Origin of the sequence: Gardnerella vaginalis (genome assembly GCF_040427915.1) — a bacterium.
GTDB classification, from domain to species: Bacteria; Actinomycetota; Actinomycetes; order Actinomycetales; family Bifidobacteriaceae; genus Bifidobacterium; species Bifidobacterium vaginale_C.
On sequence record NZ_JBETXJ010000002.1, the window covers coordinates 288,357 to 346,027 of the forward strand.

At 44.0% G+C, this 57,671-nt stretch carries 34 protein-coding genes, 3 rRNA genes and 1 other RNA gene (2 of these 38 cut by a window edge); 6 read left to right on the plus strand and 32 right to left on the minus strand.

Features of this window, described 5'->3' with window-relative positions:
• The 11 genes from ABVC65_RS01225 to ABVC65_RS01275 form a co-directional block, all read right to left on the minus strand.
• A protein-coding gene (locus tag ABVC65_RS01225; RefSeq protein ID WP_353582400.1) for an anchored repeat ABC transporter, substrate-binding protein crosses the window boundary here: on the minus strand, positions 1-1,364 show its 5' portion. The gene continues 481 nt to the left of window position 1, outside the view; 1,364 of the gene's 1,845 nt are visible here — the first part of the coding sequence; it begins with the start codon at positions 1,362-1,364; its stop codon lies off the left edge, out of view.
• Between the two features lie 25 nt (positions 1,365-1,389).
• Positions 1,390-3,816: a choice-of-anchor M domain-containing protein gene (locus tag ABVC65_RS01230; RefSeq protein ID WP_353582401.1), complete on the minus strand. Its 2,427-nt coding sequence runs from the start codon at positions 3,814-3,816 to the stop codon at positions 1,390-1,392.
• Complete coding sequence (locus ABVC65_RS01235; protein WP_353582402.1) at positions 3,809-5,197, minus strand: choice-of-anchor M domain-containing protein; 1,389 nt, start codon at positions 5,195-5,197, stop codon at positions 3,809-3,811. The genes ABVC65_RS01230 and ABVC65_RS01235 overlap by 8 nt, the downstream gene beginning before the upstream one ends.
• A 13-nt stretch (positions 5,198-5,210) precedes the next feature.
• Positions 5,211-7,637 (minus strand): choice-of-anchor M domain-containing protein, encoded by a 2,427-nt coding sequence (locus ABVC65_RS01240; protein WP_353582403.1) that lies wholly within the window; start codon positions 7,635-7,637, stop codon positions 5,211-5,213.
• 233 nt (positions 7,638-7,870) lie between these two features.
• Entirely contained in the window at positions 7,871-8,425 is a 555-nt protein-coding gene (locus ABVC65_RS01245) for a cysteine hydrolase family protein (protein ID WP_004125197.1), read from the minus strand.
• A gap of 463 nt (positions 8,426-8,888) precedes the next feature.
• Positions 8,889-9,005, minus strand: a 5S ribosomal RNA gene (gene rrf / locus ABVC65_RS01250).
• Positions 9,006-9,170: 165 nt separating this feature from the next.
• Positions 9,171-12,231: ribosomal RNA gene (locus ABVC65_RS01255) — 23S ribosomal RNA — on the minus strand.
• Between the two features lie 375 nt (positions 12,232-12,606).
• Positions 12,607-14,134 (minus strand): 16S ribosomal RNA (locus ABVC65_RS01260).
• The 16S, 23S and 5S rRNA genes sit together here, the layout of an rRNA operon.
• A 570-nt stretch (positions 14,135-14,704) precedes the next feature.
• A complete protein-coding gene (gene gnd, locus ABVC65_RS01265; protein ID WP_004138455.1) occupies positions 14,705-15,580 on the minus strand; it encodes a phosphogluconate dehydrogenase (NAD(+)-dependent, decarboxylating) in 876 nt (291 codons plus the stop codon).
• An 86-nt stretch (positions 15,581-15,666) separates the two neighbouring features.
• Complete coding sequence (locus tag ABVC65_RS01270; RefSeq protein ID WP_353582404.1) at positions 15,667-17,007, minus strand: GntP family permease; 1,341 nt, start codon at positions 17,005-17,007, stop codon at positions 15,667-15,669.
• A 165-nt stretch (positions 17,008-17,172) separates the two neighbouring features.
• Complete coding sequence (locus ABVC65_RS01275; protein ID WP_353582405.1) at positions 17,173-17,715, minus strand: gluconokinase; 543 nt, start codon at positions 17,713-17,715, stop codon at positions 17,173-17,175.
• Positions 17,716-17,876: 161 nt separating this feature from the next.
• Between ABVC65_RS01275 and ABVC65_RS01280 the strand changes: the two genes are divergently transcribed.
• Entirely contained in the window at positions 17,877-18,617 is a 741-nt protein-coding gene (locus tag ABVC65_RS01280) for a FadR/GntR family transcriptional regulator (protein WP_353582406.1), read from the plus strand.
• 46 nt (positions 18,618-18,663) lie between these two features.
• Here the strand turns inward: ABVC65_RS01280 and ABVC65_RS01285 are convergent, their stop codons facing one another.
• The 9 genes from ABVC65_RS01285 to ABVC65_RS01325 all read right to left on the minus strand — a co-directional run bounded on the left by ABVC65_RS01285 (position 18,664) and on the right by ABVC65_RS01325 (position 33,242).
• A complete protein-coding gene (locus ABVC65_RS01285) occupies positions 18,664-19,497 on the minus strand; it encodes an HD domain-containing protein (protein ID WP_353582407.1) in 834 nt (277 codons plus the stop codon).
• Positions 19,498-19,580: 83 nt separating this feature from the next.
• Positions 19,581-22,091: a KUP/HAK/KT family potassium transporter gene (locus ABVC65_RS01290; RefSeq protein WP_353582408.1), complete on the minus strand. Its 2,511-nt coding sequence runs from the start codon at positions 22,089-22,091 to the stop codon at positions 19,581-19,583.
• Positions 22,092-22,291: 200 nt separating this feature from the next.
• Complete coding sequence (locus ABVC65_RS01295; RefSeq protein ID WP_353582409.1) at positions 22,292-23,272, minus strand: TatD family hydrolase; 981 nt, start codon at positions 23,270-23,272, stop codon at positions 22,292-22,294.
• A 65-nt stretch (positions 23,273-23,337) separates the two neighbouring features.
• A complete protein-coding gene (locus tag ABVC65_RS01300) occupies positions 23,338-25,134 on the minus strand; it encodes an ABC transporter ATP-binding protein (RefSeq protein WP_353582410.1) in 1,797 nt (598 codons plus the stop codon).
• A gap of 1 nt (position 25,135) precedes the next feature.
• Complete coding sequence (locus ABVC65_RS01305; RefSeq protein WP_353582411.1) at positions 25,136-26,962, minus strand: ABC transporter ATP-binding protein; 1,827 nt, start codon at positions 26,960-26,962, stop codon at positions 25,136-25,138.
• A gap of 331 nt (positions 26,963-27,293) precedes the next feature.
• Positions 27,294-29,042, minus strand: coding sequence for an ABC transporter family substrate-binding protein (locus ABVC65_RS01310; RefSeq protein WP_004123171.1), 1,749 nt, complete (start codon positions 29,040-29,042; stop codon positions 27,294-27,296).
• A gap of 325 nt (positions 29,043-29,367) precedes the next feature.
• Positions 29,368-31,263, minus strand: coding sequence for an ABC transporter ATP-binding protein (locus tag ABVC65_RS01315; protein ID WP_353582412.1), 1,896 nt, complete (start codon positions 31,261-31,263; stop codon positions 29,368-29,370).
• A gap of 20 nt (positions 31,264-31,283) precedes the next feature.
• Positions 31,284-32,231, minus strand: a complete 948-nt coding sequence (locus tag ABVC65_RS01320) for an ABC transporter permease (protein ID WP_004113854.1) — start codon at positions 32,229-32,231, stop codon at positions 31,284-31,286.
• Between the two features lie 27 nt (positions 32,232-32,258).
• Positions 32,259-33,242, minus strand: coding sequence for an ABC transporter permease (locus ABVC65_RS01325; protein WP_248911675.1), 984 nt, complete (start codon positions 33,240-33,242; stop codon positions 32,259-32,261).
• A gap of 485 nt (positions 33,243-33,727) precedes the next feature.
• On the opposite strand from ABVC65_RS01325, the gene ABVC65_RS01330 reads away from it, so the two are divergent.
• On the plus strand, positions 33,728-35,179 hold the full coding sequence (locus ABVC65_RS01330; RefSeq protein WP_353582413.1) for an aminopeptidase C: 1,452 nt from the start codon (positions 33,728-33,730) through the stop codon (positions 35,177-35,179).
• Positions 35,180-35,801: 622 nt separating this feature from the next.
• Here ABVC65_RS01330 and metG read toward each other — a convergent pair.
• Positions 35,802-37,667, minus strand: a complete 1,866-nt coding sequence (gene metG / locus ABVC65_RS01335) for a methionine--tRNA ligase (RefSeq protein WP_004123163.1) — start codon at positions 37,665-37,667, stop codon at positions 35,802-35,804.
• A 212-nt stretch (positions 37,668-37,879) separates the two neighbouring features.
• Here metG and ABVC65_RS01340 point away from each other — a divergent pair, with 212 nt between their 5' ends.
• Positions 37,880-38,758 (plus strand): hypothetical protein, encoded by an 879-nt coding sequence (locus ABVC65_RS01340; protein ID WP_353582414.1) that lies wholly within the window; start codon positions 37,880-37,882, stop codon positions 38,756-38,758.
• Complete coding sequence (locus ABVC65_RS01345; RefSeq protein ID WP_075038713.1) at positions 38,748-39,059, plus strand: hypothetical protein; 312 nt, start codon at positions 38,748-38,750, stop codon at positions 39,057-39,059. Before ABVC65_RS01340 ends, ABVC65_RS01345 begins: the two co-directional genes overlap by 11 nt.
• Here the strand turns inward: ABVC65_RS01345 and rsmI are convergent.
• Positions 39,054-39,947 (minus strand): 16S rRNA (cytidine(1402)-2'-O)-methyltransferase, encoded by an 894-nt coding sequence (gene rsmI / locus ABVC65_RS01350; RefSeq protein ID WP_353582415.1) that lies wholly within the window; start codon positions 39,945-39,947, stop codon positions 39,054-39,056. The genes ABVC65_RS01345 and rsmI overlap by 6 nt on opposite strands.
• Positions 39,948-40,088: 141 nt before the next feature.
• On the opposite strand from rsmI, the gene ABVC65_RS01355 reads away from it, so the two are divergent.
• On the plus strand, positions 40,089-40,931 hold the full coding sequence (locus ABVC65_RS01355) for an alpha/beta hydrolase (RefSeq protein WP_353582416.1): 843 nt from the start codon (positions 40,089-40,091) through the stop codon (positions 40,929-40,931).
• A 134-nt stretch (positions 40,932-41,065) separates the two neighbouring features.
• Here ABVC65_RS01355 and ABVC65_RS01360 read toward each other — a convergent pair whose 3' ends face one another.
• The 10 genes from ABVC65_RS01360 to ABVC65_RS01405 all read right to left on the minus strand — a co-directional run bounded on the left by ABVC65_RS01360 (position 41,066) and on the right by ABVC65_RS01405 (position 56,712).
• Entirely contained in the window at positions 41,066-44,047 is a 2,982-nt protein-coding gene (locus ABVC65_RS01360) for an SdrD B-like domain-containing protein (RefSeq protein ID WP_353582417.1), read from the minus strand.
• Between the two features lie 499 nt (positions 44,048-44,546).
• The gene (locus ABVC65_RS01365) at positions 44,547-46,064 is read right to left on the minus strand and encodes a formate--tetrahydrofolate ligase (RefSeq protein WP_353582418.1); all 1,518 of its coding nucleotides are present in this window, start codon (positions 46,062-46,064) and stop codon (positions 44,547-44,549) included.
• Between the two features lie 212 nt (positions 46,065-46,276).
• Positions 46,277-47,884, minus strand: coding sequence for a C69 family dipeptidase (locus tag ABVC65_RS01370; protein WP_019261351.1), 1,608 nt, complete (start codon positions 47,882-47,884; stop codon positions 46,277-46,279).
• A 183-nt stretch (positions 47,885-48,067) separates the two neighbouring features.
• Positions 48,068-48,619: a YbhB/YbcL family Raf kinase inhibitor-like protein gene (locus tag ABVC65_RS01375; RefSeq protein ID WP_353582419.1), complete on the minus strand. Its 552-nt coding sequence runs from the start codon at positions 48,617-48,619 to the stop codon at positions 48,068-48,070.
• A 501-nt stretch (positions 48,620-49,120) separates the two neighbouring features.
• Positions 49,121-50,296 carry a DNA polymerase III subunit delta' gene (locus ABVC65_RS01380; protein WP_353582420.1) on the minus strand — a complete coding sequence of 392 codons (1,176 nt, stop codon included), beginning with the start codon at positions 50,294-50,296 and terminating at the stop codon, positions 49,121-49,123.
• 11 nt (positions 50,297-50,307) lie between these two features.
• Entirely contained in the window at positions 50,308-51,018 is a 711-nt protein-coding gene (gene tmk / locus ABVC65_RS01385; RefSeq protein ID WP_353582421.1) for a dTMP kinase, read from the minus strand.
• Between the two features lie 21 nt (positions 51,019-51,039).
• On the minus strand, positions 51,040-53,892 hold the full coding sequence (gene topA, locus ABVC65_RS01390) for a type I DNA topoisomerase (protein ID WP_353582422.1): 2,853 nt from the start codon (positions 53,890-53,892) through the stop codon (positions 51,040-51,042).
• A gap of 170 nt (positions 53,893-54,062) precedes the next feature.
• Positions 54,063-55,184: a PAP2 family protein gene (locus tag ABVC65_RS01395; RefSeq protein WP_435528269.1), complete on the minus strand. Its 1,122-nt coding sequence runs from the start codon at positions 55,182-55,184 to the stop codon at positions 54,063-54,065.
• Positions 55,185-55,405: 221 nt separating this feature from the next.
• Positions 55,406-55,502: signal recognition particle sRNA small type (gene ffs, locus ABVC65_RS01400), an RNA gene on the minus strand.
• A 67-nt stretch (positions 55,503-55,569) separates the two neighbouring features.
• The gene (locus ABVC65_RS01405; RefSeq protein ID WP_353582424.1) at positions 55,570-56,712 is read right to left on the minus strand and encodes an inositol-3-phosphate synthase; all 1,143 of its coding nucleotides are present in this window, start codon (positions 56,710-56,712) and stop codon (positions 55,570-55,572) included.
• Between the two features lie 134 nt (positions 56,713-56,846).
• On the opposite strand from ABVC65_RS01405, the gene ABVC65_RS01410 reads away from it, so the two are divergent.
• On the plus strand, positions 56,847-57,671 hold the 5' end (the start) of the coding sequence (locus ABVC65_RS01410) for a transglycosylase domain-containing protein (RefSeq protein WP_353582425.1). Its footprint extends 1,527 nt past the window's final position; only the first 825 of its 2,352 coding nucleotides appear in the window; it begins with the start codon at positions 56,847-56,849; its stop codon lies off the right edge, out of view.

Genomic DNA, 57,671 nt, shown 5'->3' on the forward strand with positions numbered 1-57,671 from the left:
CCATTTTTTACGGATTGCCACAAATGCGGGTCAATATCTCCGTGAACGTGCTTTCCTAAAACTGCTTGCGGCAGCTGATAAATCTTTTGCCTTGCAGCTCCCAAAAACCTGTATCCTTGTTCGGCTGGTATCTCTTTTAGCGCGTTAGTTGGAACCTCTACAACCACATCGCGAGGCGCATAATACACGCGTTTTGGCGTAGTGGATCGTTTTTCTTGCAAAGTATCTACGCGGTACACAAATCCGCGTTTTGCTAAGTCGTAAGCTAAATCTGCATGACCCTTGTTCAGCACTACGCTAGCTCCACGCTTTTTGGCTATTTTTTGCGCATTTACGCCTACAGCAAATCGCATTTTAGCGTTTCCAAGACTAGAAACTACCTCGTTTTGCGCGTTTAGCATGTCGGCGTGCAATTCAAGCGTGTATTCGCCTGGCTTACTAAACGCCCAACTTAAATGCGTGTGCGCGTCTGCTGGCAAGTCTACGTGGTCTTCTGCGCTTATGCCGTTTGCACTGTTAAAGTATGTTTCTACGCTTCCAAAAGTGCCAGTCAAGTAAGCAAAAAGCGCGCCTGGCCCTTTTACTTTTGTAGCTGTTAAGCGTATTCTATCGGACCTTTTCATGTTGTATGCGTTCGGCTTTATTACAGTTGCGCGACCTTCTTTTGTTGCAGTTGAAGGCGCATTTGATTGCAAAGATTGACCTGACTTTTCTAGTTGGCTAGCTTGCTGTGAATTTGTTTTTGTTTTATTGAGATTGTTTAGCGAAGTTAACTCACCAGCCGCCGCCGAGGGCGATTCTTCCGCACGCTTTTGCGGATTTGCATTTGCACTGCCTTGCACGCTATGCGCTTCCTCGCTCGGTTGCGCAGCCATGCGTTCTGTAGCAAGACCTAGCCAAATCGTGTCTAAAGACACGTCTTCTACCATCGGAATAATATCTGCAGCGTGCTTCACACTTTCTTCCGCAAGCTGAACATTTGGCACGCCTTTTCGCAAATTCGCATCTAAAGCAGTAATTACGCCGTGCTCTTCCAGCATCATGTAGTTGCTAAAAGCTACATCCGCGTACACAACGTCTCTAATTGAACGTAAACGCGGCTCGTACGAATGTGGATCCGCGTTGTCTGGCACAATCGCGCTAACGTTTGCTGCGTCTCCTGCAACATTTGCCACCATGTCTCGCAAAACGCCCGTTGTTGTTACAACGTTAATTTTCCCAGATTTTGCGTTATTCGCGCTATTTGCACGAAGCGCGTTGTTAGGCGCACCGCATGCGCCCATCGGCAGCGCGGTTAAAACTGCTAGAGCAGCAGAAACCGCGCGCTTCACACTTTTTTTACCTAGTAAATCAACGATTTTCATTAATTTTACCAATGTTTTCTACGCTTTATTTCAAATTCATAAGTGCTCTAAATAAGCCTCCTGCAGGTATTAGTCCACGTTTGCGTAGAACGAACAATCCAGCTGCACAAGTTCCAGAAATTGCTGTAATACCAAGGCTTAAAGCCGTGTATGCAACTACTGGCTTGCGTTTGAACAATCCTACTATTCCTCTAGGCTCTTCGCTTTTAACGCCGCTTTGCAAACTTTTTCTTAGACCTTTAACTCGTTTGGAATTGTATTTTGATTGGATGCCTTTGTTTGCATGATTTCCAATTCCGCCAGAAAGACTTACAGATCTGCCAGTTTTGCCTCGATTAGCGCTTTTCGATGCTCCAATTCCACCACCAAAGAATGACGCTCCCGAACCAGAGTTTCCTCTAGCTGCAGCTGCTAATGGCGTCGTGCCACTATTATTGCCAGAATTTCCATTATTTCCAGAATTGTCGTTGTTATTGTCGCTGTTATTATTGTTATCTTTGTTATTTTTATTGTTGTTTTGTTTGTCTTCGTCGTCGGAGTTATTCTCAGAGTCATCACCATTTTCATCAGTTTCATTTGACTTATCATCTGAATCTCCGTCTTCGCCATCGACCTTTGTCGTAGAGCAGCTCATTGGCTTTTCCATTGGATCCACACCAATTGCAAAGTGGAAGTCTTTTGTAACTGTTTTTCCATTTGCGCTTACAGCAAAAGTAATCGTATAATATCCAGACTTTGAGAAGTCCCAGTTTAAATGCATATGCGTGTTTGCTGGGATTGTATACGTACTGTTTCCACTGCTAGACATGAGTGTTTTAGCTTTTACACCAAGTCCGCCTTGCAACCAAATTCGCACACTTCCTGGTCCTTTTACGGATTTAAGGCTGATTTTGCTTGGCTTGTGTGGGCTTAAATTCTGGTTACTCCAGCCAACCCACGGTACGCTATTTTTTTGCGTTTGTGGAAGTCTCCACACGTTACCGTCTTTAGCTGATTTTCCAGCATAAAACACAACTTTGCTCGGGTCGCGTTTTACGTGACTTCCAGTCACGTCTTCTTGTACAGCAAATCCTATTCCGTTACCAGTTGAATATGTTGCTAAATCAACGTGACCATGTTTAATAACTAGCTTATCGCCTTGTAAATCCTTAAATTTTGAGCATTTTTTGACGGTTTTTTGCTTTTTGTTTTTGCCTTTAGATTCGGCTTCAGATCCAGATTCGGTTTCAGATCCGTTACCGCCTTCACTTTTCCCATTGCCATCTTCCTCGTCGGAACTTTGGTTAGCTAGTCCGCCATTTGGCTTGGCTCCAGGCCATGGTGTTACGTAAACTCTATTATTGTTTCCGTTTATGACTATTGAAGTGGAAGAATCTTCATCATTTTCATCTTCATCTTCGTTGTCTTCAGATTCTTCATCTTCATTATCGCTATCGTCGCCGTCTTCGTCACTTTCGTTTGTATTCTGATTTTCGTGTTTATTTAATTCGCCATCATCATCAGGATCTTTATCTTCTATACGAAAATATTCACCAGTAGCACCACCTTGCATATCCACATTAAACGTGTATCCTTGCGAATCTTTAAGTATTTTCCCGTCTTTTGTTTTAACTGTTACTTCTATACCCAGACCATATTCACCTGGTTTTGTAAACACCCAATTAACATGCAAATGCGTGTTATCGTTTTTATAAAACTTGTGAGGAAAATCAGTATTAGGAGACCCTAAAACAGGTATTACCTTACCGTGAGAATCATTCTCATAAACATACACTGCTCCGCCTTCTGGAATAGTCGCAGACTTTAAGCGAAACTTTACAGTAGAAACAGTTTTACGCGGCAATGTTTGTGTTGTAAATCCTAGCCACAACTTGTTATCTTCCTGTCCTTGAGGCAAAGCCCAAACATACTCGCCACTGTTATCTTTAGGAAGGAAGCTTAATTCTTGTTCAAAATCAGATTTTTTTAATTTTGTGTTGCTTCCAAGCACAAATTCTATGCGATCAGAATTGTACCTAACACCGTTTTGGGGTACGCCTGGGAAATAATCGCCTTGCGTTCCCAACACAAGATGCCTGCTTTTATCCATATACACAGCAATGCCATCAGTATGACCCTTGTACACCTTACACTTTTCGTATCGAGTATCTGAATCCTTTGGCTTACTGGAATCTCTATCCACAACAGCAGCTTTGCAAGCTTCTTCATTTTTAGCTTGACTAGAATCTTCATTCTTATTGTCAGAATACTGATTGGAAACTGTAGAAGAATCCTCTTGCTTAGCAGGAGCATCTTGCCCATTTTGCTCAGCAGACTCCTCTTGCGCAGCTTCACTCGCATACGCGCTACCGCAATTGCAGCAGCATATTGACGCCAAGAATCCAAAAGATATTATTGCGCTTAAAATCGCGCTTAGTAATCTAAAGCAGATTAAGGTTGATTTATTACGCATTGTTCTGTCCTAAATTATTAAAATCTGTGTTCGGTAAAATCGTTGTTTCCTCTGTAGGATTCACTAAGTCACTGAGTGAACTTTGATTTTCAACATACTGAGGATTTGGATTCGCATAAGTCTGATTCACTTGAGGCTGAACATACTGCTGCGAATATGGCTGAGCATAAGTCTGTGCTGGTGCAACTGTCTGCACTGGCATATTAGACTGAGCATACATTGGTTGCTGCGGAACGCCATACTGCTGTTGTTGTACAGGCTGTTGTACGTACTGCGGTTGCATTTGCTGCACTGGAGCTACCATTTGCGGTTGTGCTTGCTGCTGCATAGGAGCCATCGGCGGAACTTGCTGATTCACACCATGCTGACTAATCGCCTGCTGCTTTGCCTTCTTGCTTTTGATTACAGCGAATACAATAAACGCAATAATTACGATTGTTAGAATTACAAACACAATCATCACAATCTGTGCTATCGCTACTGTATCGTCAGCGCTACTAGCTTTCTTATGCTTTCTGGCGGAAGCATTGCTCGATTCGCTTCCTTCCGCATTCTCATCATTGTTGTCTGCGTCAGACTCTTCGTTATTTTCTCCGTCGTTTCCTTCGTTTGCATTTGATGAGTCAGACTGAGAGTGCGCGCCTGAAGATGCTGCTCCTGCTGCGCCAGATAACGCAGCTTGTGGATCTGTTTTTTCTCCCACTGCAAAATTAAGCACACGAGTGTCACTTACAGCGCGTCCGTTCTTTAGCTTTCCAGAGAACGTGAGTTTAACGTGGTATATGCCAGGCTTTGAGAATACCCAGTTTACGTGAGTGTGTGCGTTCGCTTCAATCCAACTGTTTTGTGGGTACCCTTTAGTGCTATCCCATAATTGCTGTGGAGCATTATTGCCATTTTCAAGGTAGACGTGCAGTTTTCCAGGTCCGCTAACGCCGTTTAAAGAAAGGTTTGCTCCACGGTCTAGTTCGTTAAGAACTCCGCCTTCCTGTGTGTTCCATCCGAGCCATACCACATTAGAGTTTTGTGTTTGTGGAATCACATAAAGCTTTGTTCCTGGTTTTTCGCCGATAAAGTTGTATGTTGCATCGTTTGGCATAGGAACTATTGAGCTGTTGCCAAGTTTGAATACTACGTTTTCTGGGTCTCTCCACACTGGCTCGTCGCCAGTATCATCGCGAATTTGTATTTTCCAATTTCCGCCAGAAAGTGTTGGTCCAAAATCGGCGTGACCTGCCTGAATCATAACTGGCTGGTTGCTTGTTGCAGCTTTGGCGGACCCCATAAATGGAGATGGGAGTAGAGCCGTAGCTAGTAGCATAATTGCTGTGCATATTGATGCTATTATTGCCGTTGCTATATAGTGCTTGTTTTTAGTCATTTTTCTTCTCCTTCTACAACAACTTCATACGTGGTCTCATCAAGAAAGCCCCAGCTCCTGTTACAGCGCACAAGCTCACGCTTGCAGTTCCTACAGCAGCAGCTACCCACTTTGTTTTGTGACTTTTCGCTTCTTGTTCTTCTTCTGAATCTTCTAGTACTTCTGAATCCTCAATGTTTTCATCATCAGAATTGTATGAAGCAGCTTTAGTCTTATTTGACTTTTTGCCTTTTTTACTAAGCAGTTTCACTTTTTTCATCTTCTTAGAATGTTTTGAAGAAGAAATACCATTTGACAATCCGCCTAATCCTTTAGAAGAAGATTTTGTGAAGCTTCCACTAGCATTTGTAAATACATTATTAGTATTAGCTCTTGCAACTAACGGAGTGGTTGCGGATTGCTTAAAACTGTTATTGTCAGAGTCTGACGATTCGGAAGAGTTATGCGAATTGGAAGAATCAGACGAATTGGAATCATCTTCGTTTTCATCTGACTTATTCTTATTCTTCTTTTTATCTTTATCCTTATCGTTTTTCTTTTTGTTCTTTTTAGAATCTTTATTATCTGACTCTGATTCCTTGTTGTTATTCTTTTCCTTTGATCCACCTGTGTTATTGGATTCTTCGTTCTGATTGCCGTCTTCTATCTCATTCTGGCCATCAGATTCATCGTTTCCATTAGACTTATTGTTCTTATTCTTTTTACGATTTTTCTTATTTTTCTTGTTCTTCTTGTTTTTTGTTTTATTGTTCTTGTTGTTCTTGTTGTTCTTGTTATTCTTGTTATTCTTGTTATTCTTGTTATTCTTAGAATCTTTTGAGTTTTCAGGTTGCGCATGATCTTTTTTGCCTAAATTCTTTATATTGACATTCCAATCGCAAAAATCGTCGAAACCTGCATTCCTATATAGCGTTCCGTTGTCTAGCACAAGATAAGCGCGAACCACGGCATCCTGCATGCTTTCATCAATTGTTAATTCGCATGTGCTTCCGTCAGCAGAACCTTCAATATTTTTAAACTCTTTTTCGCCATCTTTTTTAATCATCCACTTGTATTTTTTTACTATGGATGTAGTTGGCTCTTCTGGATCAGAAGCTTCACCGTTTACAGTAGGCACTCGTGGGGAGAACAGTTTAGCTTTTAGATGAACTTTTTCTCCTAAATTAACCTTGGACTTTCCATATGCTTGCACTACTGGGCGTCCGTCAGCGCCATGATCTTCTACGACTATTGTTCCAAAAGCTCTGTCTCTATCGAAAGGATAGATTCCTTCCCCTGTTAGAATCACGCGAACTTTCATTCCGTTCATCGCAGGTTCAGCTGGCAGCTTGAGCCTTTCGCCTAAGAAGCATGATGCAAACGTATCTTCTTGTTCGTCAGCCCTGTTTATACACCATTCGTATGATGGTTTTTTTATTGTTCCGTTTTCAATATCTTTTTTGAATCCTTCACGATACGTGTAAAGATTCAATCCACCGCCTGGCTCATAGGAATGATAATGTGGGTGGCTACCTGTATTGCGAATCCCTAGTATGCACAGATTGCCATCAGCACAGTCAGAGTTTTCAGAAGGATCATCGTCTTTAGTGTTTGTATCCAAAACTGGAATTTCCGCTTTTCCGCGTTCTTTAATAACAGACTCAGATGGCACGGTATGATTATGACTTGCTTCAACAATAAAAGTATATTTGGCAGTATTAGTGGTTTTAGTTTCTTTCGTTGTCTTGTTCTTAATAACAGCGTACGCTTCTAATGTATAGGTTCCAGGCTGAGTAAATACCCAAGCTGCATGTTGATGTGTAACTTGAGATTGATGAATCACTCCTGGAAGCTCGAATCGGCTGCCTTCTTCTTTTTCATCATCTTTATCTTGATATTCAAATGATTTTGCTATGGATTTTTTATCCTTATTTTTTGCAGACTGCCATATTAATAGTTTTGCACCTTTAGGAGCTGTTACTTTTTGTATAACAATATCCGCTGATGCGCCATCTGGATTTTCCGCTCCAACAGCATATTTTGCTATAGACGTATCCCACCCTGGGAACAGCTCTTTATCTTGTTTATTACCAGATTCGTCTAAAAGCCAATAACCTTGTGAAGCATCGAATGGTAACTTGTTTTTGTAATTATCAAAATCTTGCGTACTGTATGATGACTCGCCAACCTTCATTGTCACATTTTCAGGCTTGTATAGCATAGAGTTGGCTTCAAAACCCATTATGAGCTTGCCATTATGCATAAATGGATAGAAGATGTCCATATGGCCGTTTGACAGCACATCTTTTGCGCTTGCATCATACTTATAGGTAGTTTGTTCTTCATCCGCATACGCAGGATTCGCAGCACCGAACCCCGATACCAGCACCGCAAACGCAAGTATCGCAACGCCGCACATCGCGAACGCGCGTTTTACCATATTCTTAATGACCTTAGTCATGTTACTGTTTCGCTCTCTACACTTCATCTTCTCAAATTCGCCTATTCGCGCTCTTCTTTCACGAATGACTATTGAAGACATCTTTGCAACGTCTATCAATAATAATAATGATTCTCATTAATAGTCAAGTCGACACTCCGAATAAACAAAAACGCTGGCAGCTCAAAGCAACCAGCGTCGATTATTTTTAATAACTATTTAATAATTATTTAAATAGTTTGTAGCTAAAATTCTCAGCCTTCTACAATATCCGCATTAAGACAAGTCTTAAAATGTCGAAGCGCCCACTCGTGACCTTGCGGATCAAAGCTTGCGACTGCATCTTTGTGAACCACAATCTTGAATCCAAGATTATACGCGTCAACAGCAGTGTGGAGCACGCAAATATCTGTGCAAACTCCAACCAAGTGCAACTCCTCAATATGACGTTCGCGAAGCTTAATCAGCAAATCCGTGCCATTAAAGGAAGAGTAGCGAGTTTTATGAATGTAATACACGTTGCTTTTATCTTTATTTGCCTCATAAAAATCACCAAGAGTTCCATAGAGCTCCTGACCATGAGTTCCAGCAATATTGTGAGGTGGGAAAAGCTTAGTTTCTGGATGATACGGATCATTTAGATGATGCGTATCAATTGCAAAAACCACGAATTCACCAGCATCGAGAAATTCTTGCGATATTTCAGTAATGCGCTTCTCAAGCTTTTGCGCAGGCTCTCCTACCGTAAGCGAGCCATCACTTGCCACGAAATCATTCGTGTAATCAATGTTAATAAGAGCCTTTTTCATACATACTTCCGTTTAATCAGTTTAATTGTGTTAAAGCTACACTTACAACAGTACTCTTTACGCTAACAAGGTTCTTTACACTAACATGTTTTGGTACAATCGCGCTATGGCGGCACGTGAATCACGCGCGCGACGACCTACCTTTTCGCTTAAAGTGTAGTGCGACATTTCCTATTTGGTGTTGTGCGAGGTTTGAGTATTTCTCTCCTCGCAAGTCCCGTCGCTACGCTCCTCTTTTATTGCTCGTAGAGAAATACATCAAACCTTCTGAATATCTAAAACTTTTGCGTATCTTTCATCACCGAGATTCTCGATTTTTCTTCTTCATTCGATGAATCACCATCAAAGATGCTGAGGTTCATCTCATTCAGTGCGAAAAATCTCGAATCTCCACCTCACTTGCGCGACGACCTGTTTTAAATAATAAAAAAGCGGGGAGTTGAAACTCCCCGCTAGAAGAATAATGCGGCAGCGTGCTAGTCTCCCACACCCTATCGAGTGCAGTACCCTCACCGTGTCAGGCCTTAGCTTCCGGGTTCGGAATGGGACCGGGCGTCTCACCTGAGCCATGACCACCGCAAAACTAAATTATACACTCACTATAAGCGAGCGGCAAACTGGCGGTTTGGGAACCGGACATGAACGCGAGCAACAGAAAAACAATCATCAAAATCAACAACTCAACCATAATCATGATCATTTAACACTCCATACTATTAAGAGAATTAAACGATAAACAATACAAGTAGTATCACAATCGCCCATTAGTACTGGTCAGCTCCACCCCTTACAGGGCTTCCACATCCAGCCTATCAACCACGTGTTCTACATGGGGGCTCACACACAAAGTGCAAGGAATGCTAATCTTGGAGCAGGCTTCCCGCTTAGATGCTTTCAGCGGTTATCCCTTCCAAACGTAGCTAACCGGCAGCGCCACTGGCGTGACGACCGGCATACCAGAGGTTCGTCCACCCAGGTCCTCTCGTACTATGGGCAGGTCTCCTCAACATTCCAACGAGCGCAGAGGATAGAGACCAAACTGTCTCACGACGTTCTGAACCCAGCTCGCGTGCCGCTTTAATCGGCGAACAGCCGAACCCTTGGGACCTGCTCCAGCCCCAGGATGCGACGAGCCGACATCGAGGTGCCAAACCATCCCGTCGATATGGACTCTTGGGAATGATCAGCCTGTTATCCCCGGGGTACCTTTTATCCGTTGAGCGATGCCACGTCCGTACGCCGGCACCGGATCACTATCTCCGACTTTCGTCCCTGCTCGACCCGTCAGTCTCACAGTCAAGCCCGCTTGTGCGATTACACTCAACACCCGATTGCCAACCGGGCTGAGCGGACCATTGAGCGCCTCCGTTACTCTTTAGGAGGCAACCGCCCCAGTTAAACTACCCGCCAGGCACTGTCCCTAACACGGATAACGTGTCGAGGTTAGACGCCAGATATGGAAAGAGCGGTATTTCACTGATCGACTCCACGCAAGCTAGCGCCCACGCTTCACAGCCTCCCGCCTATGCTACACGATCCACACCTAACGACAATACCAAGGTATAGTAAAGGTCCCGGGGTCTTTTCGTCCTTCTGCGCTTAACGAGCATCTTTACTCGTACTGCAATTTCGCCGGGCTCCTGGCCGAGACAGTGGGGAAGTCGTTACGCCATTCGTGCAGGTCGGAACTTACCCGACAAGGAATTTCGCTACCTTAGGATGGTTATAGTTACCACCGCCGTTTACCGGGGCTTAAATTCACCGCTTCACCGAAGCTAACGGATCCTCTTAACCTTCCGGCACCGGGCAGGCGTCAGAGCGTATACAGCGGCTTACGCCTTCGCACGCTCCTGTGTTTTTGGTAAACAGTCGCTACCCCCTAGCTTGTGCCACCCCCAACAGCTCCGCCTGTAAAAAACATCACCATCAGGGGTCTCCCTTATGCCGAAGGCACGGGAGTAATTTGCCGAGTTCCTTGGCCAGGATTCGCCCGATCGCTTCGGTATACTCTACCAGACCACCAGTGTCGGTTTAGGGTACGAGCGGAATCACACCTCACGTTGAAGCTTTTCTCGGCAAGCAGGATCACCGGAATCAGCCTTACAGCCTACCCATCACGCCTCAGCTTAAACATCCCCCGGATTTACCTAGAGGACAGCCCACACGCTTAGCCACGGAAAACCACCTCCGCAGCCGGCTACCTACCCGCGTCACTCCCACGCTAACCTACTACCGATACAGTCCCAAAACCAAACCAGTCAAAAACCCCGAAAGGCAATCAACCAGAATAATCAAGGTTAGTACTCTCAGATTCAGTTCGAACGGTGTAACACCGGTACGGGAATATCAACCCGTTCATCCATTCGACTACGCCTGTCGGCCTCGCCTTAGGACTCGACTCACCCGGGGACGACGAACGTGGCCCCGGAACCCTTAGTCATTCAGCGGACAGGATTCACACCTGTCTCTCGCTACTCATGTCTGCATTCTCACTCCCGTAAAGTCCACGACAAGTTCACACTGCCGCTTCACCCCATACAGGACGCTCTCCTACCCCACATGAAACAAATCATGCAGCCGCGTCTTCGGTGGCGTGCTTAAGCCCCGCTACATTGTCGGCGCGGAACCACTAGACCAGTGAGCTGTTACGCACTCTTTCAAGGATGGCTGCTTCTGAGCCAACCTCCTGGCTGTCTATGCGACTCCACATCCTTTCCCACTTAGCACGCGCTTCGGGACCTTAGACGACGATCAGGGCTGTTTCCCTTTTGACGACGGAGCTTATCCCCCGCCGACTCACTGCCATGATAAACCTAACAGGTATTCGGAGTTTGGCTGCTATTAGTACCCGGTATGGGCCCGCAAGCATCCAGTAGCTCTACCCCCTGCAAGCAATAACATGACGCTGCACCTAAATGCATTTCGGAGAGAACCAGCTATCACGGAATTTGATTGGCCTTTCACCCCTAACCCCAAGTCATCCCCCCAGTTTTCAACCTAGGTGGGTTCGGTCCTCCACACGGTCTTACCCGCGCTTCAACCTGCTCAGGGCTAGATCATCCCGCTTCGGGTCCAGGACATGCGACTAAAACGCCTTTTAAAACTCGCTTTCGCTACGGCTCCCCCACCCGGGTTAGCCTCGCCACATACCACTGACTCGCAGACTCATTTTTCGATAGGCACGCCGTCACCCCACAAAGAAGGCTCCGACGGATTGTAAGCGCACGGTTTCAGGAACTATTTCACTCCCCTCCCGGGGTGCTTTTCACCTTTCCCTCACGGTACTAGTACACTATCGGTCAGACAGGAATACTTAGGCTTACCCAACGGTCTGGGCAGATTCACGCGGGATTCCACGAGGCCCGCGCTACTTGGGAATAAACATAAAGAGACATCGCGCAACCTGCTACGGGGCCATCACCCTCTACGGCTGGGAATTCAATCCCATTCACATAACACGACATTTTATCACTCTCCTCAACCCCGTCAGAGGCTGAACAGTCAATCCCACGACCCCGAATACGCAACACCTGACGATTATCACACGTACTCGGTTTAGCCTGATCCGCTTTCGCTCGCCACTACTCACGGAGTATCCTTTCCTGCAGGTACTGAGATGTTTCACTTCCCTGCGTACCCCCCACAAAAACTGTGGTGACCACCCATAACAGTGGCCGGGTCTCCCCATTCGGAAATCCTCGGATCAAAGCCCACTCGGCAGCTCCCCGAGGCATATCGCAGCCCGTCACGTCCTTCATCGGTCCTGTCTACCAAGGCATCCACCATACGCCCTTACCAGTGATACACCAGTAAAAAGCCTATCGCTTAACTCTCTAGACAATAAATCATCACACTAAACGATCACAAAACGATCAAGCGACTCCACCAAAATGGAGCCGGTTGAAATTGATAAAAGTAAAAACAAGCAAAACCAAAAAAAGTCTCACTATTCTTACTCGCGTCCACTATCCAGTTCTCAAACCACCAAACACCAAGAACACAAGCCAAAAACCAAAAAGCCTCAACCTGCAATCCAAGGGCTAGGACCGCAACCCCAAAAAAAGGGGGGTGGCAATCCGGGAACCCAAAAGCATGCCCAACAAACTCATCTAAAAAACGTCAACTATTGTTTTCCACACCAGTAACCACACTCAATCCGAGCGTGCACAAAAACTCCGTAGAAAGGAGGTGATCCAGCCGCACCTTCCGGTACGGCTACCTTGTTACGACTTAGTCCCAATCACGAGCCTCACCTTAGACGGCTCCATCCCAAAAGGGTTAGGCCACCGGCTTCGGGTGCTGCCCACTTTCATGACTTGACGGGCGGTGTGTACAAGGCCCGGGAACGCATTCACCGCGACGTTGCTGATTCGCGATTACTAGCGACTCCGCCTTCACGTAGTCGAGTTGCAGACTACGATCCGAACTGAGACCAGTTTTAAGGGATTAGCACCATGTCACCATGAAGCAACCCGTTGTACTGGCCATTGTAGCATGCGTGAAGCCCTGGACGTAAGGGGCATGATGATCTGACGTCATCCCCACCTTCCTCCGAGTTAACCCCGGCGGTCCCCCGTGAGTTCCCGGCATAACCCGCTGGCAACACAGGGCGAGGGTTGCGCTCGTTGCGGGACTTAACCCAACATCTCACGACACGAGCTGACGACGACCATGCACCACCTGTGAACCTGCCCCGAAAGGAAACCACATCTCTGCAGTCGTCAGGCACATGTCAAGCCCAGGTAAGGTTCTTCGCGTTGCATCGAATTAATCCGCATGCTCCGCCGCTTGTGCGGGCCCCCGTCAATTTCTTTGAGTTTTAGCCTTGCGGCCGTACTCCCCAGGCGGGACGCTTAACGCGTTAGCTCCGACACAGAACCCGTGGAATGGGCCCCACATCCAGCGTCCACCGTTTACGGCGTGGACTACCAGGGTATCTAATCCTGTTCGCTCCCCACGCTTTCGCTTCTCAGCGTCAGTAACAGCCCAGAGACCTGCCTTCGCCATTGGTGTTCTTCCCGATATCTACACATTCCACCGTTACACCGGGAATTCCAGTCTCCCCTACTGCACTCTAGCCCGCCCGTACCCGGCGCAAACCCACCGTTAAGCGATGGGCTTTCACACCAGACGCGACGAACCGCCTACAAGCTCTTTACGCCCAATAATTCCGGATAACGCTTGCGCCCTACGTATTACCGCGGCTGCTGGCACGTAGTTAGCCGGCGCTTATTCGAAAGGTACACTCACCCAAAAGGCTTGCTCCCAATCAAAAGCGGTTTACAACCCGAAGGCCTTCATCCCGCACGCGGCGTCGCTGCGTCAGGGTTCCCCCCATTGCGCAATATTCCCCACTGCTGCCTCCCGTAGGAGTCTGGGCCGTATCTCAGTCCCAATGTGGCCGTCCGCCCTCTCAGGCCGGCTACCCGTCGAAGCCTAGGTGGGCCATTACCCCGCCTACAAGCTGATAGGACGCGACCCCATCCCATGCCACTAAACACTTTCCCAACAAGACATGCGTCAAGTTGGAGCATCCAGCATTACCACCCGTTTCCAAGAGCTATTCTGGAGCATGGGGCAGGTTGGTCACGCATTACTCACCCGTTCGCCACTCTCACCAACCAGCAAGCTGGTCAGATCCCGTTCGACTTGCATGTGTTAAGCACGCCGCCAGCGTTCATCCTGAGCCAGAATCGAACCCTCCACGAAAAACTTCAATGAAGAGCCAACAAAAGGCTCCAATATAAAAGAAAAAGACGAGACATTCTTTAAGGAAAGAACATCCCAACAAAAAACCTCACCATCATTTAACCATCTCTCAGGCACCCCACAATCCGTGAGGCTGACAATGAACTGGCAATAATTAACTAATAAGTAGTACAGACACGCTCTTGAGTTCTCAAACCACCACCACACCAGCCGGCCCATCAACCTCAACCGAGGAGAACCAGCCGCGCTGAGCAGCAAGAGATAAACTTACACCAAACCCCACCAAAACGCAAACCAACACCAAACAAACACCACAAAACCATTGAAAACAAGCCAAAACATCGGCGTGTCGAAAACACGCAAAAAACCACAACAAACCACAACAACCACCAACACAAAACCAAAAACAACCCAAAAAACAAACAAAAAACCATAAAAAACACAAAACCCGGGAGTGTCGCAAACAAAAATAGATGGGCAATTAACACATAACTGCCCATCTATACAATCTTTATCTATTTTTTACCTATTTTACCTATTTTTACCTTAGATATTTTCTACTTACTTTGACTATTTTTTAGTGACATGACCACCAAACTGCGCACGCAACGATGAAACTACTCGCAAAGTGTCATCTCCACCTCCGCGAGATACTTGGCGAGCCCACAATGAGCATGCGGTAACTGGGGTTGGAACACCAAGTTCAAGTGCAGCTTCAACCATCCACTTTGCTTCACCAGATTCATTAGCAACAGGAGGCATAGATTCTAATGTAGGATCGTCTTTTGCAGCGCGCGCGAATAAGTCAAGAAGCCAAGACTGAACAACAGAACCTTGGCGCCATGAAGACATAACCTTAGCTGGATCATCTATTAATTCTGAACGCATCATTGTTGCAAAGCCTTCACCAAAAGCCTGCATCATGCCGTATTCAATTCCATTGTGAACCATCTTGGCAAAATGACCACCGCCAACAGCACCAGCGTGAACGAGTCCGTCAGGGCCTTCAGGCTTCAAGGTCTCGAAAATTGGTAGCATTCTCTGATAATCTTCATCGGAGCCGCCAGCCATCAATGCGTAACCACGAGTAGATCCCCAAACTCCGCCTGAAACTCCAACATCCATAAAATGGATTCCCTTTGCTTTTAATTCAGCAGAATGACGCTGATCATCAACATACCTAGTATTGCCTCCATCAATTACTAGGTCATTATCTTCGAGAAGATTGCTTAATTTTTCGATAGTTGTGTCTGTAGGAGAACCAGCTGGAACCATAACCCATACAATACGCGGACTAGAAAGTCTTTGTACCAATTTTTCTAAAGAGTCAACATCTCGATTTGATTCGGCACTAACATCGTATCCAACAACTTCATGACCTCCTTCGCGCAAGCGCTTAACCATGTTTCCACCCATGCGCCCTAAACCTATAACACCTAATTGCATAATAAATGCCTTCTTTCAAATTTTTTGATAACTTTTGATAACTTTTAATAACTTTTGCAAAACTTATTCAGATAATCTTTTTAATTTCATATGAACACAGGAACAACAGCAGAAACTAGCATAATAATTGCAAGTCCAACAACAGACAATACTGTTTCCATTAATGACCATGTTTTAAACGTTTGTCCTACGCTCATACCGAAATATTCTTTAACCAACCAGAATCCAGCATCATTTACATGAGATAAGAAGATTGATCCAGCACCAATAGCTAGTACGAGTAACGCTAATTGTACTTGATTTAGATTTGCAGCCAAAGGTGCAACAATTCCAGATGCAGTTACGGTTGCAACGGTTGCAGATCCAGTCGCCAGCCTAATTAGTACAGCAACAATCCATCCAGCAAGAAGAGGATTAAGATTTGCCTGAACAATGCCCGTAGCAATAACTTTACCAATTCCAGAATCTACAAGAGTTTGCTTAAATCCGCCCCCAGCAGCAACGATCAACAAGATACTTGCAATTGAGGAGAACGAAAGGCCTACCAGAGAATTTAATGTATCCCTACTCCACTTTGCGCGAATAGCAAATAATATCATCGCAAAAATAGTAGTGATTGTAAGAGCTTCAAGTGGTGTTCCAATCCATGCGATTACACTACCAAATGTAGATTTTGATTGCCCCGTAATATCAACAACACTGGCTGCAAGCATAAGAATTACTGGAAGTAAAATTACGCTAGACGCTTCCGCGAATGTAGGACGATTTTGTGGCTTATCTTCCTTCTTATTGTCTTCTTCTTGCTTAGCTTGAATAGGAACCATTTTTACCATCCAATGAACCATTAGAGGTCCTGCGATTGCTACAGTTGGTATGGCGATAATCAAACCAAAAGCCAAAGTCAATCCAAGGTTTGCATGCAAAGCATCAATAGCAACAAGTGGTCCAGGATGTGGCGGTACAAAAGCATGCAAAGCCGATAAGCCTGCGAGCGCTGGTATGCCGAGAGCAATTACTGGCATTTTTGTACGACGAGCAACAAGAAGAATAATCGGTATAAGTATCACTACACCAACTTCAAAGAACAGTGGAATTCCAACAATAAATGCGCTCAGAGCCATGGCCCATGGAAGCTTATGTTCTGGAGCTTTCTTAAGTATGGTGTCACAAATCACGTCTGCTCCACCAGAACGCGTAAGAAGAATTCCAATAATTCCGCCTAAAGCAATGAGTAATCCAACTCCTGATGCTGTGGAGCCAACTCCATTAGTAAAGCTTGTAAGACTTTTATCATATGGAACTCCTGCAATGATTGCAGTTGCAACCGAACCAATCATTAACGATAGGAACGGATGCACTTTTACCACTGCAATAAGTACGACAATAAGCGCTATACCTAATATTGCCGCAAGAATTAATCCACTCATAAATCCTCCATGATTTTGTGAATTGTTTTAATTATCGTGATGCTTTGTTTATAGTTCCTTGTGATCTTTTGTTTACGATCAATGCGCTAACAACTTTGTTATTTGCGTTAGTAATTTTTGAATATATCCTTTTGCATGCTTTACAATTGCGCCATTTTACAATTGCTATTGTTTTGCATTTACGATTGTTTTTTGAAGTTGCGATTGTTCATATGATTTCACTGCTTCTATAGCTCTATGAACCATATCTTCAACAGAACCTTCAATAGAGATAACGGTACCGTTTTCTTCTTTATCTAGAGGCTCCAAAATTGCGAACTGACTTGGCAATAAAGATGGCGGCATAAAGTGTCCTTTACGATCTTTTAGCCTCTGCGCTATTAACTCATGGCTTCCGTTTAAATGCAAGAAGTACACGTTTAAATTTTTAGAAAGAACTTCGCGATATGACCGTTTTAATGCAGAGCTTGAAACAACTGTGTTTTCTCCAAGACTTTCACGCGCAACCATCCATTTGTTAATAAGATCCAGCCAAGGCCAACGATCTTCATCTGTTAGCGCAATTCCTGCGGACATTTTATCTATATTAGCTTTTGGATGAAAATCATCGCCTTCTGCCAAAGTGTAATCAAGCTGATCGCGAATTGCCTCAGAAACAGTAGACTTGCCACAACCAGCAACGCCCATCACTACAATGTGAATCGCCATAATAGCTCCTTTGTTATTGACAACACTATAAGAATACCACACAAAGACTCTTTGTCAAAGAATTAAGAGTCTTTAATGTGTTATTTTTTGAGCATAACTATATTTTCATTTTCTATTTGCTAGGATGAAACCATAAATATACATAAAACTGCGAGGCAAATATGGTGTCTAATACCACACAAAGTCAAATTTCCAGTGACTTAGTGACCGAAAACGCTCCTTTACATCTATCTATAGCGGATGCTCTCGCAGACGAAATAGTAAATAACAAATGGGAGCCAAAAACTAATCGAAAACTAGAAGATATTCAAAAACAATATGGAATATCTAGAACAGTAGCTCGAGAAGCAACAAGACTATTAGCATCTTTGGGGTGTGTACAATTTCAACGCGGAACAGGCGTAATAGCTTGTAGCCCAGAAAATTGGGACGATTTAAATACACGCGTAATCACATGGAAATTACATTCACCATACAGAGAAAACGAACTACGAGCATTAACAGAACTTCGTCTCGTTGTAGAACCCGCTGCAGCAGCTGGATGCGCATTACGCGGAAATGTAGAAATACGCTATAAAGTGGGCGTAATTGGTCACGATATGGTAAAAGCAGTGGAAGAAAATAGACTGACAGATTTTCATGAATTAGACATACAGTTCCATACTCTTTTGCTTGCAAATAGCGGTAACCCGATTTTCGCAAAACTTAGTTCAATAGTTGAAAGCGTATTACGAGGCAGAGTTGAACTTAATCTTTATCCACCAAAACCAAACAAAGAAGCGATATTAAACCATAAAAAGGTAACACAAGCAATTATGGAAGGTGACGCAGCTGCAGCAAGCGCTGCTATGCACGATATTGTAGCCGAAGTAAACACTGCACTTGGATTAGCGGCTTTATAGCCATAAAAGCAAAATCTAAGATTAAGCAAAGCTTAATCAACTTTGCTTAATCAACTTTAAGCCCAAAGAAATCTGCAAGCTTGCAAACGCTCACTCTGCCATACTTATTAACCAAGCCCATCCATCGCTTCGCATTTTCTTCGCCAAATCGCGCAGCCTTACGCCTGTAGGTGTCAACTGTTAAAAATCGCGGCGGAATCGACTTACTGTTGTATTTATCTGCAACCATCACAATTTCTTGTTCAATAGTTTGCGGAATATAGTCGCCAGCTGGAAGCGGTAAATTCTGCGCAACAACTTGCTCGCGAGTCAGCCCTACACCAGTATGGTTACGCGCAAATTGCGCAGTATCTTCGCTAAAACCATTATCAATCAAATAGTTGTAGCCGCGCAAACCGTGCAAAATGTAATGGGGACCGTCAAACTCCAACTTACCGTTCTCTTCGCGCGAACCGTCTTTATCTAAAACAAAATAAGTTCCGATATCGTGCAGCAATCCTCCAGCAAATGCAGCATATTCGTCTACATAATCACTTGGAGCCACACCTCCATCGATCTGAGGAAGAGATAGCGGATCTAAATTTATTAATTTTTCAAGACACGACTTTGCTAAATCACATCTACTTTTTAAGTCTTTATTGATTTTAGATATTTGACAGAGCATAATCCGCTCAACGGATGCTGGCGACTTATCCGCAAAATCCTCAATACTACCAAGTTGCTCAAAAGCCAACAACTGATTTTGGTGTCTTGCGATCATCCAAGAAATCGTAGCAATAACAACACAATGGCAGTGAATCAAATTGTAAGCAGCTTCACTTGGCGCAGTAGCGCGATGCAACTTTTCGATCCTATTAAAATCAGGCAAATCTGCAAGCATAATTACACCGCGCTCCTTAAAACAAAGCAACACAAACAAAGCAACACAAACAAATCACTTGTTGCTTAGTTGCTTAAATCACTTCACTTTTTAACTGCTTTAATCTGACCAGTATCTATTCTAGCGATTTTGCCAGTGTTAGATATTTTAGATTCCTTAGTCTCCTTATTTGCAGACTTTTCAGACTTTTCAGTCTTCTCAGACTTGCCTCCGCTAGAAACATTTGCATTGGCAATATCTCTAGCGTTCATAATAGTGGTTTGTTCAACGTCTGCAGAAACATCTGCTGCAGCATCAGAACCTTGCAAAGACTGAACAGCCCTAGATGCAGATACCTCTTCTCTCTTTAAACGAGGAGGTCTACGAGTGGAAACAAACAACGGCTGAACTTCTACAACAGGATTATACGGAGCTAATCCAAACCACTTAACAGGCGTTCCAGCAATATGACGAATAGCATACTTCATTTTTAGCGACAATGCACCGCGCAAAGAAATATTTGACTCAGGCATCAAAGCCTTATGCAAAAGCACGTAACGAATTGGACCAATATCTGGGTCCGCATCAACCTTAGGATACACAGATTGTTGCTGAGGAAGCTCACCAGTATGCGACAAATCGTGCATAATCTGATGCAAATACGCAGGTATCGAAGGAGAAACCTTAAACCCAAGTTTGATCTTAACGCGGAACAAATAATCCGTGCCAAAATTCTCCACGCAATATTCGCGTGTAAACGGAGCATCATCCGTTTCCACTGACACAGCCCACCACGCGCGAGCACGCTTAGGATGATCAGCAAAAATAGAGAAGAAGATTCCAGTATCCAAACGCTTCATTTCCTTATCGGAAGTCAAATAAACAATGTTATCCGCAAAATAAGGAATACGGAAATCGCGATGAAGCTTATCTAGCACAGGCAGAAAATCCTTAGGCTTCATGTGCAAGCGTTGCGAACGCTCAATCTTAGTGCCATCCTTCCAAGTGAGCATAACGATAAGAATCGTAGCCCCAAGAATCATGGTGAACCAACCACCATGCATGAATTTTGCCATAGATGCTATAAAGAACAAAATCTCGATAATCAAGAACACAGTGGCAAAAATTAAAGCAGCAATCTTCTTCTTTTGATACCACATGTGAACAGTAAGAAGTGTTGTTGTAGCGATCATGGTAAGCGTAAGAGCAAGACCATACGCTCCCGAAATATGCTCTGAATCTTTAAACACGGCTAAAACCGTAAGAGTTGCAAGACAAAGCACAAAATTAACAACTGGAATATAAAGCTGACCACGAGTACGCGCAGGGTAACGCACCTGAAGATGAGGCATCCAATTAAGGCTTGTAGCTTCTGAAACCATAGTGAATGCACCAGTAATCAAAGCCTGTGACGCAATAATGCCCGCTGTTACAGAAAGCACAACAGCTACATAACGTAAATTCGGGCTTAGCATCTGGAAGAACGGATTTAAGCCTTCTATAGACCATAATGCTTTATTGTTTTGATGTTGTAGCATCCAGCTGCCTTGACCAAAGTAGTTTAGAACAAGAGCAACTTTAATAAACGGCCACGTAACGTAAACGTTTCCACGCCCAACATGACCCATATCAGAATACAAGGCTTCCGCACCTGTTGTGGAAAGGAATATGATGCCCATTAACGCCATTCCTTGCACATTGTGCGAGCTAAACAAAAACTTCAAGCCGTAAATTGGGTTTAATGCTTCAAAAATTGCCCAATCTTCACCAATGTTCATAATTCCAACAAGCGCTAGGAATCCGAACCATATCATAACTACTATGCCGAAAACTTTGCCTATTCTTTCAGTTCCTCGCTGTTGAACCGAAAACAGAATCACAATAATAACCACGGTGATCATTAAAGATAGATTGTCGTTTTCTAAGAAAATAGGCCTAAACGCAGATATAGTTCGCAGACCTTCTACTGCAGAAGATATTGAAACTGCTGGAGTTAAAACAGAATCAGCAAGGAACGCAGCACCGCCAATCATTGCTGGAATCGCAAGCCACGCGCCTTTTCGTCTAATAAGCGAGTAGAGTGCAAAAATTCCACCTTCGCCTTTGTTGTCTGTGCGCATAGCTACAAACACGTATTTTACGGTTGTGATCAGCGTGATTGACCAAAACACTAGGGATAACATTCCGTAAACGGCTTCGCGACTAATGTTTTGCAATCCGCCTTGACCAGCTAAGAATGTTTGAGCAGTGTACAAAGGAGAAGTTCCAATATCTCCATAAACAACGCCCAATGCCACTATCGACATACCTAAAGTAAATTTATCTGAGCTGGTTTGGATCTTCGCCCACCATCTGCCAAGTGGACCTCTAACCGCACTATCCGCAAGCTTTTCAGCCTCTTTAACTTCTTTAGCCTGCTGATACGCCAACGCCTCTCGTTCTTCGCGAGTGGTGGTTTTCTGAGAAACTTTTGGCGCTTTTGTAAAAGAAGCGGCTTTTAGAATCGCCTCTTTAGGGTTCGTTACTCCCTTAGCAGCCTTCTCAGACTCCTTCGCCCCGTTGCGAAGATCCTTAGCGTCATCGTTAGATAGCGCTGAAACGCGTGACTTAGTCATGCTTGATTTTTCCTCCAAAAAGTAAGACCTCTTCTTTGCAATAATCTGCCATAATAAGAAGTCGCATATGGTCTTACTGCTTACAGTTTTATTTATTTGTACCTAAATATTGTATACAATAACAGATATATAAAGCAAAGTCAGCATAGAATCCTTGAAAAATAGGGATTAATCAAAGCAAGAATATAAGGCTAGATCGTCTAAAAACCGTAGATTTCTTTCGTTGTTTTTAAAGTTGACTTTGCCACTTCTAGCAAAGAGCAATCAAGAGCATTAGCTAGCGACTCAAGAGTGTAAGGAACCATATAAGGAGCGTTCGGGCGACCTCGATACGGCATTGGCGTAAGGTATGGTGCATCCGTTTCAACAGTAATGTGATCTTTGCCGATAATTCGCGCAGATTCTTGTAAATCTTCGTTACCCTTATAGCTAATCGTTCCAGAAAAACTCGCGTACCAGCCATTTTCTTTTAACACTTGAGCTAAGTCTTTTCCGCCAGAATAGCTGTGAAACACCGTGCGCTCTGGCGCTCCGTCTTTTAGCAAAATTTCTACAACATCACTATGAGCATCTCTATCGTGAATTTGAAGCGGCAAATTAAGCTCTTTTGCAAGTGCTATATGCGCGCGGAATGAGTCGCGCTGGTAAATTCTTGCAGATTCGCCCGTGCGGAAATAGTCTAAACCAGTTTCGCCAATCGCAACTACTTCTTTTGTGTTATCTACAACTAGCGAGCGCAAGTGTTGCATCGCCTCATCAAATGAAATATCGTGATACGGCTTATAAACTACTGGTAAACCATCTGGTCCTTCTGCTCCCCTATGGCCATGTAGAGGCGCTTCGTTTGGGTGAATCGCTATTGCAGCACGCACGCAATCAGGGTGAGCAGCTGCAAAATCTATTGTCGGCTGCCAATCTGGGTATTCGCATCCAACTTCGATCATTTGCGAAACCCCTGATGCTTTTGCACTATTTACTAAGTCATCTGCAGTTGGTTCAGCAATTGGTTCTCGCCCTTTTTGCGCTAATTCTTGATTAAGATTTTGCACAAAGTCCACTACGCTTAACATGTGCGTGTGGTCGTCTGCGATTGTTATGCCTTCTTTAAGCAAATTTTCCCATATTGTAGATTGTTCTGTTAAAGAAGGTGCCCAATTATGTTCGCGATGATGCTTACTCATGATTTACAAGTGTAGTCACATATTTAACGTGGCTTAAAACGTGACTTAAAACGCAACTTTTGTAATTACGCAATCGCCGCACTAATCGCAGCGTATTGCGATTCCACAAGCCTGTAATACGCACCTTTTTGCGCCATAAGTTGCTCATGACTTCCGCGCTCCACGATTTGCCCATGGTCAATCACGCAAATCAAATCCGCATTCTCGATTGTAGAAAGTCTATGTGCAATTACAAAAGAAGTGCGATTTTTAAGCAATTGAGCCAATCCTGCTTGCAACGCCTCTTCTGTACGCGTATCAATATTGCTTGTTGCTTCGTCTAGGATTAGAATTCGCGGATTCGCAAGTAATACTCGAGCAAACGATATAAGCTGCCTTTGTCCTGCAGAAAGAGTGGCTCCTCGCTCCTCAATCTCCGTATTGTAGCCATTAGGCAATTCTTCAATAAACTCGTGCGCGTGAACTACGCGAGCCGCCTCCTCAATCTCCTCGTCCGTTGCATCAAGCTTGCCGTAGCGAATGTTTTCTTTAACAGTTCCGCTAAATATAAAACTGTCTTGAAGCATAACGCCCATTTGTTTGCGCAAAGATGCTAACGTTATTGAGCGCACATCGTAGCCGTCAATGGTGATTGAACCTTCGGAAACGTCGTAGAATCTAGAAAGCAAACTTACAAGCGTTGTTTTACCTGCTCCAGTAGGGCCTACAAGCGCAACTGTTGTTCCAGGCTCAATGTGCAAGTCAACTAAATTCAAAATCGGCTTTCCGTTTTCTTCGTAGCGGAACACAACGTCATTTACGTCAACCTTGCCTTTAATTTGCGGCAATTCTTTTGCATCTGGCTTATCTACAATATTTGGCTTAATGCTTAGAGTCTCAAAAATACGCTCCAAATACACTGAGCATGTTACGAGTTGCGTGTAGAAGTTACCAATATTTACAACTGGCTCCCAAAAAGTGCTCGAATACCACACAAATGCTATAAGCGTACCCGTGCTTATGTTCATACCGCTCGCGTTTGTTATGCCAACGTAGTAGAGCAGCGAAATTGCTGCGCTTTCAATAATCGAAGCTCCAGGCCAAAGAAGCATTTGCACTCTAACGTTTCGCATCCACGCTTTTCTGACTCCCGACTGCTGATCTTGGAATGTAGCGTATTGTTCTGATTCACGCGCAAAAGTTTGAGTGGTTTTTACGCCTGCGATTGATTCGTGCAAATATGCGTTAAGATTGCTTTGCTTATTCGACAGTTTTTTAGACGCTTTTCGTTGCAAAATCTGCAAAGTGCGAGTCCAGATTATAAAGACTGGGAATAATACAAGACTCCACAACGCCATTCGCCAATCTATATAAAACATTGCGATTAGCGTAATGATTAGCACAAAAACATCGGAAAATACGTTAATTAAACCAGACGAAAGCGTGTCGGAAAGCGTATTAATGTAGTTTACTATGCGAATCAAAATCTTGCCGTGTGGGCGCGAATCGAAGTAGTCAAACGACAACGATTGCACGTGCGTAAAAATATCGCGCCGCATATCTTTAATTATCATTTGACCAAGTCGCGTAATAGCAAGCGTTCTGTATGCCAAACCAAGCTCATATAACACAATAAGCACGCCAAACAATGCAATAAGTGCATACAAATACGAAACGTTTTTATTAGGCAAAACTACGTCTATAAGTGTTTTTGTAATCATTGGCGTTATTGTCATAATGCAACTTCCGCTAATAACAACTAAAACTATTTTGACTAATTGCCAAGCGTATGGCTTTATGTATTTGCGAACGCGCATCAACTCGTGTAAATTTACGTGCTCTTCTTGGCTTTCGTCTTCTCGATAAGTGTTGCGTTTCGCCATTCTATTCACCTTTAGCCTTGTCTAAATCTTCAAATCCCAAAGCTTTGCCCATTTGCATGCCAAGCTGCTTTTTGTAGATTTCCCAATATCTTCCATGCGATGCCACAAGATGCTCATGCGTTCCGCGTTCTACGATTTTCCCGTGATCTAGCACAATAATCATGTCTGCGTCTTTAACAGACGAGATTCTGTGCGCAATTGTGATTACCGTGCGAGAACCATCTAACTTTTTTAGCTCTTTTTGAATATGCTCCTCAGTTTCCATGTCTACTGCAGAAGTTGTATCGTCCATAATCAAGATTGCAGGATTATTAGCTAACGCGCGAGCAAGACTTAAACGCTGCTTTTGACCGCCCGAAAGACCAACTCCTCGCTCGCCTACTACAGTTTCGTAGCCTTCTGGCATATTCATAATAAAATCGTCTGCATCTGCGATTCTTGCCATGCGCCTAATCGTATTATCTAATTCTTTGCAATTTTCCTCGCTTTGAGGCAATCCAAAGCTAATATTTCCTGCAATCGTATCGGAAAACAGGAATGTTTCTTGCGCGACTATGCTAACTTGATTCCTAACAGTTTCTAGAGGCAATTCGCGTAAGTCTTTTCCATCAATCAAAACGCGACCACGCGTAGGATCATAGAATCTTGCTATAAGACTTACAAGCGTTGACTTTCCAGATCCTGTCTCTCCTAAGATTCCAAGCTTTGTACCTGCTGGTATGTCTAAATCGATATCGCTTAAAATTGGTGAATCAAGATCGTCTGGGAACGCAAAATCAACGTGTTCAAAAGTTACGCGGCCCTTAACTTTAACGTTTTTCTTGGCAGCGCTTGGCAAATCAATATGCGATTCTTGCGTAAGAAGCTTGCGAATATTCACGCATCCTGCATTGAACCGCTGCCAATCGTTAATAAGCCACCCCACCATTCTTACTGGCATGTGGAGCATCCAAAGGAAGCTGTTAAACGTTACAAACGCGCCTAAAGTCATGCTTCCATTAAGCACAAGCCATCCGCCAAATCCTACTGTTACAAGCTCCAACGCAAAGCCCATGCCGTCAAGCCATGGCATGTATTTTTGCGTGTTTTTTGCAAGCGTAATATTGCGATTAAAGTAGTCTTCGTTGCATTTATCGAATTTCTGAGTTTCAAAAGGTTCGCGCACAAAAGCTTTTACAACGCGATTGCCTTCAATGTTTTCTTCCACCATCGAATTCATGCGTGCAAACGATTCGCGAATCGCAAGGAACTTTGGCCTAGCATTCTTGCCCATAAGTCTTGCTAACAAGAACAAAAATGGTGTAATTGCCATAAGTGCTAGAGCTAGCTGCCATTGTATTGAAAACATTATAATTAGCGCAAACACAAACATCACTACGCAATCCAGCGCCATATAAGATACCCAGCTTAAAATGTGGCGAATCGCATCCGTATCCGAAGTCATGCGGCTCATAATGTCGCCTGTGCGCGTGTGATTAAAGTACGTAAAGTCAAGTGAATGTAGCTTCTCATACTCGTCGCTTACAAGGCGATACACGGCGTTTTGGCCGAATCTTTCCATTTGAAGCTGGTAGATATACCTTGAGCCAACGCGAATAATCATCATTGCAACCATTAGCACGCATACGTTAAGAAGCAAGTCATGCTGTTTTCCAATAATGATTTTGTCTACAATAAAGCCAGAAAGCAGAGGCATTGTCATTGCCATTGTGTCGTTGATAGTAAAAAGAACTAGCGATACGCCTACTCGCCACATATCTGGCTTACAATATTGCAAAACCCAGCGCACATTGCTCGCGTCTTTGCGTTTATTTGGATTTACATACATGCGCTAGATTCTCCCTTATTTTTGACTTTGTTTTTTGAGACTTAATCTTAAATTTATAGTTTAATCGACAGCTCTTGTTTGGTGTTGAGCGAGTTTCGTAGCGAGCGCTTATTCCTCACGGCATAGCCGTTCGGCTGATTTGGCATGTGAAGCACACCGTGCTTCACAATTGAGCCAAATCACGCTTTGAAGGAGCTTGAAATCCTGTTGATTTCAAGCTCCTTCAAATCGCACGAAAGCATGTGGCGTGCAGCCAAAAGACCACACGCCACATGCTATAAGTTAAGCAATCAGCTTAGTAAACTTGCGCGAGTTATCGCTACAAATTTACTCACTTCTGCCAACCAATGTTTTCAACAAAAACGTTAGCATATCCAGCAGGACCGCCGTTAGCGAAGCCCTTCTTGTATGCCTGATAGGTTGGAGGAGCAGAAACTGGGAGTGTACCATACTCGGCGAAAGCCATGGACTCACCCTTGTTGGCCAATGCAGTCTGTTCCTTGTAATCGTAGGTCTTGCCAATCTTGGCTAGAACGGCATCAATCTTCTTGCTGCCAGTGCCAGTAAAGTTGGAATCGCTCTTAGAACCGTATACCTGGGAAGCGGATGCCAAGAAGCTCAATGGAGATTGGGAAACCCAAGCCATTGGAAGCACCTGGAAGTCGAAGGAGCTTACAGTCTTAGAGAACTTAGATGCAGGCTTGTTTACAGTCTTGCACTTCATTCCAGCCTTCTTCATCATTGCCTGGAATGCGTTAGCAAGAGCTGCCTGAGTGGAGTCATCGCCGAAGAAGGTAAATGTAAACTGAACGGTCTTACCATTCTTAGCGTAGTAGCCGTCTTTGCCCATCTTGTAGCCAGCGGCCTCAAGAGTCTTCTTAGCGTTTTCTACGTTGAACTTACCATCAGCTGGGAGGTTGTTCTTGTAGCCAGCCTGGAACATGGAGAGAAGCTCCGAACCTGGCTGCTCGCTCTTCCAGCTCATTCCCTGGAACTGAATCTTGTTGTATGTAGCAACGTCGAATGCCTGAACAACAGCCTTACGAACTGCCTTATCCTTGAATGCGCCGGCCTTTGCGTTTAAGTTAATAACACGAATCTTGGTGCTGTAGCCGTAACGGAGCTGAGCGCCCTTAACGCTACGAGCAGCCTTGATCTTATCCTTGGTGGAGATGGAATCCACGGAATCGATTTCGCCGTTCTGGAAGGCGTTCATTGCAGCGGTATCTTCCATACGCTTTACAACAACCTTGTCAAGCTTTGCCTTCTTGCCCCACCACTTTGGATTGCGCACGAAAACAACCTGATCTTCGGTTGCGGACTGAATCTCGAATGGACCTGCGCCCCACTCGTTGTGAGGATTATTTACCCAACCCTGGTTGAACACAGTCGGATCGGTTGCCTTTGGATGAACCAATGGAGCGAAAAGCAATTCCCAAGTTGCGCATGGCTTATTGTACTTAACGATTACTTGCTTAGGATTTGCGCCCTGCTCAACGGACTCAATGCAATCATAGCCCTCGTGAGATGGTACAGAGTAGGCTTCGTTCTTGCCATTCATAACTTCCCAAGTAGCCTTGAAAGCAGTGTAATCGATGTCTGTACCATCGTTCCACTTAGCCTTTGGGTTCAAATCGTACTGAACTACGAGTGGCTTGTCGCTAACCTTCTTAACAGAAGTAATGTAATCAGGGTTGTACTTAACCTTCTCGCCCTTAACAGTGTCGTAATAAGGAAGCGATGGCTGGTAGAAGCCCCACAAAGTGCTCATATAAGCGGTATTACCGTCGTTAGAAGCGTAGTTCCAGTTTGGACCCATGTCGGAAAGCGAGAACGTGTAAGTACCGCCATCCTTAACATTGTCACGAGGCTGTGGATTGTCATAGCGCTTGTCAACCTTAGGCATTGGAAGAGCGCCAGTGTAGGAAGTATCCACACCTGCGGCTGGCTCTTCGGTCATACCGCCCTTGGCCTTATCTGCTGTAGTAGCAGTTGTGCCACCGCAAGCGCCGAGTAGCATTGCAACAGAAAGTGCAGCTGCGGCGAATACAGTTAATTTGCCTGCATTAGTTTTTTTCATGATTCCTCTCATTCCCCAGAAATGATGTCCGCTTTCTGGTATGTGTGTAGAGTATATCTAATCTTTTGACATTTTGTGTTACGACTTTTTTAACAAATACTGAATTTAAGCTTTTGTTACTTAAGATTTAATCCATAAAAAAGAAAATTAAATACATAAAACAGTCAAACAGAAAATTTTTTAGTTTATTTTAATTAAAAAACAAAATATATTACTTTTTTTAGAATTTATGTGCCTGTAACAAAAAATCGCGTGTGTCTTGCATAACACACGCGATCAAAATTGCCCTAAACAAAAGTTTAGGCGTATTCACAAAAGATTAGAATCAGACGCTTGCAACGTCATCAAACGAATCTTCTTCATTGAGAATAATACGCTTACGATTCTTCTCAATCGCAGGATCTGGAATTGGCACAGCACTAATCAAAGCCTTAGTGTACGGATGCTTAGGATTATCAAATACCTCATCCGTTTCGCCAGATTCAACAATGCGTCCGTGGTACATAACAGCAATTCTGCTAGAAATATGACGAACAACAGCCATGTTGTGAGCCACAAACAAGTAAGCAACACCCAACTTGTCTTGCAAATCTTCAAGCAAGTTGATAATGCCAGCCTGAATAGAAACATCCAAGGCAGAAACAGGCTCATCAAGAAGAAGCAGCTTAGGGTTTACAGCCAAAGCGCGAGCAATAGCAATACGCTGACGCTGGCCACCAGAGAACTGCGTTGGGAAGCGATCAACCTGATCTGGATTCAACTCAACAAGCTGCATAAGCTCCGCAATACGCTGACGAATCTCTTCCTTAGACTTCTTTTGAACATGAAGAGGCTCTGCCAAGATATCGTAAACAAGCATACGAGGATCAAGAGAGCTCATAGGATCCTGGAACACGTATTGAATCTTAGAACGAAGCTCGCGACGCTGCTCTTTAGTCAACTTATCGTTAAGCTCGGTGCCAAAAACTGTAATAGAGCCAGCTTCTGGCTTCTTTAAACTCATGATTTCCATCAAAGTAGTTGACTTACCAGAACCAGATTCGCCAACAAGAGCTACAGTTTCGCCTTCGCGAATCTCAAGGTCAATGCCATCAACAGCGCGAACTTCGCCAACCCTGCGTCGCAAGAAACCGCCACCTGTAATTGGGAACGTTTTAACCAATCCCTTAACATCCAAAACAACCTTGCGATCCTCGCGAGGAATGCCCTCAAACATTGGCTTAATCGTCTTTTCGGTTTCTGCATGAAGCAGCGCGCGAACAGTTTCGCTTTCTGCTTCTAGACCCATCATGTCGCTAGTATCGCCACTCTTTTCTTCTGCCATCAACATATCCATTGTTGGCTTAGAAATTGGAGTTAAGCGACGAGTACGCTTTTGATCAACACGAGGAACAGCACCAAGCAAGCCAATTGTGTATGGCTGAGTTGGATGAGCAAAAATCTCCTCAACGCTATTATGCTCAACCAAATGACCCGCATACATAACAATAACTTCGTCTGCAACGCCAGCAATAACACCCAAATCGTGAGTAATGAAGATCATCGCTGCGCCAGTTTCTTTCTGCGCTTTCTTCAAAACATCCAAAACCTGAGCCTGAATAGTAACATCCAAAGCGGTAGTAGGCTCATCAGCAATAATAATATCTGGGTTATTCGCGATTGCCATAGCAATCATAACGCGCTGACGCATACCGCCAGAAAACTCGTGAGGGAAAGACTTTAAACGCTCAGCTGGCTTAGTGATACCAACCAAGTTAAGCAATTCAATAGAGCGCTCACGAATCTGATCTTCGGTCATATCTGGATTATGAATAACCAAAGCTTCCTTAAGCTGATCTCCAATAGAGAACACTGGAGTTAAAGCAGAAAGAGGATCCTGGAATACCATGGCAATATTCTTGCCACGAATCTTACTCATCTCTGCATCAGACTTCGTTAACAGCTCTTCGCCCTTATAAACAACAGAACCCTTAACAGATGCGTTCTTATCCAGCAAGCCCATAACAGCAAGAGAAGTAACCGACTTACCAGATCCAGATTCACCTACAATACCAATGGTTTTTCCGCGGTACAAATCAAAATTCATATTGCGTACTGCATGAACCGTACCAGCTTCCGAAGCAAAGCTAACTTGCAAATTGCGTACAGAAAGAAGTGGCTCATTATTTTGATTTTCCATCGCAGAATCTTCCTTAATTGCGTCATTCACCATATCAGTCATGTTCAAACCTCCAACAAGCCTTACTCGGCCTTACCAACAGACCTAGAATATGGATCAATCGCATCGCGAAGACCATCACCAATAAGCTGAACAGAGAAAGTCAAAATAACCAAAACCGCAGAAGGAACCAAAAGAACCCAAGGAGAGGTCATAACGCTACTTTGACCAACATTAAGAAGAGTACCCAAAGAAGTATCTGGAGCCTTAATACCAAGACCCAAGAAGCTCAATGCGGTTTCGCCGTTGATTGCGCCAATAACACCGAGAACCGTATTAATAATCAACACAGAACCAAGGTTTGGAACCAAGTGGCGAACAATAATGCGGAATGAAGAAACACCTTCAAACTTGGCTGCGCGCACATATTCACGCTCGCGCAAACTCAAAGTCAAAGTTCTAAGCGTACGAGCATAACCAATCCAACCAAAGGAAGTCATACCAAATGCAAGCCAAAGCCAATCATTGCCACCAGTCGCGGAGCTAACAATCAAAGCAATAAGCAAGAAGGATGGAACAATCAAAAGCATGTCCAAAACCCACATGCCAACTTGCTCAAACCAACCCTCAAAGTAAGAAATAGCAGTACCAACCAAAGCAGCAATAATTGTAATAGAAATGGAGCTTACAATACCAATAGAAAGCGAGCGACCAAGTCCGCGAACAACCATTGCATACATGTCAGAACCGCCAGGCGTTGTGCCAAGCCAATGCTCTGCGCTAGGAGGAGTTGCAAGAGCAGTAAAATCAGGCTCATCGTAACCCCACTTACTAATCTTAGATCCAAACAACGCAAGAAGAATCAAGAACACAAGCAAAACCAAGCCAACGACGGCAGATGGTCGCCTAAAGAAACGACGCGTATAAAGCGTAATCTTGCCAGTGCGCTTAAAATTACCCCAAGAATTAGCAGTCGCCTTCTTGTCTGCAGCAGACTCTTGAAGGTTTGAAGATACATCTTTTTTACTCATATCAATAACACCTACACTGTTCTGCAATTAGTTCAAGCGAATACGTGGATCAAGCCAAGCAGAGAAGATATCTGCCAGCAAAGCTCCAGCCAAAGTACACACAGCTCCGAATGCAGCAATAGCAACAGAACCATTAATGTCATTATTAGAAATTGTTTGCACAAAATAGCTACCCAAACCGTTAATTGCGAACACGGTCTCAGTAATCACAGCACCCGTGAACACACCTGCAATAGAGAAGGCGACGTCCACAGCTGTAGGAATCAAAGAAGTACGCAAAGCGTGGCGGCGAATAGCAATGTTCAAAGGCAATCCCTTAGCACGAGCAGTGCGAACATAATCAGCATTCATAGTGTCAAGCAAATAAGTGCGCTGCGTAAGATGGTATCCAACCATGCCAGGAACAGTCATAACAATTGTCGGCAAAATCAAATGCTGTAAGAAGTCAAGAATAAAAGCAATAGGATTAGAACCCTGATAAGAATGTAATCCAGTAACAAAGAATAAACGAGAACCAGCAGCGTTATTAATGCTAATCGCGGCTAAAACAATAAGTAATCCGAACACGGCAGCTGGAACAACAAGCAAGAACGTAGCAATAGAGTTAAGAACTCGATCCTGCCACTTGTACTGACGAATAGCAGTGTAAACACCAACGCTAACACCGAAAACAATACCAAGAACAGTTGCGCAAGTAACTAATTGAACAGACGCACCAATACGAGCCGCAATCGCAGGACCAACAGGAGCCTGCTCTGGGCTTAATCCCCAATCCCAACGAGTAAGAACGCCAGTAATCCAACGCAAATACCTCGTAATAATCGGAGTCTGATCATTGATGTTTGCCAAATCCAAAGAACGATTAATCGAAGGAATTGGTGGATGCGGATGCCTAGACATATAGTTCGATCGCGGATCCATAAATGCACTTGCCAAGAAATACGTCATGGATACGGAGACAAACAGCATCACAACATAATTCAGGCATCGTTTAACGATGTATCGTATCATTGTGACTCTTTTCTACGTCTAAACATTGTTACCTCCATCTGGTAACTGCAAGCCTCAAGCCTGCACACTGCCATCGTTTGCTATACCCAGTTGCAAAAGCAAATCAAAAGCGTACTCAAGGCACACTTAAGTAAGCCCTCATAAATGGGACATGTAATTAGTATATTTTTAGCTAACCTATGTACATTGCTTAAAATAAACATGCAATAATACGGAATAAATATCAATTATCACAAAAATTAATACACAAAATCAACAAAACATCAGAATATTTAACGGAATTATTTAAATTTTACGAAAATTAGTTTCGTAAATCGTAATAAAAGTGCAAATACGATAATATTTTGTACGAACAAAACACATTGCAATTAGTTTTACTAGCATCCTACTAAAAAGCACAAATCACGCAAAACGCTACTCGTGCATTGAACACGCTACAATAACGCTTATTCGCTTATTTTCAACCTAACAACAAAAGGAGATATATGTCTGAAAAAGTAAAAGCCGTTACCATAGACAACGTACGCGAATATTCCAAGCATTTTAACGAACAGCGAGCAAATCGCGTAGCGGCAAACGCTTCCGTAGCAAACGGCGTTCTTAAAGCTGCAACAAGCTATCAAGGACAGCGTGCTTTACCACGCAACTTCTCCATAGAATTAAAACAAGGATCAATAACAAACCAACAGCACTCTGGACGTTGCTGGATGTTCGCTTCCCTTAACACTTTGCGTTACGAATTAATGCACAAGTGGAATTTAGACGACTTCGAGTTTTCCGAAAGCTACTTGTTCTTCTGGGACAAGATTGAAAAGGCAAATGCGTACTTGGAAAACGTGTTGGCAACATTAGACGAAACCCTAGATAGTCGAATCTTTGAAAACATTAACTACGGTCCGATCGACGACGGCGGATGGTGGCAAATGTTCGTTAACTTGGTAAACAAGTACGGACTCGTGCCAAAGAGCGCATACCCAGATTCACAAAATGCTATTGACTCAGATGCATTCGTACAATACATAAATACCAAGTTGCGCGAATTCGCGGCTGAATTGCGCGAAGCACACAAGAATGGTACTTCCATAGAAGAGTTGCGCGAAATGAAAATCCGCGACCTTGAAACCGTATACCGTATGACAGCTATCGCACTTGGCGAGCCACCAGAGCGTTTCGACTTTATTGCACGTACTAAAGATGACGACGATAAGAAGGACGAAAAGGACGACAAAAAGAACGAAGCCAAAGAAGACGAAAAGAAAGACGAAAAGAAAGACGAAAAGCCAAAGACTGGCAAAGACGATCGTCCAATGATTCGCGAATATGGAATTACACCACTAGAATTCGCAAAGAAATACGTTCCAATTGACGTAAACGACTTTGTGAGCTTGTGCAACTCCCCAATGGAACACACTCCGTTCAACAAGCTCTACCAGCTTAAATACACCACAAACGTTGCTGAGACGAAGGAAATGGAGTTTGCAAACGTTGCGCTAGAAGTATTCCGCAAAGCCGCTGTCGATCAGCTAAAAGACGGACATCCAATCTGGTTCGCTTGCGATTGCACTCAGTTCTCACTCAGACAAGATGGGTTCTTTGATCCTGCAGTTGTGCGCGTAGACGAACTATTCGATGTAGAGTTTACATTCGACAAAGCTAAAGGTTTGGAATATATGGATTGCCCAGGCAACCACGCAATGACCTTTACTGGCGTAAACCTTAACAAAGATGGTGAGCCAGACCGCTGGAAGATTGAAAACAGCTGGGGTAAAGATAACGGCGAAGACGGATACTATGTCGGCTCCGCACAGTGGTTTGACCGCTACGTTACAGAAATCATTATTAACAAGAAGTATCTCGATGAAGCAACTCTAGCTATCTTAGACCAAGAGCCAGTAATGCTTGAACCATGGGAGCCGCTTTCAAAGCGCTGCCACTAAACTCGATATAGAGTGTAACTGATTTATAAACGCAGATTGCCACGCAGTCTGCGTTTTTTTGACCCAGATTCGTTAGATTTGTCTCTCTCGTGAGACATTTGTAACAATTTTTGGCTGATTTTCGTTATATTTGCATCATTGATGAGATATTTGTAACGCTTTTTGGCTTAATTTCGTTATATTTGTCTCGCTCGTGATGCAAATATAACGCGAGCGATATTCCTTATTTGGTGTTGCGTGAGGGCTGGGTGTTTCTACGCTCGCGCGTTACAGCGCGCTCACGCCCTCTCTTGCGTCGAAAAATCTCAAATCTCCACCACACTTGGCAGAAATAAAGGAACAAATGGTAGGGTAAGCGGCGAACGCTTGAAAAAGATAAAAAGAAGCCCGGTGGGAAAGAGAAGACCCACCGGGGCAGAGAGAAAGAGAGAAGAAGGTTTCAGTTATGGGGTTCGCGAACGAACCTCACTGATGGATAACCATCAGCAATATCTATTATAACCACACTTTTCTCGCAAAACACGCATATAACCTAAAAATTTCCTTAAAAAATTTTTTAAATCCTGATAGTAAACCTATTTTTTGTTACATGCGTCACTATAACTTAAAATTTTTCGTTTGATCACTTAGATTCTAGTGATTTTTTAGCCGCAGCCAATCTTTCTTCGTCAGCTTTACGACGAGCAGCAAGCGCAGATTCAAAACGCTCAAGCTCCTCATCAATCGCCTCTTTAGGAATTTTGGCAAAAATCGGAGTTGGCTTAGCGACAGGCGTACCAGTCACTAATTCTTCGCTCTCCCATGGGTGAACAGTTTCGCCAAGACGATAGTCGCCAGTAATAATCGGATACTTAAAATCTGGATTATCTAAGTCAGTCACCTCTTCAATTCTTGGCAGAGGCGAGAACACACCCGTACCACCAAGAGCTTCCCACACTTTTTGCGCAGAATGTGGCAAGAATGGAGCAAGTAAATGATTAGCATCAGAAACAGCTTGAGCCGCAACGTGCAAAACAGTACCAAGACGTGCTTCATCATCTTTAATCTTCCAAGGCTCAGTCGCAGAAATATACTTGTTTATATCCGACACAACACGCATAGCCTCGTTAAGCGCATTCTTCTGATGATGACGTTCAATCAAACCGCCAACAATCTCAAAAGCGTTAGAGGTTTGATCGAGCAAAGCGCGATCCATATCTGTCATTGAATCTTCATCCAGAGCAGGAATCTCTCCGAAATTCTTATGAATCAAATTAGCGACACGATTTACCAAATTACCCCAGCTGGCAGCAAGCTCTTCGTTATTATGACGAACAAATTCTGCCCAAGTAAAGTCGGCATCAGAATTTTCAGGACCAGCAATAGAAATGTAGTATCGCACAGCATCCACAGGATAACGCGCCAAAATATCCTTCACGTAAATCACAATTCCACGCGAAGAACTGAACTTCTTGCCTTCCATAGTCATAAACTCAGACGCAACAACTTGCTCAGGCATATTCAATGGACCATAAACTCCAGCCTCGCCGCCTCTAGAACCAGCGCCATTATACGCAAGCATTTCTGAAGGCCAAATCTGAGAATGGAAGGTGATGTTATCTTTGCCCATAAAGTAGTAACCAGGAGACTTAGGGTCACACCACCAATCACGCCAAGCATCTGGCTTACTCTGACGACGTGCCCATTCAATAGATGCAGACAAGTAGCCAATAACAGCGTCAAACCACACGTACAAGCGCTTATTCGGGTTATCAACCCATCCTTCTACAGGAACAGGAATACCCCAGTCAATATCTCGCGTAATAGCTCGAGACTTGACTTCCTTAAATAATCCAATCGAGAAGTTGATAACATTTGTGCGCCAACCATCTCGAGAATTTAACCAATTCAAATTAGCGTCCGCTAATGCAGGCAAATCGAGGAAATAATGCTCTGTTTCTTCAAATCGCGGAGTTTCGCCGTTAATCTTAGAAACAGGATTAATAAGCTCATCTGGATCCAACTCGTTTCCGCAAGCATCGCACTGGTCGCCTCGAGCGCCATCCGCGCCGCAAAGTGGGCAAGTGCCCTCAATATAGCGATCTGGAAGAGTACGACCTGTAGAAGGCGAAATCGCAACCTTCTGAGTACCCTTGTAGATGTATCCGTTCTTTAAGCACTGACGGAACATCTCTTGAACAACGTGCTCATGATTTGCTGTAGTCGTGCGCGTAAACAAATCGTAGCTTAAGCCCAAATCGCACAAATCTTTAGTAATAACGCGATTATAACGGTTAGCAAGCTCCTGAGCACTAACGCCTTCTTTATCTGCTTCAACCAAAATCGGCGTGCCATGTTCGTCTGTACCAGAAACCATAAGCACGTCATTGCCCTTCATGCGCTCATAACGCGCATACACGTCTGAAGGAACACCAAATCCTGCAACGTGACCAATATGACGAGGGCCATTTGCGTAAGGCCATGCAACATTCACCAAAATATGACTCATAGCCAAATATTATCTTGTTCAGCGAGGACACCTTAATAAAAAACATATCCACATATGCACATTTTTTAATGTAAAAAGGCTTAAAAATCCACTTTTACACATTTCGCAAAAATCTTATGGACAACATAAATAAACGTATCTATTCTGTCTAAAACCATATGCATAAAAAAATTATTCCCAATCATTATGTCTGAAACAAGAAAGGAGGGATTATGAACAACGAAGTAGAAATTATTGCAAACAAAACTATTAACAATTCGGCTAATGATACAAGTAAATACACACGCAAAACAACCGATAAGCGAACAAATAAAAGAACAGATAAATCCACGATCAAGACAATCGCTAAAAATTTAAAAAAGACTTCAAGACACAATTCAAAAAACATTTCAAAAAGCACTTCAAAAAGCAGAAACTATGATGCGAGTAAATACAGTACAACTAAAGATATAGCTCAAGAAACAAAAATAATTCTTGAAAATTACGACAATAAAAATCAACACATTGACATTAGTAAAAATCTTCCGACCCTACTAGACACAACGCATCTGCCAGGACCATTGTGTATGAAGAAATTATCTAAATTCGGAGCTTTTGAACGATTGTCAATAAGAAGCGGATTTGCACATTCCACTGCAAAGACAATTGAAGGGCGTTGCAAAATACTCAAAAAGCTGATACCACGAGACTCTGCAGCCTGCATGTTTACAGCATCCTGGATTTGGCTTGGAGGAACAATTCCAAACATATTAGACGTTATATCCGGCAGTCATTATCGCGTAGTACCACATGACCATCCATTACGAGTATTCAGACGAAAATTGTTGAAGAGAGAACAAAAGGTGATTAAAGATTTGCGCATAACATCTCCTGCTCGAACAATCTGCGACATAGCATTAACACCATCGAAAAATATTTACGACGAGATACGCAAAAAAGACACAATTTTCAATCTGATTCAAGAATATGAAACAAGTTTTAAAGAATGCGAAAAAATCATAAATAGCAACCCACATTTTCCAGGAGCACAAAAAGCAAAAGATTGGTTAAGAAACGTTATAGAACAGGAAGATATTTTTTATGAATATTAATATTGAACACTTAAATCAAGTACAAGAAAATACAGAAGATTTCCATAAAACACGAACAAAAGATCCACCACCAAAACCGCCAATTATTCTCACAGAACAAGTAGCATGCTGCGAAAATACGAACAAAGAAATACTTTGGCACATAGCGAGAAACATTCCGCACTTACGAAAATGGGTTATAGCAAACCCAGCAGCTGACGCAAAAATACTGGAGTATATTTCACAAAAAGGGGGTCCAGATGTTAAGCATAGCTTAGACGTACTTTTAGAAAGCTACGATTACGCGAAACAGATTTCATGACTTGATATTTAAACAAGCAGCATAAACTTCTTTACGATTCGCAAAAGAACCGTCTGAAAGAGGATTTTGCGAAACAATACGCGTTATAGCATCTTTAATACGCAAACCTTCATTTTGCGAAAGATCGTAAGACATTTGCGCAAGCTGTTCAACGCTCAAATCAATGTTTTGCTGCTTGATTTCTTCATCGCTAGCTCCAGCAATCACAAGAACAATTTCTCCACGCGGAGGGTCAATCGCAACTCCTTCCTTAATCTGACTTACGCTACCTCGTCTTATTTCCTCAAAATCCTTTGTAAGCTCGCGACATAACGCCATTTTGCGATCTGCGCCAAAAACTGCAAAAATATCTTCCATTGCATCCGAAATGCGATGTGGAGCCTCATAAAAAACGATTGTTCGCCGCTCTGAAAGAAGCGAGCGCAAATGCTGCTGTCTGTCGCCCGATTTACGCGGTAAGAAACCCTCATAACAGAAGCGGTCTGTAGGCAAGCCAGAAAGCGCTAGAGCATCTAGCACAGCACTCGGCCCAGGCGCGCAAGTAACGGACAAATCGCGCTCTATTGCACGTCGAACAATTGCAAGACCTGGGTCGTTAATAGTAGGCATACCAGCATCAGAAACAACAAGAACGGTATTGCCTTGCTCAACCTTGTCTAGCAATCCATCTGCCTTGTTGTGCTCATTGTGATCGTGATATGCAATAACTTGCCCAGAAACATGCACGCCAAGGCGATTTGCAAGATCATAAAGTCTGCGCGTGTCTTCTGCTGCAACAATATCCGCGGTTTCTAGAAGATTAATCAAGCGCGATGAAGCATCTCCCATATTGCCAATCGGAGTGGCTGCAAGAACAACTTTTCCTAAATTATCTTCTTCATTACGCATCTTAAATCTCCTTATAAAACCTCTTAAGACTCTACACGAATTTATAAAATAACGCACTTAAAAAACAAGGTATTTGATTAGAATTATGCTTAAGTTTATGCTTAGCATAAATTGCACTCGCGCAAAACGAAAAGAGATACCATGAAGATTATAGAACGTAAAATTAAAGGCGTTGACGGTAGTAACGCACTTCTTACTGGATATGTTTTAGACGACAACTTAGATAGCGAAGGAGATCAAACACGCCCAGCAGTGCTGATTTTACCAGGCGGCGGATTCTTGCGAGTTTCTAATCGCGAAGCAGAACCTATTGCTATGAAGTTTGCTGCTGCTGGATTCCACGCATTTGTTTTACGCTACTCGCTTGTGCCTAGCGCACACCCGACTCAGCTTTTGGAAGCCGCACAAGCTATGCAATTGATTCGCGATAATGCAAAAGAATGGCATGTAGATGCGCAAAAAGTGGCGATTATTGGATTCTCTGCAGGAGGTCATGTAGCCGCAAATCTTGCGACTAGCGTTAGCGACGATGTTGAAGAAGCAAATGGATACAACGCAAACGGCGTTCGACCAAACGCTCTTATGCTTGCTTACCCAGTGATTTCCGCTGGCGAATACGCACATAAGCCAACTTTCGATCGTCTTTTTGGAGATGTAGATTCTAGTACTCGCGCGCAACTCGTTGAACAGCTTTCGTTGGAAAACCACGTGGATTCTAAGACTCCACCTGTGTTCGTTTGGCAAACAATTACAGACCAGACAGTTCCAGTTCAAAACTCGATTATGTTTATTAATGCTTGTGTTAAAGCTGGCGTAAGCGTGGAAGCACACTTGTTCCCTAAGGGTCCGCACGGATTGGCTTTGGCGGTTAAAGAAACAGCTAAGCGCGATGAGAACGGTGCAGTAATTCCTGAATTTGTGCAGCCAGAAGTTCAGCAGTGGATTGACCTTGCTTGCGATTGGCTGAATCGCACATTTGCGTAATTTAACTTCAACGCTCCCGCGTTTGTTCCCTTTTTGGGTCAAATGGTAAACAAAAGCAAGAACAAAAACGTCGCCCACACACCATGATTGATGTGTTGACGACGTTTTATATTATTCACCTGAATTTTCTACAATTATTGCCTGTGCTTACCCTTGCAGAAATAACGCTTTATTTTATTCGTAGCACCCAAAGCGAGCATAGCAACAGACGCAACAGCTGTGAAAACTGTGCTTACGCCAGTGTTTACAAGCTTATCCCTTACACGCTCTTGCTTAGAATCAGAATTATTATTGTCAAACGAACTTTCATTCGACTGACTATTATTGCTATCTAAATCATTATTAATGCTTGGTATCGGATTATCTAATTCACGAATCTCAGAGTGATTAGGTTCTGAAGGATCCTCCTTAGGCTGGGGATCCTCATACTGAGGGGGATCATTAGATTCTGTGTCATCAGTATCAGGATCCTTAGGGTCATCAGGCTTAGACTCATCAGGCTTAGACTCAGGATCCTTAGGCTTCTCATTGTCCTTCGGATCATCCGACTTAGGATCAGTATCCTTTGGCTCATCACTCTTAGTATCTTCAGGCTCATCCTTCTTAGGATCAGGATTTGGCTTAGGATTTTGCTTAGGCTCATCCTTCTTCGGAGTATCAGGCTTATCATCCTTAGGTTTCGTAGGATTATCAGGCTTCTTAGGATCCTCAGGTTTAGGATCAGGTACATCCCTATCCTGATAATTTGGATTATTAGGCTTATCCTTAGGATTTGGCTCATCCTTCTTCGGATCATCCTTCTTAGGATCAGGAGACTTAGGAGTATCAGGCTTTACAGGATTGTCATTCTTAGGATCAGTCTTTGGCTTAGGCTTAGGGTCCTTCGGATCATCCTGTTTCGGCTCAGGATTTGGCTTTGGCTTATTATCAGGATCCTTTGGCTTATCCTTCTTCGGATTCTTAGGATCAGTCTTTGGCTTAGGCTGCGGATCTTTCGGCTTAGGGTCCTTAGGCTTAGGCTCCTTGGGATTCTTAGGATCAGGCTGAGGATTCTTAGGCTTCGGCTTATGATCAGGATCCTTCGGATCATCCTTCTTAGGCTCATCCTTCTTAAAAGCTCCAGCATCAATATGCTTCTTATCTTCGCCAGCAGAAAGATTTATATTGCCAACATATGAGTCTTTTGAAGACGAATTATCGGTTGCTGCAGATCCTTTTTCTGTAACAGATCTATCAGTTACAGGCTCTCCAGGAATCGCGTCAGAATCTACAGAGGAATCTGACCCTTTACGCGTGTATGTAAAACCAAAATATTCACTACCTTCTGGAAGTGTAAATTTAACAACATAGTTTCCTGGCAGCAAATTAGTAAATTCGTAAGATCCATCAGGCGAAGTAGTGGTAATAGGATTAACCTTATTGCCATTTATGTCGATTACTGTGCTATCCCCATACTGTTTAACAAGCTGTACTTTTGCACCAATTATGCTCGACTCTCCCTTATCTTGAATACCATTATGGTTAGCATCAAACCACACGCGTCCACTCAAAGATGCGGGAATGACGATTTCAACAGGAACTGTGCTCACTTTGCTGCGATTACTGCGCGCATACGTTGCAACAGTCTCCTGAATTTTGTTAATAATTGGCGGATATTTCAAAGTATTATCTGGATAATTATCATTACAATCTAACGCACGATAATACGATTTTATGTATGCGCTTGCTTTTCCACTCATCCAAATACCGTTGCTAATATTATCAGGACCAAACACAGTTGAATCTGGGTTAAATTCTCCAGATATTAGCAACTCAGAAGGTCTGCTTTGTTCTGGAACAGTTCCCCAACCATCGAAATATTTAGAATCCAAAATATCGCCGAAAACTTCAGTATCCCCATAAGCAACTTTTTCTATTCCAATATTAGCCATAATTTTACGAGCTTCATCGTTGTTGTTAGGCGAACGGAAAACTGTTAAATGATGATTTTTAAAAACTTGCTTAGTTCCATTTAAAGCATAGTTCTTAGAACCAAATGGAATTTTAAATCTCAACTTAATCGGATTATTATCGTTCCCATTGCGATAAATAGTTACGAATTGGTTATGCTCAATATTTGCAGGTATTAATTGCGGTGACCAAACACCATTCTGCGACTCAACCATAGTGCTTCTACCGTCATAATCAACGCCGCTCGTTTCCATAGATAGACCAGTGAACCAGAATCCATAATTATCTCTGCCGTCCCATCCAGTTACCAGATCCGAACGCACTAAGCATGGGTTCTTTTGCAGTATCCTATCGTTTGGAAAATCTCTTAATCCGCCGATTGTAGAAGTATATTCCATAGGTGTTGGGAAAGGCATATAAGACACTCTGCCTTGGATTAATGGTTTCACACCTTTTTTGTAATTTTTCAAATCAACTAGATCAGAAGTTTTTGCATTACTGTTGACTACTGTATGGATTTCAATGGAAACTGTTTGATTATTTTTTATTACATCACCATTGGATAATACATTGCCAGAGTGGTTCACGCCTTTTATGGAAGCAAGATGCGGCATTTCTGTCGCAAAATCAGAAGACCACTCGTTGTAGTTAAAGTAAACGTCGAAAAGATTGTAGTTACCGAGATTGTGATTACCAAACGACTTAGAATCTGAAATTTGTACTACTTTATTTGCAACATTGCCAGCATCAACAACAAAATCATTTGCATTTACCGTAAGAATTTTCGGAATGGCTAGTCGAAGATATGGTCTAAAAACATCGCCATCTTCAGGAACAATAAATTTTGCTGTAGCCCGGAGCGTAAGCTTGCTACCTGGACGCAGAATTTTATTAGTTTTATTCGTATTCGCATGATTGTCAGTAGAATCTCCATCAACATAGCTGATTGAAGTTCTTACTTCTGGAAGTTTCCCATCTGGCTTGCCGAAATGCTGGGTAGGAGCAGGAATTAAATCAATGTTGTTAATACTGGATTTATTCGTTGGAATGTTCTCACGATTAGTGAAAGCATTATCATTGCTCGACTGAGCTAACGCCGAAGAAGATAAACTTGCTGTTAATAACGTGGCCGTTAATAAGCTAGCTGTCACTATTTTCATTTTCATTAAGTATTTTCTCCCTTCGCTCATAAAAATAGTTATGAGCCAAGCCACGAGTAAAACACTAAAAAATTTATTTTTCAAACCGAAAATTGTCGTAAATTTTCCGACAACTAAAACCCTTTTTATATTTATAGAATCGCCGAATAAGAAAAACACCTTCGGAGAGTCTGAAGAAAAATTTAAATTAATTAAGATAAAATACGAAAAATATGCATGTTAACTCTCTTGTAATAAAACTAAATCGTAATATTTTCTGTTGTTATAACAATATGATAATTAAATAATACATGTGAGGTTTTTCACATTACACAATATGACACAAATTCAATACACAAATATCTTTACGATAGATACAACATGGATCCTATGTAAAAGATAAAAGGAGTTTATAAACAACATTCATAAACGACATTCATAAAACAAAAACGTCGCCCACACACCATGATTGATGCGTTGACGACGTTTTGTTATTTGCTATTAATGATTAATATTTAAAAAGCAATCACACTATTTTTGGCATAGGAGTTGTAAGCGAAGACGTAAGGTTGACTTGCACAACCCCAGCTCCAGCATGAACTTCTACTTTCTTTAAAGTTACAGTGCGAGAATCTTCAGGCGCATGATCATCATCTGTCATGGTTGCTGGCGACTTTACAGCAACAAGAGCCAAGCTATCAAAATCAACACCAGCCTTATTGCACAAATCCTGTGCTGCAGTCAAAGAAGCAGCAAAACCATCCTTTTCAATCACTCGACTTTCTGGAACTCCATACGCCTCTGCGCAAAGCAAATTAATGCGATCGCGCAGAGACTTTCCTCGGCGGCTTTGCGGAACTTTCGTTTCAGTATCAGCAGTGATTACAGACACAAAATCATCTAGCTGATCTGCCAAGCCATCGCCGCCGTCTCGGAACAAATTGCCAACAATCGGCTTACGGAATCCTAAAGTCTTAGCCTGCTCAAGCAAATCTGGAACTTGGCTATCTTCACCTTCCCACAAATTGATAAGAGGGAACGTAGGAATATTAAGCGACTCAAGGCGCGAAACGTGGAACGGGTAGCGCCATGCAAGAGTTTCATCATCTCGCCAAGTAGTTGCTCGAGTGACAACAACCGCCGCCGATGGCATTGCTGCTCCAAACTCACGCACCGCAATATCTAGCCACTTTTGAGCGCCAGCATCCGTGCCATAGCCTGCTTCCACAACAACAACATCGTGTAGCGCGCAAGCCATTTCAACACTCACAAGGCTTGGAATACCAAGCGAAACGTTGGCAAATGGACCACAATGAACATAGATTGGAGATCCATTAATCGTCTCAGTTTTTGCAGGCTTTACAGCGTCGGCAAGAATATTTGTGATTCGCCACAAGTCAACAAAATCGCCAAATTTAACAGGATTTCCGTCCTTTGTGCCAGCAATCATTGCAGCAACGCGATTTGCGATTTCTTCCATGCTTCGCGAAAGCACTACTATTTGCATAAGTTCACAAGTTGGCGTTAACACAACGCGCTCCGCAACCGTGCCCTTGCCAAAATCAACAGAAATGCTACGCAAAGACCTTGAAGGCACTTCGCTTACTCGCGGCACTAAAATCGTGTCTAAAATACCCTCGTCAATCGCCTTTTCTGCAAAAGAAACAAGCAAATTCTGCGCACATTCAATGGCGGCCATTTCTCCGCACAATCCCCAATCGATTAGCTCAGGGTGCGAAAGCGATGACTTTCCGCCGCCGCTAGCTCCACCTTTTGAACCAGCTGCAGTAATGCCCATGCTTGGCTGTCGCAAAACAGCCGCCGCATCTACTCCGCGTTCTCTAAGAGCGTCTACCAGCGCAATAGTGGTAGTTGTTTTACCTTCTCCTCTAGAAGCCTTAAGAGGAGTATCAGCTGTAACGAGTAGCACTTTACCGTGCTTTTTTTGCTCGCTTGGATTCTTCTTTAAATAATCCAAGAATCCGAAGGCGTCTATTTTTTTAACTAATCCAAATTGTGTAGTAAACGAATCAAGAATGCTCATATTCCCCACTTTCATAAGCAAAAAGCCTAGTAGATGCCCAATAGTGTTCAATAACAAACGTTCAATAACAGATGCCCAATAAACGCTCAATAATAAACGCGCATAGCTAATGTAAATGAACAATTTTTATACTATACGATTGCATGGGCGTGGTATAGCAATATTACATTAAAACTATGCGCGTTATCACTAATGTCTATAACGACTTGCGATCAGTGATCGGAGCGATTAAAACCATTCTTCATACGCATGCTAGTTATGTACAGCACTGTGTCAAGCAAAGAATCGGTTTCTTTCTTCAACTTCGCAGCCATATCGTCGTTTGCTTCAGCCAAAGCTTCACGCACTTTGTCGTTACGAAGCTCTGAAATAATAGCTTCAGGATCGCGAACTAAATCATCGTAATCTTCGCCTTCATCACCTTCACGCTCTGGCTCGTAATCTCTCAAATTAACACCAAGAAGATCTGCCACGGTGGCATCCGTAGACTTGACCATTGCGTGACCAAGGGAGCCGACAACTTCCTGATAGCGCTCGATCGCGTTTGCAGTGTCGTTAAAAGCAGCATCCGCAAGAGCTGCAATAATGCGATTCTCCCAATAGAAGTTTTCGCTTGTTACGCGAGTAGTCGTATCTTCCAAATACTTTGGAGTGCGATTTACGTTCGGATAGAACGGAATCAAAGAGTTGAAAGGATTGGAACCGTAAGTAATCCACTGAATTGCGCGCATTGGTTCTGGCACGTAAGGGCGGATTTGCATTACAGCAAGCTCGCTTTGACGATTGATGCCGATTGGGCGGAAAAGATGACGAGTATGCTCGTCGCCAAGCTTGCCGTAAGGATCATACTCAGTGCCCTGATAGTGCGAGCTTAAAACATACTTAATATCCTCAACTGTGACTTTGCGTTCAGGCTGGCGAGCCCAAGGAATATCGTTGCTGTCCGGCTTATGGTCAGCGTCCTTACCATCCCACACTTCGTCATAAGGATTCAAGAAACGCTCCATAAACCATGCGCGAGGAGTGTTGTACACGTGGTCGGCATCCGAATGAGATCCGAAAGCATCGCGAGGGTTAAACGGAGAAGCGTTTTCTACCGACAAATCCAAGTGGTTTTCTTCAATAAACTCAAGCAAATCAGCCGAGCACATATGCTCTTCTTGGTCTCCCAAAGCGTCTTCCAAATCAAACTCGTCAATTCCAAGCTGGTTTGGCATAACAACATACGCCTCGTCTGGCACGCGCTTAGCAATCCAGTGGTGTCCGCCAACAGTTTCCATCCACCAAATCTCGTTTACATCCGAGAACGCAACGCCGTTCATCTCGTATGTGCCGTACTTTTCTAGCAACGCGCCCAAACGCTCCACGCCTTCGCGAGCGCTACGAATATAAGGCAAAACAAGCGTTAAGAAGTCTTCTTCGCCGATTCCGCCTGGCACTTCTGGCTTATAATCAGCGTCACCTTCCTTGCCTTGCGCTTTTTTAAGCTCCACCATTGGGTCGGCACCCAGCACGCGCTCGTTGGATGTAAGTGTTTCAGTTGCGCTCATTGCCACGTTTGCTTCGTTAACGCCAGCTTCTCCCCAAATTCCTTCGCGCAAGTCTGCGTTTGGCACGCTTGTGTATTGCATTGGATTATCTGGCAACTCAACTGTTACGTGGCTAAGCACGGACTTGTAAACGCGAGGCTGATCTTCCGGCTTTACTACTACTAAACGCTTTGGGTTAAACTCGCCATTTGCTGAGTCTTCGTTGCGAGCAATAAGTGTTGATCCGTCGTAGCTCGCTTTGCGCCCTACTAAAATTGTTGTGCATGCCATATTTGCATCCTCATTTTTCTAATTTTTGATTATTTTTTGATTATTTTTTATTATTTTGTTTGTTTAGATTAGTTTTGCTTATTTTTGACTATTTTACGCACGCATATATAGTCGTAAGCTGCTTGCGACTAATCAGCACGAAGTCATATAAAGCCTAAAGCCAAAAGCCTAAAATCCTAAACTCTAAGCTTTTCCTCGCAAATATAATCCGTTAACGTCTACATACGAATCGTAATGCCTGATTTCATTCATCATTTCGTTAAGATAAAAGCCCTCTTTAAGATTTGGAAGAGGTTTTTGCGTTCCGAACACTTCTAGCATGTAGTCGTGATCTTTGTCTGGAGGCTGCGGGCCGTTGTAGCGCATAGTAATAGAAGGATCCGTACACCCCACAAATCGGCTAGCTTGCGAGTTTCGCCCTTGTACAACTTCTGGAATCATGGTCGGCATTGTGCGCGAAAAGTCTTGCGGAATTTGCAAAGCGCGAGAGTCGTTAAAGTCAAACATAAGCGCTTCTACTGGAACATTTGCCACAACCCAATGAATCCACTGGAATCCGCACACTGGTATAGCGTCGTCGTCTACGAATCTCCAATGCAAGTAGTGCACAAAATCCGGCAACTTGTCTACATAAAATGGAAAAGACACGACTGGAATGCCGTTAATCTTATTTTCTTCCGGCGCAGCTTTTGCAAAGTTGTCTGGAATAGTGGTGAAATCTGTAGAAATATTCATAATTTAAGTATCTACTACCGCTGTGACTACGCGAAATAATTCATTTTTACACAAATGCACAAAATTAAAAAGCTCGCAGAAAAACTTCCGCATTTTGTACCAAATTTGACCTAAAACAGGTACAAAGTGCGGAAGTTTTTACACTAAGTGCAGTAGAGATTCGAGATATTTCGCAGCGGATGAAGCGAACCTCAGCATGAAATGGTGATTCGCTGAAGTAGCAAGAAAAATCGAGAATCTCGGCGGTGAAAGCCACGCAATTGTTCAATCACGTAAGAGGGCTGGGTGATTCTTGGTCGAACAATATAAGAGCGGCAGCCGATACCAAATAATCCAATGACTCACCCTACAAACAAACCTCAACCCAAAAAACAAAATCAAAGCCAAAACGGAACAACCGCAACAACGGACTACACATAATAGGCGGAGCGTTGTGAGACAAGAAACACCCAGCCCTCGCACAACACCAAGAAAAGACGTGAGAACACTCTAAGCGCGCAGTCAAAGCGCGCAGAAAAGCGCTTCAAAAACAAGCGTTGCGTTTCCATTGCCAGCAAGCCGCTTTTTAGCAACCGCAAGCGCGTCCAGGCATTTAAGCGCGCGCTCTGCTGTATTTTTTTTAGAAAGCTGCATAATTTCTGCTTTAAATTCTTGATTCACAAGTGGCGTTTGTAATTGCGCATTGTTTAGCACAACAAGCACATCTCTGTACACGCTGCAAATCGCATCTATTGCGCGGTTTAAAACGTCTCTGCTTACGCGAGTAACTTTGCGCTTAACATCGTCTTTTTTGCCAATCGCATTGTATGCGCTACGAATTTTAGGTGGGATTTTATCTGTTGGCTTAATACCATTTATGCGCAAAAACTCGCTTTGCTCAGCTTCAACAGACTTTTGCACTTCGTATTCTGCCTGGCTTTTAGCATCTTCGATTAGCGTTTGTGCAAGCATAATAGCATCTATTGCGCTGCTAAGACGCAAAACGCCTGCAACAAGCTCTTCTCTTCTGCTTCTAGCACTCTCGCTTGTAGCGTAGAGCATTGCTAAATCAACGTTTCCTTGAGCTATGCGAGCCACGCTTGCCGCCGTTTTTGCATCAATGTGTGCGCTTTGTTGCACGTATTCTTGCACATCTTGGTCGCTTGGTTGAGCCAAATTCACTATTTGAGACCTAGAACGAATTGTTGGCAAAACATCTGCCGCGCTTGCCGCGCAAAGAATCCATATTGTGCGAGGTGCTGGCTCTTCGATTTCTTTTAGCAAAACGTTTGTTGTGCGCTCAAGCATGCGCCCAACGTCTTCGATTATTATGATTCGCCATGGTGCAACACTTGGCATTTGCTCGGATATTGATACGAGTTCTCGCACTTCGTCAATGCTAGTTGTGACTTTATTTGTGCTTAAAATGTTTACGTCTGGGCTTGTTCCAGCTAATACTTCACTTGCGATTTTATCTGTGTTTATTTGAGTGGCGGAGTTTTCGGCGGCGCGGTTGCTTGCGACTTTTGCGCTCGATTGCAATGCCGCTGCAAACGCTCTTGCCACTTTTGCACACCCGAATCCAGCAGATCCGCAAATAAGCCATGATTGCGCAATTTTGCTTGAATCGCCTTGCGCTACTTTTTTAAGGCGTTCAACAACTTGCGCTTGACCAACTACCGATTCCCAAACGTCCATTGCTAAAGTCCTTAATTTTCTGGCGATTCTGGGGCTTCTGGCGATTTTTTGTCACATATTCCAGCATTATCCATCAACTTGCACATGTCTTTAGCAATCAACTTAGATAAGTCGCAAGCTGGCAAAGTGGCGTCTAAAACGCAAAATCTTTGCGCATTTTGTTTAGCAAGATCTAAGAACGCTTCACGCGTGCGGCGCGCAAAATCAAGCCCTGCACTTTCCATGCGATCCGCTTGCCCGTGCAATCGCACAGCAGCATCTTTCTCGCTCATATCTAGCAAATACGTGCGATTTGGCCAAAGGCAATTAGACGCCCACTCGCTTAAATCGCGCACGTCTTGCATAGTGAGTTCACGCCCCCCAGACTGATACGCTAGCGATGAGTCAATGTAACGGTCCGTTATAACCACCGCACCGCGCCGCAAGGCTGGGATGATGATTTGCGCAGCATGTTGAGCGCGATCCGCAGCAAACAGAAGCGCCTCGGTGCGCGCAGAAATCGCTCCGCCGTGTAGAAGAATGTTGCGCAACTGTTCGCCCAACGGTGTTCCGCCAGGCTCTCTCGTAACAACAACCTCAAGTCCGCGTGCTTGCAAAAAATCACGCAAAGCCTCAACTTGCGTGGTTTTCCCAACGCCGTCTATACCTTCAAAAGATATAAAAAGACCCTTAAGACCTTTGTTTAAACCGCTAAGCCCGCTGTTTTTAAGACCTATAGCCATTTTTACATACCTCTACCAGGTTTACTCGCCTTTAGACGTGGACTTTTTTGCTGTGCTCTTTTTTGCAGCAGGCTTTTTAGCGGCCGTTTTCTTAGCGGCCGTCTTCTTTGTTGCCGTCTTCTTTGCAGCAGTTCTCTTGCGCTTTACAGGCCCTGCCGCACGCTTTTGCGCCAAAAGCTCAAACGCCACTTGCGGCTCAATCGACTCAGGCGTGTACTGCTTTGGAAGCGTGCGATTCGTAACGCCGTCTGTAATATAAGCTCCGTAGAAGCCGTCTTTAATTACCACTGCTTTGCCGCTTTCTGGATCTTCTCCAAGCTCCCTAAGCGGCGGTTTTGCGGCTCCGCGAGTGCGCTTTGCATACTTCGGTTGAGCAAAAAGCTCCTTGGCTTCGTCTAAAGTCACACTAAAAATCGCGTCTTCGCTTGCAAGCGAACGATTGTCTGGCTTGGCATCCACAGCCGAATCGCCAGCATCCGCGCGCTCGTAAGTCTTAGTCAAATAAGGTCCATATCGACCATTATTCGCCTCAATCTTCGCGCGCTTTACTTCGCCTTGCTCATCAACTTCTTCCACAATGCCAACCAATCGAGGCAAATTCAAAAGTCGCAAAGCATCTTGCAAAGTTATTGTTGCAGGGTCCATTGTTTTAAACAAAGACGCCATTTTTGGCTTAGCTTTAGCAGACTTTTTAGATTTTGCAGAAGACTTTGCGCCAGTTTTAGCAGAATCGTCGGCTGCTTGCGACCCATCCTCATCCGAGGCTTCAACAAGAGCAACGTACGCTCCAAAACGCCCGTTCCTAACTTCTACACTGCCTCCAGTTTGCGGATCCGTACCCAAAACGCGCGGACCGTCAGAGTTGTTCTCAATCAAATCTCGTGCAACTTGCTCAGTCAACTCGTCTGGAGCCAAAGTGCTTGGAATCGAAGCTCTGCGCGCATTGCCCTCTTCGTCTAGATTCTTCGTATCTTCCAAATACGGGCCGTATCTTCCTACGCGCACGTGCAATCCGCCGCCAATATCAATCGTGTTGATTTCTCGAGCGTCAATCTCGCCAAGCTGATCAACTTGTTTTTGCAAACCTTCATGCATTGCAAAGTCGCCAGCAACCGCCCCGTTATCTCCAAAGTAAAACTTGTAAAGCCAATCTTTACCAGCTTCCTCGCCATGTGCGATGCGGTCCAAACCATTTTCCATGTCCGCCGTAAACGCATAGTCAACGTAAGTTGGGAAATTAGATTCCAAAAGCTTAATAACAGCAAAAGCAAGCCAGCTTGGAATCAACGCGCGCCCACGCTCATACACGTATCCGCGGTCAATAATCGTGGAAATAATGCTAGCGTAAGTAGACGGCCTACCAATCTCCTTAGCTTCCAGCGTTTTAACTAAAGACGCTTCCGTGTAGCGAGCTGGCGGCTGAGTTTCATGACCATCCGCGCTAACTTGCAAAGCTTTAAGAACATCGCCATTAGCCATAGGCGGCAAAGCCTTAGACTGCTCGTCCTCGCTAAATCCGCCAAACACCTTCATAAATCCAGCAAACTCAATCACGGTTCCAGAAGCTTGGAAATTAGCAGTTCCAAAGCTGCCAGCCGAAGCATCTAGCTTAACTGTAGCTGTAAAACCAGTAGCATCCGCCATTTGAGATGCAAGAGTGCGCTGCCAAATAAGCGTGTAAAGTTTAAGCTGATCGGCAGGGAGAGCGCCAGCCAAATCCGCAGGATTTCTAAACGTAGATCCAGCAGGACGAATACACTCGTGCGCTTCCTGAGCGCCTGCAGAAGTCGTAGCATACTGTTTTGGAGAATCCGCTAAATACTCGTCTCCAAAACTAGACTTAACGCAATCTCGCGCCGCAAAAATCGCTTCTTTAGAAAGTGTTACAGAATCAGTACGCATGTAGGTTATGTAACCGTTCTCGTACAAAGATTGAGCCGCGCGCATAGTTTGGCGAGAGCTCATCGACAAGCGGTTTCCAGCAGTTTGTTGAAGAGTAGAAGTTGTAAACGGAGGCAATGGGCGGCGGCGATACGGCTTAGTGTCCATTGAGCTCACAACAAAATCAGCCGCGCCAAGACTCTGTGCAATCGCACAAGCATCTGCCTCATTCAAATAGTGCGCTAAAGCAGATTCGCCCTTAGTTTTTTGAAGCTCGCCAAGCGAATTAAAATCTTTAGAAGCAGCCAAACGCTCTCCATTTAGAGCCGTCATTCGCGCCTGAAAATCAACGCCATTTGCGCTCAAATCCGCGCAAACATCCCAATAGCTCGCCTTTTTAAACGACATCCGCTCGCGCTCGCGCTCAACAATCAAACGCGTTGCAACAGATTGCACTCGCCCAGCAGAAAGACCCGGCCCAACTTTACGCCACAAAACTGGCGAAAGCTCGTAGCCGTACAATCTATCCAACACGCGGCGTGTTTCTTGAGCATCAACCATATGGTCATCAACGTTTCGCGTGTTAGCAAGCGAAGCTTGAATCGCATCTTTTGTAATCTCGTGAAACACCATGCGCTTTACTGGCACTTTTGGCTTAAGTGCTTGCACAAGATGCCACGCAATCGCTTCTCCTTCGCGGTCCTCATCAGTTGCGAGGAACAATTCGCCCGACTTTGCGAGCGCAGCCTTTAAATCCGAAACTGTTTTCTTTTTATCCGCGCCAACAACATAGTATGGCTCAAAACCATTGTTTACATCTACGCCAAACTTGCCAAATTCTGCCTTTTTAGCAGCTGGCACCTGACTTGGCTGTGCTAAATCACGAATGTGGCCAACGGATGCCATAACAGTGTATCCGTTTCCAAGATATCCGCCTATTTTACGCGCTTTAGTGGGAGACTCCACAATGACAAGCTTGTTCTGCTCTGTCATACGCTCTCCTTTCGTACAGATGCATTTTGTATGCATATTCCGCGCTTTTACTACTCAATCCACGCAAACTCTAACGCAATACGCGTTTCATATTCAACAAAATCAACAAAATCAAACTTTGCGAAATATCAGCATATACTCCTATATATACCACTTTACTTATTTTTTATTCAATTAGACGATAATCTTAACAATAAATCGTCCTCATCTTGACGTTTTGGAACTTCGCTTTTTGAAGGAGGAGTAGGCGGAGCACCAACTAATCCGAGCCTACTTAAAGGAGCTGCACTGGATTGTCTAAGAACCATCAAAACGCCGAAAGTCAAGCTACACACTCCTGCTACAGCCCAATATGAGGAAGAGTGCGCTACTCCTATAGCCCATTTTGCACCTAAATCTATTCCTGGCATAATCTGGTAAATCATGTACGAACAGTAAGTTAGGCAGATTATTCCCATTGTGATCATTGCGCTTCCAACGATTTGCACGCTTATAGATGATCTTCTTGAACCTGGCACGTCCATTCCAGATGATCTTGTAAAAATCAACACTGTTGACGTTACAGCACCAACTATGAGCACGGATATCATAACGTCTGCCGGCCTGTGCCATCTGCCTCCCAAAAGAGCTATGGCAAGCAGAAATGTGATTATTGCTGAGCCAAATGCAACCCATGCTCTAAAAGCGCGACTTACAGCGCAAACAAGCAGCGCGCACGCAGCCGCCATTAGCAGCATGTGACCAGACGGAGCGGAATTTTTTGCAAGCGTTGCTACATTTACTAGGATCGGACGCGGAAGCACACGTTTTAGAGGCTCTGCAGCTAGAGATAAAACTAGTATTACAGCGCATTGCGCAATCAGCCACCAGCGTTTTCTTATGATTGATATTATTACTGCCGCAGCGCAAATCAAGGCAGATAAGACTATAACGAGTATGGAACTTCTAAGCGGAGTTAGTACAACAGACAGCCACGACGGAATGGCACTATATCCAAAAGTACTAATCACCATTTCTTCATACGACTGACCTATTGCGGTTCTAACGGCTAGAATCCACATGATTGATGCAAAATATGCAAAAAGAACAGCACACAGCGCACACAAAGCTATTGTTGATATTCTAGGACGATTCATCAGCGGATCTAGCTTAGAAATATCTTGATTAGCCTCGCTGCTTTGAGAATTTTGACTATTTTTGATATTTTCACCAATGCCGCTAATTTGGCTATTATCACTGTCGTCGCTGCCATCGCTAATCTTGCTGCCTTCAAATAGACTCATACCAAGCATTTTATCAAACAACACTCCATGCGCGACGACCTGCCTTCGAGCTTAGAGCGTAGCGCGAGAAGGCAATTCGGAGCGCTGAGCTTGCTTAAGGTTGAAAGCACAGTGTGCTTTCAACGCAAGCGAAGACGTTCGCGCGCTTAGACCGCGCGAACGATGTGACGGGTTTTGTACCAAATTTGACCTAAATCACGTACAAAAAGCGGAAGATTTTTCAAAGATATTACAGAAAACCCCCGCGCACCCACCAGAGGCCACTTACCCTTGCTGCATTCCTGCCCTGGGGGGATTGGGTGACGTAGTGCCACGCGGAGGCTCTACCTATAATACACGATTTTGGCTACAAGTCGAGCGCAAGTCGCAAGCTTCCGCACCATTAGACGCATTGCTAGGCGCGCCACACGCTTTTACCATGTTCTTTTGCAGCCTCAACATCTGCATTAAGCTGCGACTCATCTGCCTCAACATCTCCAGCAATATAGCGCTCAACGAGTTCGCGCGCCTCGCTATCTTCATGCTGAACAGCTGGCGACTTCATAAAGTAGGAGCTAGGAGCCAAAATCGGCCCCGAAAGCTTGCGATCCAGCGCAATCTTCGCTGCGCGCACAGCGTCGATAACAATACCTGCAGAATTAGGCGAATCCCACACTTCGAGCTTGTACTCCAAGCTAAGCGGAACATCTCCAAAAGTGGTGCCCTCTAAGCGCACAAACGCAAACTTGCGATCGTCAAGCCAAGCAACATAATCCGAAGGACCAATGTGCACGTTGTGATCATCCATATCGTGCGGAACAATCGAAGTAACCGCGCGCGTCTTAGAAATCTTCTTCGACTCAAGCCTAGAGCGCTGCAACATGTTCATAAAGTCCATGTTTCCGCCAACGTTCAACTGGTAAGTGCGATCCAAACGCACTCCTCTGTCCTCAAAAAGTCGCGCCATAACGCGGTGCGTAATCGTAGCTCCAACCTGGCTTTTAATATCGTCGCCAATAATCGGAACGCCTGCGTCACGGAACTTTTGCGCCCAAACTGGGTCGGAAGCAATAAAAACAGGAAGGCAATTTACAAACGCGCATCCAGCTTCCATAGCCGCCGTAGCATAAGCCTTGTCTGCCTGCTCGGAGCCTACTGGCAAGTAAGACACAAGCACGTCTACATGCAAATCGCGCAAAACCGCTGCAACATCCACAGGTTCTTCTTCGGATTCGTCAATCATCTGCTTATAATAGTCGCCCAAACCATCGTAAGTAGGTCCACGCTGCACTTTAACACCGAGATTAGGCACGTTTGCAAAGCGAATCGTGTTGTTTTGCGAAGCATAAATCGCCTCGCTTAAATCATGACCCACTTTTAAAGCGTCAACGTCAAAAGCTGCTACAAACTCAATATCTCGCACGCGATATTGCCCAAAAACAGCATGCATTAATCCTGGAATTTTATCGCCATCATTGGCATTTTTGTAGTATTCAACGCCTTGAACCAACGACGAAGCACAATTGCCAACACCGGCAATGGCAACGCGGATACTCATATAAACTCCTTGCCCAAAAACAACAGCATATAATCATGCTGCACTAACACACTTTTATAATACTAGCTTTTACAAATATTACACATGATATTACATATGATTAAAATTCCTCGCCAAGCGCTAACTTGGATTATATGGTTGCAAATAGTAATGGACAAAATTCGCACTCTTCTAATACAGGACGCACTGTAAGAAGCGCGACTTCTGCAGAGGAAAGACGACGCGCAAACGCCAGAACTGGAACAGCCAGACCAAGCGCAACAAGGCAGAGGCGTCAAGGAAGAAGACACAAAAGAATCCGCGACACGTGGCGAACAAAACATCCAATCCTATTTTGGGCATTAATCATAATTTTTACGCCAATAATCCTTGGCACACTCGTATTTGCGGTTATGTATGTGAACACCGACATTCCGCAGCCAGATAAGATTGCAATGGCAGACAAAACCAAGGTGTACTACGCAGACGGAAAAACAGAAATCGGTAGTTTTGCGGAACAAAATCGAGAAATCATAAGTTGCTCTGCGCTAAAACCATATGTTGGCAACGCGATAGTCGCAAGCGAAAACAGATCGTTCTACAAAGACGGTGGAATTGATTTTAAAGGAATTGGACGCGCAATAATTCACAACGTAACTTCTAAAGGACGCTGGGGCGGGTCCACAATAACACAACAGTATGCAGAACGCTACTATCTTGGTGAAACAAAAACGTATTTAGGCAAGCTTCATGAGGCGATTCTAGCTCTAAAAATCGCGCAAACACAAGATAAAAACACTGTGCTATGTAACTATATGAACACTATTTATCTTGGTCGCGGAGCGTATGGAATTCAGGCGGCAGCAAAAGCGTACTTTGGTGTAGAAGCAAAGGATCTTACACTATCTCAAGCAGCAATGCTGGCTGGAATAATCCCTGCACCAAGCAGCTGGGATCCTGCAATCATGCCTAAAGAAGCG

Excerpts from the sequence above, each read along its gene's own strand:
- ABVC65_RS01230 (WP_353582401.1), bottom strand. The coding sequence starts at position 3,816 with ATGCGTAATAAATCAACCTTAATCTGCTTTAGATTACTAAGCGCGATT.
- ABVC65_RS01235 (WP_353582402.1), bottom strand. The coding sequence starts at position 5,197 with ATGACTAAAAACAAGCACTATATAGCAACGGCAATAATAGCATCAATA.
- ABVC65_RS01240 (WP_353582403.1), bottom strand. The coding sequence starts at position 7,637 with ATGACTAAGGTCATTAAGAATATGGTAAAACGCGCGTTCGCGATGTGC.
- ABVC65_RS01245 (WP_004125197.1), bottom strand. The coding sequence starts at position 8,425 with ATGAAAAAGGCTCTTATTAACATTGATTACACGAATGATTTCGTGGCA.
- gnd (WP_004138455.1), bottom strand. The coding sequence starts at position 15,580 with ATGCAATTAGGTGTTATAGGTTTAGGGCGCATGGGTGGAAACATGGTT.
- ABVC65_RS01270 (WP_353582404.1), bottom strand. The coding sequence starts at position 17,007 with ATGAGTGGATTAATTCTTGCGGCAATATTAGGTATAGCGCTTATTGTC.
- ABVC65_RS01275 (WP_353582405.1), bottom strand. The coding sequence starts at position 17,715 with ATGGCGATTCACATTGTAGTGATGGGCGTTGCTGGTTGTGGCAAGTCT.
- ABVC65_RS01280 (WP_353582406.1), top strand. The coding sequence starts at position 17,877 with ATGGTGTCTAATACCACACAAAGTCAAATTTCCAGTGACTTAGTGACC.
- ABVC65_RS01285 (WP_353582407.1), bottom strand. The coding sequence starts at position 19,497 with ATGCTTGCAGATTTGCCTGATTTTAATAGGATCGAAAAGTTGCATCGC.
- ABVC65_RS01290 (WP_353582408.1), bottom strand. The coding sequence starts at position 22,091 with ATGACTAAGTCACGCGTTTCAGCGCTATCTAACGATGACGCTAAGGAT.
- ABVC65_RS01295 (WP_353582409.1), bottom strand. The coding sequence starts at position 23,272 with ATGAGTAAGCATCATCGCGAACATAATTGGGCACCTTCTTTAACAGAA.
- ABVC65_RS01300 (WP_353582410.1), bottom strand. The coding sequence starts at position 25,134 with ATGGCGAAACGCAACACTTATCGAGAAGACGAAAGCCAAGAAGAGCAC.
- ABVC65_RS01305 (WP_353582411.1), bottom strand. The coding sequence starts at position 26,962 with ATGTATGTAAATCCAAATAAACGCAAAGACGCGAGCAATGTGCGCTGG.
- ABVC65_RS01310 (WP_004123171.1), bottom strand. The coding sequence starts at position 29,042 with ATGAAAAAAACTAATGCAGGCAAATTAACTGTATTCGCCGCAGCTGCA.
- ABVC65_RS01315 (WP_353582412.1), bottom strand. The coding sequence starts at position 31,263 with ATGACTGATATGGTGAATGACGCAATTAAGGAAGATTCTGCGATGGAA.
- ABVC65_RS01320 (WP_004113854.1), bottom strand. The coding sequence starts at position 32,231 with ATGAGTAAAAAAGATGTATCTTCAAACCTTCAAGAGTCTGCTGCAGAC.
- ABVC65_RS01325 (WP_248911675.1), bottom strand. The coding sequence starts at position 33,242 with ATGATACGATACATCGTTAAACGATGCCTGAATTATGTTGTGATGCTG.
- ABVC65_RS01330 (WP_353582413.1), top strand. The coding sequence starts at position 33,728 with ATGTCTGAAAAAGTAAAAGCCGTTACCATAGACAACGTACGCGAATAT.
- metG (WP_004123163.1), bottom strand. The coding sequence starts at position 37,667 with ATGAGTCATATTTTGGTGAATGTTGCATGGCCTTACGCAAATGGCCCT.
- ABVC65_RS01340 (WP_353582414.1), top strand. The coding sequence starts at position 37,880 with ATGAACAACGAAGTAGAAATTATTGCAAACAAAACTATTAACAATTCG.
- ABVC65_RS01345 (WP_075038713.1), top strand. The coding sequence starts at position 38,748 with ATGAATATTAATATTGAACACTTAAATCAAGTACAAGAAAATACAGAA.
- rsmI (WP_353582415.1), bottom strand. The coding sequence starts at position 39,947 with ATGCGTAATGAAGAAGATAATTTAGGAAAAGTTGTTCTTGCAGCCACT.
- ABVC65_RS01355 (WP_353582416.1), top strand. The coding sequence starts at position 40,089 with ATGAAGATTATAGAACGTAAAATTAAAGGCGTTGACGGTAGTAACGCA.
- ABVC65_RS01360 (WP_353582417.1), bottom strand. The coding sequence starts at position 44,047 with ATGAAAATGAAAATAGTGACAGCTAGCTTATTAACGGCCACGTTATTA.
- ABVC65_RS01365 (WP_353582418.1), bottom strand. The coding sequence starts at position 46,064 with ATGAGCATTCTTGATTCGTTTACTACACAATTTGGATTAGTTAAAAAA.
- ABVC65_RS01370 (WP_019261351.1), bottom strand. The coding sequence starts at position 47,884 with ATGGCATGCACAACAATTTTAGTAGGGCGCAAAGCGAGCTACGACGGA.
- ABVC65_RS01375 (WP_353582419.1), bottom strand. The coding sequence starts at position 48,619 with ATGAATATTTCTACAGATTTCACCACTATTCCAGACAACTTTGCAAAA.
- ABVC65_RS01380 (WP_353582420.1), bottom strand. The coding sequence starts at position 50,296 with ATGGACGTTTGGGAATCGGTAGTTGGTCAAGCGCAAGTTGTTGAACGC.
- tmk (WP_353582421.1), bottom strand. The coding sequence starts at position 51,018 with ATGGCTATAGGTCTTAAAAACAGCGGGCTTAGCGGTTTAAACAAAGGT.
- topA (WP_353582422.1), bottom strand. The coding sequence starts at position 53,892 with ATGACAGAGCAGAACAAGCTTGTCATTGTGGAGTCTCCCACTAAAGCG.
- ABVC65_RS01395 (WP_435528269.1), bottom strand. The coding sequence starts at position 55,184 with ATGCTTGGTATGAGTCTATTTGAAGGCAGCAAGATTAGCGATGGCAGC.
- ABVC65_RS01405 (WP_353582424.1), bottom strand. The coding sequence starts at position 56,712 with ATGAGTATCCGCGTTGCCATTGCCGGTGTTGGCAATTGTGCTTCGTCG.